Source organism: Pseudomonas sp. FP453, from assembly GCF_030687495.1.
GTDB lineage: Bacteria > Pseudomonadota > Gammaproteobacteria > Pseudomonadales > Pseudomonadaceae > Aquipseudomonas.
This window is the reverse complement of record NZ_CP117435.1, coordinates 4002663-4059355: the sequence shown is the minus strand read 5'-3', so window position 1 is coordinate 4059355 and position 56693 is coordinate 4002663. Positions and strand designations below refer to the sequence as shown.

Sequence of the window (56693 nt, the reverse complement as noted above, 5' to 3'; positions counted from 1 at the left end):
CGGTAGCCCAAGCGCCATCGCACCCAGCCTTGCACCCGTACACCAGAACACTTGGGCTAGTATTGGCGCCCAAGTCGTCACCGCTCTCCCAATCGAGGCTGTGCTCGACAAACCCCTTCACCCTGTCGAGCACGCCCCCCGATGGCCAAACCCGCTTCTTCCACACTGGACCTGGACGGCTTCGACTGGTCGATCCTGGCCCTGGTCCAGCATGACAACGCCGTACCCCTGCGTACCCTGGCCGAAAAGGTCAACCTCTCCACCGCCGCCGTGCAGCGGCGGATCAAGCGCCTGGAAGAGGGCGGGGTGATCATCGCGAATGTCGCGGTGGTCGACCCGGCCAAAGCCGGCAAGCCGATCACCATCATTGCCGAGGTCTCCGTGGAGCGCACCAGCGCCGAAGCACTGGCTGCGACCAAAGCCAGCTTCAGCGTGCCCCAGGTGCAGCAGTGTTACTACGTCACCGGCGAAGCGGATTTCGTGCTGGTGCTCAACGTGGCAAGCATGCAGGAATACCAGGACCTCGCCGGCCAGCTGTTTGCCGAGAACCCCAATGTAAAGTGGTTCAAGACCTTGGTCGCGCTGGATCGGGTCAAGGTTGGGCTGCACGTACCGGTGTGACACTGGCCGTTGGATAGTCGGTGTAACCTTGCGTCGGGTTGCCGTCGATACCGTAGAACGTGCTGCGATCCGCCTCGGCCAGCGGCCAGTCGTGCCTCATGCGCTCCACCAAGTCCGGGTTGGCAATAAACGGCCGCCCGAATGCCACCAGATCCAGATCACCTTTTGCCAATACCGCTTCGGCCAAGGCGCGCGTGAAACCGCCCGCCGCGATCAATGTGCCCTGGTAGGCCTGGCGCCATTGCGTGGCAAACCCGGCGGGAATTGCTTCCGCGCCAATCGTCAGCTGATCGCTCAAATGCACATAAGCGAGGCTGCGCGCATTCAGTGCCGTCGCCAGGCTCAGCCAAGCCTCGGCCTCTTGCGCGTACGGGTGCATATCAAACAGCCGACCGAACGGCGAGAGGCGCACGCCGACGCGATCGCTGCCAATCTCGGCCGCCAGGGCATCGAGGGTTTCCAGCAAGAAGCGCTGGCGGTTGGCGATGGAACCACCGTACTCGTCGGTGCGGGTATTCAGCGCGCCATTGAGGAACTGTTCGAACAGATAGCCATTGGCACCGTGCAGTTCGACACCGTCGAAGCCTGCATCCACCGCGCGGCGTGCGGCGCTGACAAAGTCTGCCGTCACGCGCCGCACTTCATCGGCCTCAAGGGCACGCGGCAGGCTGGCCTGCACCGGTCCCGGCTGGCCTTCAGCGACCCACGCATAGGCATTCGACCGAGCGGCAGTCACCGCCACCGACGACACCGGCGCACCACCGTCCGGCTGAATCGACACATGGGACACGCGCCCCACATGCCACAACTGCGCAAAAATCTTGCCGCCCTTGGCATGCACCGCATCGGTGACCCGGCGCCAGCCCTGGACTTGCGCATCGTTGTACAACCCGGGGTTGAACAGGTAACCGCAGCCCTCGCGGGAAATCGGTGCACCTTCGCTGATGATCAACCCAGCGCTGGCGCGTTGCGCGTAATACAGCACCGTGTGTTCATCCGGGATGTCGTCCAGCGCGCGGGCGCGGGTCATTGGTGCCATGACCACGCGGTTGGCCAGCGTAGTGCCGGCGAGGTTGTAGGGTTGGAACAGGTTGCTCATGGGAATTCTCCGCAAGTGATGAAGGTTCAGGACGCCAGTGGCCACAGCACGTCCAGGCGTGTGTTGCTGATCAACCACTCGCCTTGCACGCGGCGGTATTCGTCGACGTACACGCCGAGCAGCAGCAACGGGCTGTCGCCGGCCGGGCGCTGGGTGACGAAATCGGTCAGGTAGCAATGGCCTTCGGCGCGGTCCTCGTCGAGGATCTCGACCCAGTGGTTGGACACAGCATGCAGGAACGGATAACGGCCGCGCTGCTGCGTATCAAAGTCGCGAAAGGCCTGGGACAGCCCGGCCTTGATCGCGTTGCGGCCGGTCCAGCCGGCTTGGGCGACGTGGCAAGTCGCGTCTTCGGTAAACAACTGCGCCAGCGCGTCCATGTCGTGGGTGTCGAGGTGATGGCAGTAGCGCAGGCGCAGGGTGCGAATGGCTTCCAGGGTAACGAGACGGTTCAGATCGGCGTGCATGGGCCCTCGCTGGGGTAGTCAGTAAACAATGATGACCAGCTTATTCCAGCGTGACGGTTGGATTAATCCCCGATAAATACGCTCAGTTGATCCTGCCAGGATAGAATCCAGGCTTTCCCAGGCGGAGGCGAACATGGACACCCTGCAATTCGACGGCATCCCCGAATTTATCCTCGCGGCGCAACTGGGCAGCTTCACCGCCGCGGCCTTGCAGCTGGGCGTGACCAGCTCGGCCGTGGGCAAAAGCGTGACCCGCCTGGAGAAACGCCTGGGGATCAAGTTGCTGCACCGCACCACGCGCAAGTTGAACCTGACCCATGAAGGCGAGGTGTACCTGGCCAGCTGCCTGCGGGTCATGGAGGAATTGCGCGGGGTCGAAGGCAGCTTCCTCAGCGGCGTCGCCGAGCCCAAGGGGCGTTTGCGCATCGACCTGCCCGCGGCGTTCGGCCGCCGGCATATCGCGCCGATGTTGATCACGCTGGCCCGGCGTTATGCCCAACTGGACCTGACCCTCACCTTCGGCGAGCGCAAAGTGGACATGGTCAACGAAGGCATCGATCTCGCGGTACGCATCGGTGACCTGCGCGACGACCCGGAACTGGTCGCCCGGCGCCTGGGCGAACAACGCCTGGTGATCTGCGCCGCGCCGCAGTACCTACGTGAGTCCGCGCCGTTGCAGGGCAAGGCCGACCTGCTGGCGCACGACTGCATCATCGGCTGGCGCAGCGGGTTGCGTAAGACCTGGCTGCTGACGAACGCCAAGGGTGCGGTGGAAGAGCAGGAAGTGCGGGTGCGCCATGAGTTCGGCGACGGCGAAGTGATGCTGCAGGCGACCCTCGACGGCGCGGGCCTGTGCCAATTGCCCACCTGGCTGGTGGCCGAGCACCTGCGCAGCGGCGCGTTGGTCACGGTGCTTGATGACTGCGCGGGCGCGACCATGCCGATTCACGTGATCTGGCCGCACACCCGTTATGTGCAGCCCAAGGTGCGGGTGGTGGTGGACGCGCTGCTGGCCATGGCCGAGCAACACGCCGAGGTATTTGGCGGGCGCTGAAAAATAATGCAAATCACCTGTCCCTTTTTTTCGCGTCGGCGGTCATTTCAGGTAAGCACACATTATCGAGAGCTTGCGCCAATGCCCGTAGTCCGCCCCTTGCTGAAACTGAGCCTGCTGCTGAGCCTCAGCGCCAGCCCGTTATTCGCCACCGTCAGCTACGCCGACGACGCCCGCCGCAGTTACCAGGTGCCCGCCGGCAGCCTGAGTGCGGCGCTGACCCGCTTTGCCGGGCTGGCGGGGGTCAACCTGTCGGTGGACCCGGCGCTCGTCAGCGGCCGCAGCAGCAGCGGCCTGGCCGGTGAATATGGTGTGGAGGAGGGCTTCGCGCGGTTGTTGCAAGGCTCCGGCCTGCAACTGCAAGCCATGGGCGAGCACGCCTACATGCTGATCCCTGCACCGGATGGCAGCACCCTCGAGCTGGCGCCAACCTCGATCCTCGGCACCACCGGCCTGTACGACGGCGACACCTACGCCGGCGGCCAAGTGGCCCGCCGTGGCGCCCAGGGCATGCTGGGCACGCGGGACTTCATGGAAACCCCGTTCAGCATCACCACCTACACCGCCGACGCGGTGAAAAACCAGCAGGCGCGCACCCTCGGCGAACTGATCGCCAGCGACCCCTCGGTCCGCGCCACCAACCCGGCCGGTGGGCGTTACGAGCAGTTCACCATTCGCGGGTTCAGCCTGTTCAACAGTGATGTGTCCTATAACGGCCTCTACGGCGTGCTGCCGACCTACACCATCGACATGGAAATGGCCGATCGCGTCGACATTTTCAAAGGCCCGACGCAGTTGATCAACGGCATCTCGCCCCGTGGCAGCGTGGGCGGCGGGATCAACGTGGTGCCCAAGCGCGCCACCGACAAGGACATCACCTCGTTCACCGGCACCTGGGCCTCGGAAAGCCAGGCGGGCGGCGCGGTGGATGTGGGTCGGCGCTTCGGCGAAGACAACCAGTTCGGCATCCGCTTCAACGGTGTGAAGCAGGCTGGCAATACGGCCTGGGATCACCAGAGCGTCGACCGCGAAATGGCCGTGCTCGGCCTGGATTTTCGCGGCGAGCGCCTGCGCCTTTCCACCGACATCGGCCACACCGAACGCGACACCGATGCGCCCCAGGAGCGTGTCCAGGTGGCCGCCGCCGCACCCGTGCCAAAGGCCAGCGACGTGCGCCGCAACTATGCGCAAGGCTGGAGCAAGGCGCGCACCAATGACACCTTCGGCACCTTCAATGGCGAGTACGACCTCAGCGACAACGTGATGCTCTACGGCGGCGTCGGCGCGCGTAAAAGCAACCACGACTTCCTGCGCCACGCCGTCTCCGTCACCAACGCTGCCGGCGACTTCAAAGTGCAGCCCCGCGACTTCACCCGCGATGAAAACGTGCGCACCTACACGGCGGGCGTGCGCAACTGGTTCCACACCGGGCCGGTGAGCCACGAGGTCAACCTGGCGGCCAGCTATTTCTACATGGACTTCACCAACGGCGGCGCGCGGTATGGCGAGTCGTCGAGCAACCTTTACAACCCGGTGCAAACCCCAACGCCATCCATTGCCACGCGCCAGGACGCCAAGGTCTACACCGAAAACAAATTCAGCGGCGTGGCCCTGTCCGATACCCTCGGCTTCTTTGACGACCGCCTGCTGCTGACCCTCGGCGCACGCTGGCAGCGGGTCAAGGTGGATGACTGGAGCAACGGCGTCAAAGGCAAGACCGCCTACGACGAAGAAAAGCTCTCGCCCTCCGGCGGCCTGCTGTTCAAGGCCACCGACCGGCTGTCGCTGTACGCCAACTACATGGAAGGCCTGAGCCAGGGCAAGATCGCGCCGACCACCTCAAGCAACAGCGACGAAATCTTCCCGCCGTTCATCAGCCGCCAGGTTGAAGTCGGCGCCAAGTACGACGCCGGCGCCTTCGCCGTGACGGCGGCGGTGTTCCGTATCAAGCAGCCGGCCTATGAAACCAACGCCACCACGAAGCTGTTCGGGCCCAACGGCAAACGCGAGAACGCCGGCGCCGAGTTGAGTGTGTTCGGCGAACCGCTCAAGGGTGTGCGTTTGCTCGGCGGCGTGATGTACATCGACAGCAAACTCAAGGACACCACCAACGGCACGTGGGACGGCAACCGCGCCCCGGCCACGCCCAAGTACAACGTCAACCTGGGTGCCGAATGGGACGTGCCCGGCCTGGAAGGCCTGACCCTGACCAGCCGTGGCATCCATTCCAGCTCGCAGTACCTGGACCAGTCCAACGTCAAGGAAATCGACGCCTGGAACCGTATCGACGTCGGCGCCCGCTATGCCTTCAAGGTGGATGACAAGCACGTGACCTTGCGTGCCAATGTGGAAAACGTCGCGGATAAACGCTACTGGAGTTCGGCCGGTGCGTCGGATGACAGCGAGCCGGGTCTGACGTTGGCAACACCACGCACCTACCTGCTGTCGGCCACTGTCGATTTCTAAACACGGATCAACAGGTGGGCGCGGGCTTGGGTGGGAACTGGCCCATGTGGGAGCTGGCTTGCCTGCGATGCAGACACCTCGGTGTATCAGATGCACTGAGGTGATGCTATCGCAGGCAAGCCAGCTCCCACACAAGCCAACTCCCACATTTGCGGGGCTAATAAGAATGTTTTTTGATCACACCGCCCCGATATGGAATAGTACCCGCCGTTTTCCCAGGCCTGTCTAGCCTGGGTGTTTCAACGCCGAGGTCTTCTTCATGCGAATGCTGCGCTCCATCCCCACCCTGGCCGCCTGCCTCCTGGCGTTTTCTTCAAGCGTGTTAAGCGCTGCCCCCATCGACCTCAATGACGGCCAACACGCCGTGCACCTGCCGGATGCGCCCAAGCGCGTGGTGGTGCTGGAATTCTCCTTTCTCGACAGCCTCGCCGCCGTTGAAGTGACGCCCGTGGGCGCCGCCGATGATGGCGACGCCAACCGCGTGTTGCCCCGTGTGCGCCAGGCCATCGGCCAGTGGCAGTCCGTGGGCCTGCGCTCGCAGCCGAGCATCGAGGAAATCGCCCGGCTCAAGCCGGACCTGATCGTCGCCGACCTCAACCGCCACCAGGCGTTGTACAGCGACCTGTCGAGCATCGCGCCGACGCTGCTGTTGCCGTCGCGCGGTGAGGACTACCAGGGCAGCCTGAAATCCGCCGAGCTGATCGGCAAGGCGCTGGGCAAGAGCGCAGAGATGGACGCGCGTATCGAAAAGAACCGCGAAAACCTCAAGGTCATCGCGCAACAGATCCCCGCCGGCGCCAGCGTGCTGTTTGGCGTCGCCCGTGAAGACAGCTTTTCCGTGCACGGCCCGGACTCCTACGCTGGCAGCGTGCTGCAAGCCATCGGCTTGAAAGTGCCATCGGTACGCGCCAACGCGGCGCCCACCGAATTTGTCAGCCTGGAACAACTGCTGGCCCTCGACCCCGGTTGGTTGCTGGTGGGTCATTACCGGCGCCCGAGCATCGTCGATAGCTGGAGCAAACAGCCGCTGTGGCAAGTGCTTGGCGCTGTGCGCAATCAGCACGTCGCCGAAGTGGACGGCGACAGCTGGGCGCGCAACCGTGGCGTGCTGGCGTCGGAGCAGATCGCCGAAGACGCCTTGGCGATTCTCAAAGGCGGCAAAGCCGTATTGAGTCAATAAGCGTGCAGCGCAGTTTCGCGGCGGCGGGCATCGTGCTGCTGGGCGCCGTGTTGTTCTGGTGCTCGCTGTACAGCTGGTCGCCGTTCACGATTACGGCGACGGACGCGTGGAATGGCCTGGTCCATCAGGGCAGCGTCGGCGGCAATATGGCCTACATCGTCGCCCAGCTGCGGGTGCCGCGTGCGGTGTGTGCGGCGTTGGTCGGCGCCTGCCTGGGCCTGGCCGGTGCGTTGATGCAGGGCATCACGCGCAACCGCCTGGCCTCGCCTTCCTTGTTTGGGGTGACGGCCGGCGCGGCGTTGGGCTTGGCGTTGTTCTCGACGGGTTTGGTCGCACCGCCGTTTGCCGGTGGTGCGTTATTGATGACGTGCGTGGGCGGCGCGTTGGCCTGGGTCACGGTCTTCAGCCTCGGCGGCGCCTGGTCGCCGACCACCGCCCAGGGTCGCCTGGTATTGGCCGGTGTGGCCGTCGCGGCGTTGTGCGCGGCCTTGACCCGGCTCACCGTCATCCTGGTCGAGGCCCAGGCGCAAAGCGTGCTCAACTGGCTGGCCGGTTCGCTGGCCAACGTCGGCGCCGCGCAAGTGCAGTTGCTCTGGCCGTGCACCTTGATCGGCGGCCTGTGGGCGCTGTGGTGTGCACCGCGGCTGAACCTGATCAACCTCGGCGAAGACGCCGCGCGCTCGTTGGGCGTGGGCATCGCCAGCCTGCGTTTGCAGGTGTTTGTCGCCAGCCTGTTGCTGGTGGGGGCGAGCGTCTGCGCGGTGGGGCCGATTGGTTTTGTCGGGCTGATTGCGCCGAATATCCTGCGCCAGTTCCTTGGCAATGATTACCGCTGGCTGATCCCGCTGAGTGCCGCCTTGGGCGCGGTGATCGTGCTGGGCGCCGACCTGCTCAGCCGTGCCGTGGCCTTCCCGGTGGAAACCCCGGCGGGCGTGGTCACCGCGTTGATCGGCGCGCCGTTTTTCCTCTTCCTTGCCAGGCGCGCCCTATGATCCGCCCGACCTTGCGCCTGTGGCTGTTGCTCGGCCTGTTGCTGCTGGCGACGTTTATCAGCCTCAGCGCGGGCACCTTGTGGCTCAAGCCCGCCACCGTGCTGGAGCGCCTGCTGGCCCACGATGCCCTCGACTTTGAAGTGTGGAACCATCGCCTGCCGCGCAGCCTGATCGCGATCCTTGCCGGTGCCGCCTTCGGCCTGGCCGGGGCGATTGTGCAGGGCGTGATCCGCAACCCGCTGGCCTCGCCGGAAATCCTCGGCGTGACCCAGGGCGCCGGGCTGGCGCTGACCGTGGCGATCATCAGCTGGCCGCAGTTGCCGATTGCCTGGCTGCCGTTGGTGGCGTGCCTGGGCGGGGCGGGCGGCGCGTTGCTGCTGGCGCTGTACAACACCGGCGTGAGTTTTTCCGGGGTGCGTTTTGCGCTGTCCGGGGTGGCGATTGCGGTGACCTTGTCCAGCGTCACCGAGTTCCTGATCCTGTCCCACCCGCTGGATATCAACACCGCGCTGCTCGCCCTCACCGGCAGCCTGTGGAGCCGCAACTGGCACCATGTGGTGCTGGTGTTGCCGTTCCTCGTGTTGATCCCGCTGGGCCTGTGTTTGGCCAAGCCGCTGAACCTGATCGCCCTTGGCGACGAAGCCGCCCACAGCCTGGGCACTGCGCTGAACCGCACGCGCTGGTTGGCGATGGCCTGCGCCGTGCTGCTGACCAGCCTGGGCGTAGGCGTGATCGGGCCGATTGGTTTTATTGGCCTGGTCGCACCGCATATGGCGCGCAGGCTGGTGGGCGGGCATCACCAGTGTTTACTGCCGGCGGCGATGCTGATCGGTGCACTGTTGCTGGTGCTGGCCGACACGCTGGGACGCACCTTGATCGCGCCCAGCGAAATCCCCGCCGGGGTGCTCACGGCGGTGATTGGCGCGCCGTATTTTCTTTGGTTGCTGGCACGGTTCAAGGGCTGATCACATGAGTATTCTGCAGGCACACCAGCTCGATATCGGTTACGGCGCGACGCGCATCGTGCAAGGGCTGTCGTTCACGCCGCCGGCGGGCAAGGTCACGGCGCTGATCGGCCCCAATGGCTGCGGCAAGTCCACCTTGCTCAAGGCGTTTGCGCGCATTCTCAAACCGACCCAGGGCGAGCTGACCCTGGATGGCCAGGCCTATGCCAGCTTGTCCGCCCGACAACTGGCGCGACAGATCGCGTTTTTGCCGCAAGTCTTGCCGGTGCCGGAAGGGGTCAGCGTGCGCCAGTTGGTTGCTTATGGCCGCAGCCCGCATAACTCGTTGTGGGGGCGTTTGAGTGGCAACGATCAGTCCCACGTGACCCAAGCCATGCAACGCCTGGAGCTGGACGTGCTGGCGGATCGCGCCTTGGCGGATTTGTCCGGCGGCCAGCGCCAGCGCGCGTGGCTGGCGATGGTGTTGGCGCAGAACGCGCCGGTGGTGTTGCTGGATGAGCCGACCACTTACCTCGATATCAGTCATCAGGTTGAGCTGTTGGATCTGATGGGGGAATTGGCGGCGGAAGGCAAGACGGTGATTACGGTGCTGCACGATATCAACCAGGCGTGTCGGTATGCCGACCATTTGGCGGTGATGCATGGCGGCAGGTTGGTGGCCGATGGCGCTCCGGGAGATGTGATCAGTATTGAATTGATGCGCCAGGTGTTTGATGTGCAGGTGCAGATCATGCAGGAACCGGTGGCCGGTACCCCGATGTGCCTGATCGAAAAAAGCACCCGCCCTCAAGCCTGACTCGGTTCAAAAAATGTGGGAGCTGGCTTGCCTGCGATAGCTGTGTATCAGTGCCAAATGAGCAAGCTGACCCACCGCTATCGCAGGCAAGCCAGCTCCCACATTTGATTTCAGTTGTTCTCTAGGGCTTGTTTCACGTCGATGGCTTTGGGCAGCAGGTGGTTCTGGTAGAACAGATCCGCCGTCGCCTGTTGCGCCTGGATGATCTTCTCGTCAATCGGCAGGATCGGCGAAGGCGGGCGATTGTCCATGTACCGCGCAATCACCTCGGCAGGCAGGCCCATAAATCCAGTCAGCACCTTCAAGCTGTCTTCCCGTTGGCTGCGGGTCAGCGCTTCGGCGCTGCTGAGTTCACCGAGCAGGTCGTGGACAAAGGCACCGTTGGCCTTGGCGTATTCGCGCCGCGCCGTGTACACCGGCCCCGACAAGCCCAACCCTTCACCGTTGGCCAGCACATGGCTCGGGCTCTGGCTCAGGGCCAACGACGAATAGGGTTCCCAGATCGCCCAGGCATCCACGCTGCCGCGCTCAAACGCCGCCCGCGCGTCGGCCGGTGGCAGGTACACCGGCTGAATGTCCTTGTAGCTCAGCCCGGCCTTGTTCAGCGCGCGCAGGATCACGTTGTGGGAGCTGGAGCCTTTCTGGAACGCGACTTTCTTGCCCTTGAGGTCCGCCACTGAGTGCAGCGGGCTGTCGTTGCGCACGAGGATGGTTTCGGCGCTGGGCTTGGGCGGTTCGGCGCCGATGTAGACCAGGTCCGCACCTGCGGCCTGAGCAAAGAGCGGCGGGATGTCACCGGTGGAGCCCACGTCCAGGGCGCCGACGTTCAACGCTTCAAGCATCTGCGGGCCGGCGGGGAATTCGATCCACTTCACGTCAGTCTGCGGGAAGCGCTTTTCCAGCAGGCCATGTTCCTTGGCCAATACCAAGGCAATGGAGCCTTTCTGGTAGCCGATGCGCAGGGTCGCAGGGTCGGCGGCGAGGGCGGTTTGGGTCACGGCCAGCAGGGCCAATACCAGTGCGCGAATCTTCATGGGCGGTCCTTTTTAAAGCGGTTTTCGGGGCGCGCCAAACCGAGGTTGTCACGCAAGGTGGCGCCGCTGTATTCGCTGCGGAACAGGCCACGCCGTTGCAGTTCGGGCACCACCCACTGGGCGAAATCCTCCAGCCCACCGGGCAGGTGCGGTACCAGGATATTGAAGCCATCGGCCGCGCCGTTTTCGAACCAGCGTTGCAGTTCGTCGGCGATCTGCTCCGGTGTGCCGATCAGGCTGTAATGCCCGCGGCCCCCGGCAATTTTTCGCCCCAACTGGGCCAGCGTCAGGTTCTCGCGCAACGCCAAATCGCTGAGCAATTGCTGGCGGCTGCGCTGGCCGCTGTCAGTCAGTGGCAACTCTGGCAACGGCCCGTCCAGCGGGTAGCCGGACAGGTCGAAGTTACCGAGCATGCGCCCCAGCAGCGCGACGCCGACTTCGGGCTCGACCAGATCCTGGAACGCCTCGAACTTCGCCTGCGCCTCGGCCTCGGTCTGGCCGACCACCACAAACACGCCGGGCATGATTTTCAGCGCATCCGCCTCGCGTCCGTACTGCGCAAGACGGCCCTTGAGGTCGGCATAAAACCCCTGGGCATTCGCCAGCGACGTCTGTGCGGTAAACACCACTTCGGCAGTTTGCGCCGCGAGATCGCGACCGGCTTCGGACGAGCCCGCCTGCACGATCACCGGCTGACCCTGGGGCGAGCGTGCGACGTTCAGCGGGCCCTTGACGCGAAAGTGTTCGCCCACATGGTCGAGCACATGCACCTTCGCCGGGTCGTAGTAATTGCCGCTGGCCTTGTCGCGCACAAAGGCGTCGTCTTCCCAGCTGTCCCACAAGCCGGTCACCACCTGATGAAACTCGCGGGCGCGGCTGTAGCGCTCGCCGTGGCCGAGGTGCTCATCACGGCCGAAATTCTGCGCCTCGGCGGCGGCGTCCGAGGTCACCAGGTTCCAGCCTGCGCGCCCGCCGGACAAGTGATCCAGCGAGGCGAACTTGCGCGCCACATGGTAGGGCTCGTTGTAGGTGGTGGTCGCCGTGGCGATCAAGCCGATGTGTTCCGTCACCGCACTCAACGCCGCGAGCAAGGTCAGCGGCTCGAAGTGATCCGACCGCGCCATATGGCTGGCGATCTCGCCGGTGGCCGCCGCCACGCTGTCCGCCACGAACAGCGCATCGAACCTGGCCGCTTCGGCGACCCGCGCCAGGTGCTTGTACTGGGCGAAATCCAGCCCGGCATTCGCCGGTACATCGGGATGGCGCCAGGCGGCGACGTGGTGCCCGGTGGCCATGAGGAAGGCGCCGAGTTTCAGTTGACGGCTCATATCAGAAATCCTTGCGCAGTTGCACGCCGAAGTAACGTTCATCGTCACGGGGCACGGCGCGGTAGATGTAGTTGCCGCCGCTGGCCAGCATCGGCGAATAGGACTTGTCGGCGAGGTTCTTCGCCAGCAGCGCTACGCGCCAGCCGTTGTTGTAGTCGGCCAGGGCCACGCTGGCGTTCCAGATGCCGTAGGCGCCTTGCTTGGTGTCGAGGTTCTGGCTGATGTCGTACTGCACTTCGCTCTGCCAGCTGTAGTCGGTGCCCAGTTCGATATCCAGGCCGTTATCCAGGGGGATGCTGTAGTCGGCGCGTACGTAGCTTTTCCAGTCAGGGCTGTACGGCAGCGGCTTGCCATTTACGTTGCACGTGGCTGCTGCGCCGGCGGGGCAGGCGAATGCGTCGATGCGTGCGCGGGTGTAGGCCAGGGCACCGGACAGCTTGAGTTGCTGGGTGGCCTGCAAGGCGTAATCCAGCTCGACGCCTTCGCTGCTGACGCTGCCGGCGTTGATCAAGCGGGTCACCACTTGCCCTGCGACGGTGTCGAAAAAGTTGGCCTGATAGTTGTCGTAATCGCTATGGAACACCGCGAGGTTGGTGGTCAGGCGGTTGTTCCAGGCGGTGGCCTTGATCCCGGCTTCCCAGGTGTTGGAGGTTTCCGGCTTGAGCGCATCGGTGTCGCGCGGCTGCATGTTGAAGAACACGTTGTAGGCCGGGCCTTTGTAGCCGCGCGAGTAGGTCAGGTAGCTGGTGACGTTGTCGCTGATGTCGTACTGCACACCGAGGCGGCCGGACCAGCCGTCTTCGTCCACCGAGCCGGAACTGGACGTGGCCGGTTGGATCCCGCTGACCGTGGTGGCCGAGGTGGAGACGCGGCGGTGATCGTATTTCAGGTCATCGTGGGTGTAGCGCAAGCCGGCGATGCCGCGAAAGCGCGAAGTGAAGTTCAGCGTGCTCTCGCCGAACACCGCGTAGCTGTCGTTGGTGGTGCTGTAGTCGGCGATGCCACGGTCGGTGCGCGTGGTGGTCGTGAGGGTGCGCTGGTAGGTTTCTTCGTCCTTGCCGTGCATGTAGAACAGGCCGCCGACGTACTCCAGGAACTCACCTTTGGGCGAGGCCAGGCGCAGTTCCTGGGAGTACTGGTTGAACTCCAACTGGCCCTTGTCGGCGGTGCCGGGGAATGCGGCGGTTACGTTGCCCAGGCGGTCGCCATCCTGGTACTGGGTGTTGTCCCAGCCGCGCCAGGCGGTGATCGAGGTCAGGGTGTAGTCGCCGAGGTTCCAGTCCAGCTGGGCCGACAGGCCTTTGTTGGTGTCTTCCACATGGCTGCGGGTGTCGGTGTTGATGTCGCGGTTGTCGCTGGAGGCACGCACCGGGCTCAGGGCGTTGGTGAACGCCGGGGTCAGGGACTTGCTCACTACGCCGTTGGGCGCGTCGTCGTGGGACTGCATGTAGTCGGCGATCAGGGTCAGCTTCACGTCTTCATTGGGGGTGAATTCCAACTTGCCGCGAATGCCCTTGTGGTTGTAGCCGTTGACCTCCTGGCCGTTGTGCTGGTTATCGACGTTGCCGTCGTAGCTGCCGAACAAGGTGCTGACCGAGCCCTTGAGCACGTCGGGGATAAGGCTGCCGCCGATGCCGAAGCGGGTGCGGCTTTCGTTGCCGCTGTAGTAGGACTGGTCGATATAGCCGTGGGTCTCGGCGGTCGGCGCCTTGCTGGTGATATTGAGCACGCCGGCCGAAGCGTTCTTGCCGAACAGCGTGCCTTGTGGGCCGCGCAGCACTTCGATGCGTTCCAGGTCGAGCAGGTCGAGGGTGGCCTGGCCGGGGCGGGCGTAGACCACGCCGTCGATCACCGTGGCCACCGTCGGCTCCACGCCGGGGGAGGTGGAGATGGTACCGACGCCGCGCACGAACAGCGAGGTGTCCTTGTTGGAGGCGCCGGTGCGGAAGTTCAGCGACGGCACCTGTTGCGCGATGCTCGCCACGCCGTTGCGGTTGTCGCGTTCCAGCTGCTCGCCGTCGAGCACCGAGACCGCCACCGGGACTTTTTGCAGGGACTCTTCACGGCGGGTGGCGGTGACGGTCACGGATTTGAGCGTCGGCTCCTGCTCATCCGCCGCAAAGGCGGGCAGGGCAGTCAACCCGGCCAGGATCAATAACGTACTGCGTTGGAAGTTATGCATGCTGTGCCCGCTCGAAAAAATGCCCTGAACCGTTGCTGTTCTGCGACGGCAACGCCTGTGAATGTGTCTTTGGCATTCGCTTGAGCGAGTAGCAGACAACGTGCTTTGTTAGCGCTAACATCGGCATTATTGGTGGGCCTGGTTTAGAACGTCAAATACTGAAAAATTAGTCCTATATGCCTTTTTGTTTCTAACAGGATTTTTCCGTGAGCGAAGACAAACCGCGCAAACGCCGTGGCGCCGGGCGCGTCACCCTCAACACCGTGGCGCGCCAGGCCGGGGTGTCGGCGATTACCGTGTCGCGTTACTTCAACCAGCCGGAGCAGGTCTCGCCTGAGCGTCGCGAGCGCATTGCCCAGGTCGTCGCCGAGCTGGGCTACGTGCCCAACCTGGTGGCCGGCGGCTTGGCCTCGGCGCGCGGGCGGATCGTGGCAATGGTGATCCCGAACATCTCCGGGCCGATCTTTGCCGACACCATCCAGGGCTTCAGCGACACCCTCAGCCAGCACGGGTACCAGCTGTTGTTGGCATCGAGTTACTTCAGTGCCGAACAGGAAGAAAGTGCGGTGCGCGCCTTTCTCGGCTGGTCGCCGGCGGCGTTGGTGCTGACCAGCCGCTTCCACAGCGCGGCCACGGAAAAGATGATCGCCGACGCCGATATCCCCGTGGTGGAAACCTGGGACTACGTGCCCGAACGCGAGCCTTTGCAGATCGGCTTTTCCCATTACGAAGTGGGCGTCACGGCTGCGCGTTACCTGCATGGCCAGGGTTATCGGCGCATCGCCTTTGTGCAGAACAGTGCGGCGGGGGATTTCAGTGCAATGGAGCGCGGTGACGGGTTCGCGGCGACCTTGAGCGAGCTGGGCGCACAACCCTGGACCTTCGCGCCGGATGCAGGTTGTGCACCGTTCGAAGCCGGCAAGCAGGCGATGGACGCACTGATGAGCCACCCCACGCCACCCGACGCGATCTTCTTCGCCAATGACAACCTCGCCGCCGGCGGCTTGCTGGCGGGGCAACGCGCCGGTTTGAACATTCCGCAAGGCTGCGCGGTGCTTGGTTTCGGCGATTATCCCTTCGCGCACATGCTGCTGCCGAGCCTCAGCACCATCAAGCCACCGGCGTTGAAAATCGGTGTGTTGGCGGCCACGCGGGTATTGGAAAGTCTGGGGGTATTGCCGGTGGAAGAAGAGGTACAGCGCTTGAATTTGCTGGAGTGCCGCCTGATTGCGCGGGAAAGTGCCTGAGGGATCAACGCGTGCAAAATGTGGGAGCGGGCTTGCCCGCGATTACGGAGTGTCAGGCGAGGTATTCGTCACAGGCAGACCGCAATCGCGGGCAAGCCCGCTCCCACATTTGGATCTCCATACATCAGCCAGACAGTCGCCTGTTCTGGCTCTTAAGCTTGAGGGTACTCAAAAAGACATTATTTATATGAATAAAATCATAAGAAAATAATGAAATCCAAGAATATTAGCTTAGACCAAAACAGCATTATATTTTCAAAACCCATTCCGTTATGTTTGATCGCAACAGCCTACCCCTGACCATGGATGGTACCCATCGTGATTCAGATTCTGCTCCCATAACCGGGTAATCATGCCCGCAGCAGAATCGTTGGAAGGGAACTCAACGTATGTTGCCGATTCAACCCCCGCACGCGCCTTAGCCGCAAATCGCCGCCACATCCCCCAAAAACGAGCACCGCGCACGACCGCGTGATTGCCCGACTTCGCGATTTGAATAAGCAGGCATGGCTATGAAGCAAGCGTTAACACCCACCGCCGTTCTGGCCCTGGCCATATTGGCCAACAGCGCCCAGGCCCAGGACGACAGCACCCTCTCGACCGTCGTCGTCACCGGCAACCGAGGCGCCGAGCAGCGCACCGTCACCAGCAGCCCGGTGCCGATCGATGTGGTCAGCGCCAAGCAATTGCAGAGCACCGGCAAGCCCGGTCTGATGGAAGCCCTGAGCGCGGTGATCCCGTCGCTGACCCTGCCGGAAAAGACCGGTTGGGACGCCAGCGGCATCGCCCGTGCCCCCAACCTGCGGGGCCTGAGCGCCGCCGAAGTGCTGGTGCTGGTCAACGGCAAGCGCCGCCACACCAGCGCCACCCTGAATATCAACGGGATCAACACCGGCGCCGCTCCGGCCGACCTGGACCTGATCCCCATCAGCGCCATCGACCACGTGGAAGTCCTGCGCGACGGTGCCGCCGCCCAATACGGTTCCGACGCCATCGCCGGGGTGATCAACGTGATCCTCAAGGCCGACACCAGCGGCACCTCGGTGACCAACGCCGGCCTTGGCTACGACGGCAAGAAACAGACCGTGCAGCAAAGCCTCAACAAGGGCTTCGAAATCGGCAACGGCGGCATCGTGCAACTGGCGCTCGACGCGCGCAGCCAGAACGATGACAACAAGGCCAGCGCCAACGGCTACACCTACGCCCAGGCCTACGAGCAGGCCGGGCGTTCGACGTACGGCGGCTACGGCACACCGAAGACCAACCTGCTGACCCTGGGCTACAACGCCGAGCTGCCGGTGGACGACACTTTCAGCCTGTATTCCTTCACCACCTATTCGCGGCGCAAGGCCGAGCAGGGCCAGAACTTCCGCCTGCCGACCATCACCAACACCATCACCACCGGCCCCAACGGCTACCCCGGCGGCTACACGCCGACCTGGTTTATCGACGAAGACGACTTCCAGGCCGCCTTTGGTGGCAAAGGCACCGTCGGCGAGTGGGACTGGGATTTGTCCACCACCTACGGGCGCAACGACGCGGAGCAGGGCACCACCCACAACCAGAACCCGTCCCTGGGCGAAGCCACGCCGAACCACTTCACCTCGGGCACGTGGATTTCCACCGAGCTGACCACCAACCTCGACTTCAAGCGCGGCTTTGATATCGGCCTGCAAAAACCGCTGGACCTGAGCTACGGCTTCGAACACCGGCGCGACACCTATGAGGTGCAGGCCGGTGATTATGAGTCCTACGCCAACGGCGGCTACTGCAAGGCGCCGGGCAATTGCGCCTCAAGCGGGGCGCAGGTCACCAACGGCATTTCGCCGGACGAAGAAGCCACCGCCTCGCGCAACAGCCTGGCCAGTTACGTGGATGTGGGCTTCAACCCGGTACCGGACTGGTACGTGGGCACCGCATTCCGTTACGAGCACTACAACCAAGGCGTCGGCGCCACGCGCAGCGGCAAGCTGACCACCCGTTATGACTTCACCCCGCAATTCGCCGTGCGTGCCACGGTGAGCAACGGCTTCCGCGCGCCGTCCCTGGCCAACAGCCTGTTCAGTGCGCGTTCCACCACCTATGGCGTGGTGGACGGCGTGTACCAGTCGATCAACTACGGCGTGCTGCCGGTGGGTTCGGGCGCCGCTCAGGCCCTCGGTGCCCAGGAATTGAAACCCGAGCGCTCGACCAACTTCAGCCTCGGTTTCACCCTCACGCCCACCGACCGCCTGAGCTTCACCGCCGACGCCTACGTGATCAACCTGCGCGACCGCATCACCCTCACCGGCACCTTGCTCGGCCCGGAAATCACCCAGGTGCTGCAAGGCAATGGCATCACGTCGACGTCCGGCGGCCAGTACTTTATCAACGGCGCCGACACCCGCACCAAGGGCCTCGACCTGGTCAGCAACTACAGCCAGGACCTCGGTGAATACGGCGCGCTGAAGTGGACCGCTGCGTTCAACTGGAACCAGACCAGGATCCTCAACTACAAGGCATCCACGACGATCCTCGGCACGTCCTATGACCTGATGGACCGCCAGGCGCGCAACCTGATTACCGGCGTGCAGCCAAGCACCAAGCTGATCCTCGGCGGTGACTGGAGCATCGACCGCTTCAACCTCAACCTGGCCCTGACCCGCTACGGCTCCTACAAGGAGGTCAATGTCTCTGCCGACCGCAGCCTCGACCGGGTCTACGCAGCCAAATGGATCACCGACCTGGACCTTGGCTACAACCTCACCAAAGACCTCAACGTCGCCATCGGCGCCAAGAATCTGTTCGACGTCTACCCAAAAAAACAAGGCGTACCGAGCAGCACCATGGTCAGCAGCTACGGCACCTATTCGCCCTTCGGTTTTACCGGCGGTTACTACTACACCCGGTTGACTTACGCCTTCTAAGGCCACCACCCGCGAGGAAGAGAACATGCCCATCGTCGCCAAACCCTATGACCTGATTGAACAGGCGCGCCAGGTTCGCCAGGCCCGTGTCTCCACCCCGATCAAGACCTTGCAAGTCGTCCCCGCACGGCACCCCTGGCGCTGGGCCGGGTCGATCTTTGCCGCCCTGCTGCTGCTGGGCATCGTGCATTCCCTGGCCACCAACCCGCGCTGGGAGTGGGGCGTGTTCGGCCAGTGGTTCTTCTCGCCGTCGGTGCTGCGCGGCCTCGGCCAGACGCTGTTGCTGACCCTGCTGAGCACGGTGTTCAGCATGATCCTCGGCACGGCGCTGGCGTTGGCACGGCTGTCGGGCTCGCCGCTGCTGGCGGCGTTGGCCTGGGGCTACATCTGGTTTTTCCGCTCGATGCCGGCGCTGCTGGTGCTGATCATTCTGTACAACTTCGCTTACCTGTATGACCACATCGTGCTCGGCGTGCCGTTCACCAGCGTGGTGTTCGCCGAGTGGTCCACCGTGGACGTGCTCAGCCAGTTCACCGTGGCCGTGCTGGGCTTGAGCCTGATGCAGGCGGCGTACGCGGCAGAGATCATTCGCGGCGGCCTGATCGGCGTGGATGCCGGCCAGCACGAAGCAGCGGCGGCGCTGGGTTTGCCGGCTTCGCGTCGGGTGTTTCGGATCATCCTGCCCCAGGCGCTGCGCTCGATTCTGCCGTCGGGTTTCAACGAAATCATCGGCCTGGTCAAAGGCACTTCCATCGTCTACGTGCTGGCCTTGCCCGAGCTGTTCTACACCGTGCAGGTCATCTACAACCGCACCCAGGCGGTAATCCCGCTGCTGATCGTGGCGACCGTGTGGTACCTGATCATCACCACCGTGCTGACCAGCGCGCAGTACTACGTCGAACGCTACTTTGCCCGTGGCACCGCGCGGGTGCTGCCGCCGACGCCGTTGCAGCGCATCCGCCGTTGGCTCAAGGAGAAGTCCCATGAGTGAAGCCCGCGCCGGTCGCATTCAAATCCAGGGCGTGGGCAAGCGCTTTGGCAATCAGCAGGTGTTGCAAGACATCCACCTGACCATTGACCCGGGCAAGGTCACGGTGATTCTCGGGCCGTCGGGCTCGGGCAAATCCACCTTGCTGCGCACCATCAACCACCTGGAAAAGATCGACAGCGGCCACATCACCATCGACGGTGAATACGTCGGCTATCGACGCAAGGGCGACCTGCTCTATGAACTGAAAGAACGGGAAATCCTCAAGCGCCGGATCGACGTCGGCTTCGTGTTCCAGAACTTCAACCTGTTCCCGCACCTCACCGCCTGGGAAAACATCGCCGAGGCGCCCCTGGCCCACAAGCGCTGGAGCAAGGCCGAAGCGCAGGCCAAGGCGTCCGAATTGCTGGCCAAGGTGGGCCTTGCAGACAAGGCCGACGCCTATCCACGCCAACTGTCCGGTGGCCAGCAACAACGCGTGGCCATCGCCCGCGCCCTGGCCCTGGACCCGAAAGTGCTGCTGTTCGATGAACCCACCTCGGCCCTCGACCCGGAGCTGGTGGGCGAAGTGCTCGATGTGATCAAGGGCCTGACCCAACTGGGCGTGACCCTGGTGATCGTCACCCACGAAATCGGTTTTGCCCGCGAAGTCGCCGACCACGTGGTGTTCCTCTGCGACGGCCAGCTCATCGAAGAAGGCCCGCCTGAACAGATTTTCCGCCAACCCCGACATCCCCGCACCGTGGCCTTTCTCGGCAAGGTGCTTTAGTTCAAGGAGTGACTGCCCATGTTTATCTCTACTGCCCGTGTGGCCCTGCTGGCGCTGGCCGTCAGTGCTGCGCAAAGTGCGTTCGCCGTGCAACAGGTGGACCTCAGCCCCGACCGCGTGCGCATCCATGTACCGCGCAACGAAGCCGCCATCGCGCAGATCCCGCCGGGCTTCAAGTTCGCCCAGCCGGGCAAGTTCACCGTGGCCGTGTCCGGCGTGGCCGGGCCACCCCTGGCGCTGCTGGCCAATGACGACAAGACCACCATCGGCAGCGAAGCCGACACCGCGCAACTGGTCGCTGACAGCCTGGGCCTGCAACTCAACGTGGTGCAGACCAGCTGGGAAGACTGGCCGCTGGGCGTCAGCTCGGGCAAATACGACGCGGTGATCAGCAACGTCACCGTGACCGAAGCGCGCAAGAAACGCTTTGATTTCGCGACGTATCGCCAGGACGTGCTCGGCTTTTATGTGAAGAGCACCAGCAAGATCAACGAGATCAAACAGGCCCCGGATATCGCCGGGCTGAAGATCATCGTCGGTTCCGGCACCAACCAGGAAAAGGTCCTGCTGGCGTGGAACGAGGCGAATGAAAAGGCCGGGATCAAGCCCGCGCTGTTGCAGTACTTCGACGATCAGGCCGCCGCACAACTGGCGGTGCAGTCCGGGCGCAGCGATGCGTTGTTCGGGCCGAACTCGGTGTACGCCTATTCCGCCGCGATCACCGGCGGCATCAAGCGTGTCGGCACCGTCAACGGCGGCTGGCCGTTACAGGCCGACATCGCCGTGACCACGCGCAAGGACAACGGCCTGGTCAAGCCGATCCACACCGCGCTCGAAAGCGCGATTGCCGGCGGCCAATACGAGCAGGTCCTGCAACGCTGGGGCCTGGACGTGGAGCGTGTCGACAAGTCGCTGATCAACCCACCGGGCCTGCCGGATTAAGGAGTAGCGAACATGGGACTGACACGACGTGAAGCGCTGTCGAGCATCGCCGCGGTAGGCGGCGAAAAAGCGCTCAAGGATGCCCTGGCGGTATTGGGCCTGGGGCCTTCGTCGCACCGCCGCCCGCAACCGCTGAAACTCAAGGACGGCCTGGGGCAGGGCACCCGCGTGCTGGTGCTGGGCGCCGGGATTGCCGGGTTGGTCACGGCCTTGGAGCTGACCCGCGCCGGCTTCGACGTGCAAGTGCTGGAGGCCCGCGAGCGGGTGGGCGGGCGCACCTGGACGATCCGCCATGGCGACCGCGTGGACTACAAGGATGGCCGCACGCAAACCGCCGCTTTTGATCAGGGGCATTACTTCAACGCAGGTCCGGCGCGCATCCCCAGCCAGCACCGCACGATCCTCGACTATTGCAGTGAACTCGGGGTACCGCTGGAGGTGCTGGTCAACAGCAGCCACGGCGCCCAGGTGCGCCCGGATATCGAGAAGCCGGCGTTCAGCGTCGGCCAGGCGATCAACGACGCGCGCGGACACGTGTCCGGCCTGCTGGCCAAGGCCGTGCAGCGCGATGCCCTCGATGATGTATTGAGCCGCGAAGAACGCACGCGCTTGCTGGCGTTTTTGCAGGTGTATGGCGACCTCTCGCAAGAGCTGGCGTTCGAAGGCACGATCCGTTCGGGGCACCTGGAATCGCCGGCCCATCCCGGCGCTTTGCCGGCTGCGCGCAGCCCGCTGGCGCTGGATCAACTGCTGCACCCGGAGCTGTGGGGCGCGCTGCTGCACACCGAATTCCCGGAATTCTCGGCGACCATGTTCCAGCCGGTGGGCGGCATGGACCGCATCACCGATGCCTTCTACGCCCGGGTCCGCGACCAGGTGCAACTGGGTGCTCAGGTGCGGCAGGTCCGCCAGTTGGAAGACGGCGTCGCGGTGACGTATCACGACAAATACAGCGGCCGCGAACAGGTGGTGCGCGCCGACTACCTGGTCTCGACCCTGCCGCTGCCACTGTTGGCCAAGCTCGATACTGACTTCAGCGACCCGATCAAGGCCGCCTTGCGCAGCACCCGCAGCGACCAGGCAACGAAAGTGGCGTGGCAGTCGCCGCGCTTCTGGGAGACCGACTACCGCACCTACGGCGGCCTGTCGTGGATCGAACACCCGGCGCGCCTGTTGTGGTACCCGAGCAACGGCCTCAACACCCGCGACGGTTTACTGGTGGCCGGTTACGTGACGGGCGAGGGCGCCGATCGCTTTGGCGCGCAACCGTTGGACCAGCAGTACGCCACCTCGAAAGAAGCCGTGGAGCTGCTGCATCCCGGTTATGCCAAACACCTGCGCCACCCGCTGGCGGTGTCCTGGGAACAGATCCCCTACAGCGAAGGCCCGTGGCTGCAACGCGAACACTTCCCGGCCGATGCCAGCGCCTTGCTCGAAGCCGGTTTTGGCCGCGTGTACTTCGCCGGTGACGGCCTGGTGCAGAGCGGCGTGGGCATCTGGCAGGAATCGGCGGCCAACTCGGCGCGCCATGTGGTCGCGCAACTGGCCGAACGGGTCACTCAACAACGTCAGATTGCGGCAGTGGCCGCGTCCTAAGGAGCATCATCATGAGCGACAGCATTCAACGCACCAGCGTCGGCAACTTCCCGATCTCGCAAACCGTCACCGTGCCGGCCTCCGCCAGCCTGATCTTTGTCAGCGGCACCTTGCCCGACCTGCACGACGCCAACGCCCCGGCGGGCACGCCAGCGGCCTATGGCAACACCGAAGTGCAGACGGTGTCGGTGTTCAACAAGATCCGCCAGATCCTCCAGCAACACGACCTCGACCTCGGCGATATCGTGCAACTGCGGGTGTTCCTGGTGGGCGCCGAAGAGACTGGCGGCAAGCTCGATTTCGCCGGCTTGCAGGCCGGCTACACGCAGTTCTTCGGCACGCCAGAGCAGCCGAACAAACCTGCGCGTACTGCGTTGCAAGTGGTGGCGCTGCCGCTGCCGGGTGCGCTGGTGGAAGTCGAGGCCATCGCTGCCAGAACGGCGTGACTCCCGCGTTTCACTGACACTTTTCCCCCCTAGACAGGATTCCAGGCTTCGGCGCCCACGCGCCGAACGCCCTGGAGCGGGTTCGTGCACCCGACAGAAACCGACAAGGAGCAGCAATGAGCAATCAGCGTGAGTCACTGGCGAACAAGAGATGGTTGAGCGGGCTCCTGTTGATGGGCCTGACGGTTGAGGGCGTACTGGCGCAAGAAGCGCAGCTGGACAAGGTCGAAGTGGTCGGCGCGCGTGTCACCGAGGCCAACCTGGCGATTGGCACTGACCAGATCAGCAACACCCTGACCATTTCCCATCAAGCCTTGCAGTCGGCGCCCGCCGGTACCTCAGGCTTGAAGATGCTCGAAGCCTTGCCCGGCTTCAACGTGCAGTCCAACGATGCCCTGGGCCTCTACGAATTCGGCAACTCGGTGTTCGTGCGCGCGTTCAACCTGCAACAGATCGGCTTCTCCATCGACGGTGTACCCCTGGGACGCAGCGACCAGTTTGGTGGCAGCCCGATCTACCGCTACGTCGATAACGAAAACACCGAACGCGTCACCGCGTCCACCGGCGCCGGGGACGTGTCGCAGCCGGGGTATACCTCGCTGGGGCCGTACGTGGATTACATCTCCACCCATCCGGCCAAGGACGCCGGGGTCAGCACGTCATACACCCTGGGCAGCGACAGCCTGCGACGCAGTTTCGTCAAGCTGCAAACCGGCGAGCATGCGGGGCTGTCGGCGTATTTCAGCCGCTCGAAGATCGACGGCGACCTGTGGCGCGGCCCCGGCACCATCGACCGTGAGCACTTGGAGGGCAAAGTGCGCTATCAGTTCGGCGAGGGCCATGAGCTGCTGTTTCGCGCGGTGCACAACGACTTTTATGACTACGACTCGCCCTATGTGACCCAGGCCCAATACCACGGCACCGCCAATGATCCGTTCGGTCGCTCCGGGCGTGATTTCGCGTACCTCAAGGAAGTGCCGCCGCAAGCCGAAACCGTGGCTGGCGTGCCCTACAGCAATCCCAATTACAACCAGTCGTACAAGCAGGCGATCAACCAGCGGCGCGACACCTTGTACAGCCTCACCGGCAACTTTCTGCTCAACGATGCGTTGGAAAGCAGCACCAGCGTCTACTACGAAGCCAAGAAGGGTTTCGGCGTGTCCCCCGAGGCCTACAGCACCTCGCTGGCGCTGCATAACGCCGAGGCCAACGTGCCCGGCCTGGTCGATCCGCGGGGTGTGCAATACGGGCTGTCATCCCTCAGCGGCCACCGTTACGGCGGGCGCAGCAGCCTGACCTGGCACGTCGGCCAGCATGCCATCGAAGCGGGGGTGTGGGCCGAAAAGGATGTGTTCAACCGCTTGCAAGCGCGCTACAACCTGAGCGACGGCAGCCCCGATGGCAGCCCGCTGTTCAATGAACCGGTGCACAAGCAGGGCGACTTCACCTCGACCCGCGACTCCCTGCAACTGAACATCAAAGACACCTGGACCCTGCTCGACGACCGCCTGCGCCTGCAATACGGCTTCAAGCGCCTGGACCTGGACTACCGCATCGAAGGCTATCGCAATGCTGGCGACTACATCGCCAACCGCCAGCCGCGCCTGAGCACCTCATGGACCGACAACTTCCTGCCCCAGGCCGGGCTGGTGTATGACCTGACGGCCAACTCTCAGCTGTTTGCCTCCTACTCGGAGAACATGGCGCTGCCTCGGGGCGCCGACGATGTGTTCCGCGCGGCCAGCCCCAATGCGCCGGCCCCGGCGGCGGAGACTTCGAAGAACTACGAGGTGGGCTACCGCCTCAATCGTGCGACGTTCAACGCGGCCTGGGCGCTGTACCGCACCGAGTTCGACAACCGCCTGCAAGCCTTCGCCTCGCCGGTGGCCGGCAGCAGCACCGCTGAAACCTATTATCAGAACGTCGGTCGCGCGCTGGCCTACGGCACCGAGTTGAGCGGGCAATGGAAGCCGCCGGTGCTGGCGGACAAACTGGTGCTCAACGGCAACCTCACCTACAACATCGCGCAGTTCAAGGACGATGCCGCCGGGCTGTCCCTCAAGGACAACAACATCCCCGACAGCCCGCGCTGGCTGGCGCAGGCGGGCATCACCTACGAGCTGGCGCCGTGGGCGGTGCTGAATGTTTCCGGGCGGCATATCGGCTCGCGCTACAGCAACTTCACCAACACCGAATCGGTGCCGGGCTACACGCTCTACAACGCCTACCTCGACCTTGGCGGCGAGCGCCTGCATTACGGGCCGCTCAAGAGCGTCAAGCTGCGCTTCAACATCGACAACCTCTTCGACAAGGACTACCTCGGCTACATCCTCACCAGCGCCAGCGGGCCGGCCTACTACCGGCCCGGTTCGCCGCGCACCTTCCAGACCACCCTCAGCGCGGAGTTTTGATCGATGAACAGCCGATACCTGCTGGCGCTGGGCATGGCCGCCATGACTGTCCATGCCGCCGACGAAGTCAGCCCCAACACGCTGGCGTTGCATCAGCGTTTGCTGGTGCTCGACAGTCATCTGGACACACCGATGCAATTGTCCCGCCCCGGCTGGGACATCCTCGCCCGCCACACCTATGCCGAGGATGGCAGCCAGGTGGATGTGCCGCGCATGCAAGACGGCGGTCTCGATGGCGGCTTCTGGGTGATCTACACCGCGCCGGTGCCTGACACCGATGAAGGCCGCGCCAGTGCCAGCAACTACGGGCTGGCGATGTTGGCGCGCATTCGTGACCTGGCAGAGCGTTCGCCGCAGACTTTCGAACTGGCACTGACCGCGTCCGATGCACGAAGGATCGCGGGAGCGGGCAAGCGCGTGGTGTTTATCAGCATGGAAAACGCCGACCCCCTCAGTGCCGACCCGCAACGCCTGTTGACCTACTATCGCCAGGGCTTGCGCATGCTCGGGCTGGTGCATTTCAGCACCAATGAAATCGCTGATTCGGCGACCGCATTGCCCAAGTGGCACGGCCTCAGCCCCAAGGGCCGTGAACTGGTGACGGAGGCCAACCGGCTGGGGATTCTGCTGGATGTGTCCCACGCTTCCGACGCGGTATTCGACCAGGTACTGGCGGCGTCCACTGCGCCGATCATTGCGTCCCACAGCAGCAGCAAGGCGGTCAACAACCACCCGCGCAATCTCGACGATGCGCGGCTGCGGCAACTGGCGGCCAAGGGGGGCGTGGTGCAGGTCAACAGCTACGGCGATTACCTGGTGCCGCTCAAGCCCAATCCCGAACGGCAAAAAGCCCTGGCGCCGTTGTATGCGCAGTACCGCAACCTGGCGGGGCTGAGCCCGGAGCAGGTCAAGGCGTTGCATGCGGATATCGCAGCGGTCAACCAGCGCTTTCCGCAAGCCAAGCCTGACCTTGATGTGTTTATGAAGCACTTGTTGCACATCCTCGAGGTGGTCGGCCCAGAGCATGTGGGCATTGGTGCCGATTGGGACGGCGGCGGCGGGGTGGTCGGGCTGGAGGACGTCAGCCAGTTGCCGAAGATCACCCAGCGTTTGCTGGATGCGGGGTACAGCGAAAAGGATCTGGCCAATATCTGGGGCGAAAACTTGCTGCGTGTGGTGCAGGCAGCACAAGCCAAGGCGCAGGTTGCCTTATCTATGCAATAAAAGAATGTTTTTAGCTTTAAGTGATCAGTGTTTTTAATGATTAGCATAGACCTACAAAGCCTTTCACAAGGCCCCTGTGGGGCTATTAATGTCAGCCTCGACAGCCATCCACGGAGGAATAACCCCCATGTCCACAACACCCCGGCAACTCAAGTTCGGCGCCATCCTCACCGGCGTCGGTACCGCGCAAAACGAATGGCTGCACCCGCAGATCCCCGGCGATGCCAGTGTGGATATCTACTGGTACCGCGCCCAGGCCCGGCAGGCGGAAGCGGCCAAGTTCGACCTGGTGTTCATTGTCGACAGCCCCTACATCACCCCGGATTCGGCGCCGCATTTTCTCAACCGCCTGGAACCCTTGACCCTGCTGTCCGCCATCGCCGGCGCCACCTCGAAAATCGGCCTGGTGGCGACTCTCACCACCTCCTATACCGAACCCTTCAACGTCGCCCGCCAGTTCGCCTCCCTGGACCATATCAGCGGCGGCCGCGCCGGTTGGAACGTGGTCACCACCGGCCTGGAAGGTGCCGCTGGCAACTTTGGCCGCGAGCAGCATATCGACCACACCGAGCGCTATCGCCGCGCCGCCGAGCACCTGGAAGTGGTGCAGGGCTTGTGGGATTCCTATGAAGACGACGCCTTTGTGCGCGACAAGGCGAGCAAGGTGTTCCTCGACCCGCAACGCCAGCACCGACTCGATCACCAGGGCGAGTTTTTCGCCGTGACCGGCCCGCTGAATATCGCCCGTTCTGCGCAGGGCCAACCGGTGATTTTCCAGGCCGGGATTTCCGAGTCCGGGCGCAGCCTGGCGGCGAATTATGCCGAGGGGATTTTTGCCGGCGTCGGCAACTTCGAGGACGCCCAGGCCTACTACCGCGACATCAAGCAACGCACGGCCGCCGCCGGGCGCAACCCCGACCACGTGACTATCCTGCCGGGCATCTCACCGATCATTGCCGACACCGACGAACAGGCCCAGGCCATCGACCGCGAACGCAATGGCGAGCTGGACCTGGACAAGGCGCTGGTGCAGCTGGGGCGGCCATTCAACTACCACGACTTCAGCCAATACCCGCTGGACGAACCGTTCCCGGAACTCGGCGACCTGGGCAGCAACGGCTATCGCGGCCACGCGGAAAATATCAAACAAGTCGCCCGCGACCAGGGCCTGACCTTGCGCCAGGCGGCGTTGCGTTTTGCCAAACCGTTCTCCAGCTTTGTCGGTTCGCCGCAGACCGTGGCCGATGAGATCGAGCGTTGGTTTGTCGAAGGGGCGGTGGATGGGTTCAATATCCACGTAGGTGCGCCGGATGACTTCGCGCGTTTTACCGATCAAGTGCTGCCGCTGCTGCGCGAGCGTGGGTTGTTTCGCAGTGAGTACAGCCACAGCACGTTGCGCGGGCACTTGGGGTTGCCGGTACCGGTCAATCGTCATACGGCGGCGCGGGTGGCGAAGCCGTTGCAAGCGGTTGGTGCGTAGGTAGTCTCAACGGCCTGAGCGCGGTGTTTACCACCATTTCCATTTGCCCTGTTTTTTCAGGGTGGTGATGATGTGTTCGCGCTTGTGGCGGAGTTCGAGCGACTTTTGTCGTAGTTCGCGGCAGCGGTTGCTGTTAAGAATCAGCAGGCCGATTAGTGGGCCGAGGAGGGTCAGTGAGTAGAGGTAAACGTTGGGGTGGTAGACGATTGTGGGCAGTGCGAGCAGCAGGCAGATGAGATAGATTGCGACGTTTAGCCAGACCCAGTGGATGCGGCCGTAGAGCACTTCGTATTTGGCTAGGGCAAATACGGCACCCAATCCAATGCCGCTCAAAAAAGCAGTCTTGGTGGTAACGGCTACGGTGTAATCAGAGAGGTAGGTGAGCATCGACAGGATCGCGGTCAATGCAATCGAACAGCACCCGACGAGCAGGTCTACTGCGATTACGGGCATGTACCGTTTGAGAAATTGCCAAGGATTTTCAATAAAGGTCGCTGAGTAATATCGAGCATTTATCTTGCTTTGGTTGCTCATTGGCTGACTTCCTCGTAGATGCCCAAGGCCAATGTCCTGATGTTTCCAGAGATTGCACTACTGGTGAAGCTTAGCGAAGCAGCTACGGTATCCAATATGTGGACGGCCGTTGCCTGTTGCATTCGTGTCGAACTAATACGCTTGGCAACTCTGCCGGCTGCTTTTTCCAGCTTGATCAGTTTGGGTGTTAACCTTGGGTCTCGGATTCTCAGCAATTCGTTGTTGAGTTTTGTACGTTCTTGGCGAGTCAAACCTTTGAGTATTTGACGGGTGTTTTTCCCCGTTACTCTAGTGGTTGTAGTGATGACCTTCGTTGTGACCAACGCCGATGTGGCAACCCCAAGTAGAGCAATACCGTCCAGCACGACTGTTGCAGCCTGATACCAGGCTTCGTCATCCAGATAGTCATTTGCTTCAGGAAAGGCTGCCTCTGATCCCGTCCGTATAACGCCGGCGATGCATTGAACGGTACCCGCAACAGCAGCAGCTTTGCCGACGAAGGTAAGCACCGCACTCGTTCCCGCTGTAAACGGCATCAACGCCACTCCACTTGTAACCACTACCCAACTCAGTACCGCTCCGGCACACGTTATTGCCGTATTCAGTGCCTCGGCCACCCATTCCGACTCCCGGGGCTCATGCTCCAACATCCGCTTGAACTCCACCGGCCCCACAGCCCTCGGCGCCTCACGCAACACCACCGTGATTGGCTGTACCCTGCACACTGCCTGAAATTCACGCAGTTTCAGCACATTAAAATCCTCATCGATATACACCACCCCCGCACCAATCAGCGCGGGGTCGGCGTCGATGGCGGAGAACAGGCGCCGCAGGTCAATGCTGCTTTCAATGCGTTGGCGCGTATTGCGGTGGGCCGAGGGGAATCCATCTTTGAACAGGGCGGTCGTCATTCCTTAACTCCTGGGTTTTTCGGGAGTGGAGAGGTTAAAGACGCGGCGGCGCAAATGAATGTCGGAAGTTTCGGTGTTTGCCGACAGGCACTTCCCGATCCTGCTGTGGCGGCTTGTGGCCCGCGTGTCGGATCAGGAAAAGTTCGCCCCGCGCCATTTCCGGCGCTAACTAAGGACAGGGAGCCAACATGGCCGTCGATATGTTTTTGAAACTGGGCGATATCAAAGGTGAGTCACGGGACCAGGCGCACCGCGATGAAATCGACATCACCGAGTGGACGTGGGGGTTGTCGCAGACGGGTTCGATGCATTCCGGTACGGGCGGTGGTGCGGGCAAGGTCGATATCGGCAACCTGAACCTGAGCAAACCGCTGGATAAATCCAGCCCCAACCTGATGATGGCCTGCGCCAGCGGCAAGCATTACCCCGAGGCGCGGTTGGTGGTGCGCAAGGCGGGTGGTTCCAGCCCGGTGGAGTACCTGGTGATCACCTTGAAGGAAGTCATGGTGGTGTCTTACAGCACCAGTGCAGAGAGCAAAGATGATCTGCTTTACGACCGCATCGCCTTGAATTTTGCCACCGTGGATGTCAGCTACCAGCCGCAGAAAGCCGACGGCGCCAAGGACGGTGGGCCAGTGAAGTTTGGCTGGAATATCCGCCAGAACGTGAAGGCCTAATGCCAGTCCGTTAAGCATCAGAAAGAGCAAACAGTAACCTGTGGCGAGGGAGCTTGCTCCCGCTGGACTGCGCAGCAGTCCCAATAAGAGCCGGGGCCGCTTCGCGGCCCAGCGGGAGCAAGCTCCCTCGCCACAGGTACAGCGTTCGCCCTTAATCCGTGCCCGGATACCGCGTCTCCATCACAATCGACAACGCATCCGGGCGCCAGAATTCCTGGTCGAATTCCACGGCCTGGTTGTCTTCACCGAAGTTCAAACGCTCCAGGTAGACGCTGGTGGAACCGGGCGACAGTTGCAGCAACTCCGCCTGTTCCTCGTTGACCGTGCCGATGTGCATCTCCAACTCGCAGCGCGATTGCACCCGGGCGAAGCGTTCGCGCAGCAGTTGGGTCAACGAGGTGTTGAGGTCGGCGTCCAGCAGGCCGGGGCACCAGCTGGCGAGCAGGGCGTTGAATTCCAGCAGCACCGGGCGGCGGTCGATCCAGCGGCGGCGTTGCAGGAAGAACACCGGTTCATCCGCCGAGGCCAGGCCCATGCGCTTGGCCAGCCACGGGCCGGCGGGGCGCAGTTCGGCGTGCAGGCATTCGGTGCGGGGCGTGCGGCCCTGGGCGCTGACGTAGTCCATAAAGCCGCTGATGCGCGTCGGGTCGTAGCGGATGCGCTGCGGGCTGACGAACCAGCCCCGGCGGTTTTCGCGGTAGACCAGGCCTTCGGCCTCCAGTTGCTGCAAGGCCTGGCGCAAGGTGACGCGGGTGCAGCCGAAGCGTTCGATCATGTCCCGTTCGGAGGGGAATTTCTCGTCGGCCTGGGGACTACCGGACGCAATGTCGTGGGCGATCTGTTCGCGGATGCGCTGGTAGTGCGGGGATATGGGGTCGAAAGGCATCCTGGGGTTCCGTAGGCAGGCATGACGTGGGCGTGACTCTACCCTTCCTGCCGGCGCAGGTCACGTTGCCAGGCCCGCAAACCATAGGCCGCCAGCAGCACAAAACCGGCGTACAGGGCGGCGGTCGGTAGCAGGTCCTTGTAGAGGAACAGCCCGACATAGGCCGCATCCAGCACGATCCACAACCACCAGCTGACCACGTATTTGCGCGCCGCCCACAGGCTGGCCACCAAGCTGAAGGCGGTGAGCAGCGAGTCCAGCCAGGGCAGGGCGGCGTCGGTGAAGTGGTGCATCACCGCGCCGAGGGCCACGGCACCGATCAAGCCCGCCAGCAAGTGCCGCCATGCCTCCTGCATCGGCAGGCGTTCCACCCGCACCTTGCCGGCGTCCACACGCCCGGTGCTCCAGCGCCACCAGCCATAGCCTTGCAGCACGGCGAAGACCAGTTGCAGGAGCATGTCCGAATACAGCTTCACCTCGAAGAAGATCCAGGCATACAACAACACCGCGACGACGCTGACCGGCCAGCACCAGCGCACCCGTTGTGCGGTGAGCCAGACCCCGGCGATGTTGAAGCAGACGGCGACGATTTCCAGTGGCGACATAGGGCACTCTCAAAGACTAGTTTTCCAGGTGCAGCGCCTGTTGCTTGAGTTGGCGCTTGCGTTCGAAGGGCAGTTTTTCCTGATCGCCATAGGGCGCGCTGTACCAGTTGCCGTAGGTCGGGTTGGGCAGCAGGAACCAGCGCTGGCCGAGCCAGGCCAGGTACGGCGCGGCGGCCTTGCGTTGCGCGGCCAGGGTGTTGTGTTCGGCCTGCACGAAGTCGCCGAAGGAATCACCCGCCAGCATCAGCACGCGGGCGTGGCTGGCGACCCATTGGCGCCGGCAGTTCTTGCCGTAGCCGGCTTGCTCGCAGTGGCCGGTTGGGGTGCTGGCGGCCAGCACCTGTTCGTTGTGCGCCACCGGGAAACCGCGCAGGCGCAGGTTGTTGACCGTGGCCTGGACCTGGCTGTGCTCGCGGTTGGTGATGTAGTAGACGGTGATGCCTTTCTTGTCCGCCGCTTGCAGGAACTCCACCGCGCCCGGCAGTGCCTGCGCCTTGGCCTGGTCGACCCAGGTGTTCCAGCGATCATAGGAGTAGACCTGGTTGGTGAGGATGTCCCGCGCATTCAGCGGCACGTTGTCCAGCACGGTTTCGTCGATATCCACCACCACGGCCGGGGGCAGGCCGCTGAGGTTGCGCGGCGGCAAGGGCAGGGCGTCCCAGCTCGGGTCGGCCAGGGCCGCGTCCAGCTGGCGCGTGGCACTGGCGAAGACCTGGCGGTAAATCAGCTCGTGCTCGATGGAGGTCTGGGTCCACAGCACCGCGACCAGTTGGTCGTTGGCGGGCGGTTGCTGCTGGCAGCCGACCAGGGCGGTGGAGAGCAGGCACACACTGGAAAACATCAGATTACGCATGAACGATAGGCCTCAAAAATTGACGGTGGCGGATAACCGCGCGGTGCGCGGCGCACCCAGGAACAGGTAGCCGTCGCCCGCCGATTCACCCACATCGCGCCAGTAGCGTTTGTCGAACAGGTTGTCGACGGTCAGGCGCAGCACAGTAGCGTAATCGCCGACCCGGGTGGTGTAGCGCGCGCCTGCATCGAACACCGCGTAGTCGTCGACCTTTACCGTGGCTTCACGGTTGGCGTACTTGCTCGCGCTGTATTGCACGCCGCCGAGCAAGGCCAGGCCCGGGATGCCGGGGACGCTGTAGTCGCCATGCAGGCTGGCGCGCAGCTTGGGCACGTTGATCGCCTGGTGACCGTCGTAGCTGTCGGTGCCGCTGTCGCTGACCCGCGCACGGATCGCCGCGACGCTGGCCGAGACTTGCAGGTCGGAGGTCACGCGGCCGTTGGCGGACAATTCGATGCCGACATTTTTCTGTTTGCCTTGCTGCACGAAGGTGGTCGTGCCGTCGTCATTCGGCCGGTTGTATTGCAGGTCCTGGCTGATCTGGAACAGCGCGGCGGTGAGACTCAGGCGCTGGAAGTCGCGCTTGATGCCCACCTCCAGTTGGCGCGACGTGGTCGGCGGCAGCACCTCGTCGGCGTTGCTGCTGAACCACGCGGCCTCACCGCCGAGGGACAAGCCTTTGCTGTAGCTGGCGTACAGCGACGTGTCCGGGCGCGGTTTGTAGATCAACGCCGCTTGGGGCAGGAACACGCTGCGTTGGGTGTGGCGCGTGGTGGCGCCGGACTGGTTGTAGGTTTCTTCGTCGAGACGCACCTGGCGCCCGCCGAGCACGGTTTGCCATTGCTCGTTGAAGCTGATGCGGTCGCTGGCGAACAGGCCATATTGGCGGCTGTCGAGACGCCGGTAGGTGTGGCCGAGCGGGCCGTCGTAGGGTTCGAGCACCGGCGACGGCTGATAGATATTGCCCTCGCCGATGTATTCGTTGACCGACTTGCGCCGGTCCACCAAGCGCCGGAACGCAGTGGTGCCGAAGGTCAGGTCGTGCGTGAGAAAACCCGTGTTGAACTGCCCGTTGAGGGCGGCCTGGGCCTCTTCGTTGCTGCGGGTGTCGTCGGGGCTGCGGTAGTCGGCGATATCGTAGTCACCCTCGGCGCTGAAGTGGTTGGGCACGGCGGTATTCGCGCAACTGGCGGCGCCGTAGCAGCCCCAGGCGAAGGTGCTGTAGTCGTCGATCACCACACGGCTGCGGGACGCGCTGAAGCTGGCTTTCCAGGCATCGTTGAAGCGGTATTCGAACAGCCCGTCGAGGTTCAACGAGCGGATGCCCACCGGGTTCGACCAGCTCTGGTAGGCGAGCATGTCCTCTGGCGAAACGTGGCGCGGCACGCTGGTGCCGCCGAGCAGTTGATAGCCCGGCACCGAGTGTTGCTCGCGGTCCTGGTACTCGGCGTTGAGTTGCAGCAGGGCGTTGGGGCTGATGTTCCAGTCCAGCGCCAGCGAGGCGAAATCGCGCTTGCCGTCGGCATGGTCGACATAGGAGCGGATGTCTTCGTGGGCCAGGTTGATGCGCACGCCCACCTGCTGTTCGGCACCGAGCCAGCCGCCGATGTCTGTGGCCAGGTAGCGTTCGCCCTGTTCGTTGGTGGACACCGTGACCGAGCGCACATTTTCCGGGCGCTTGCTCACGTAGTTGACCAGCCCGCCGGGCTCGGAGACGCCGCTCTGCAAGCCGGCCAGGCCCTTGAGCACTTCGACTTGCTGCTTGTTTTCCAGGGCGACGTTCTGTTCGCCGGTGATCGTGCGGCCGTTGATCTTGTAGCTGCTCGCCGGGTTGAGGGCGAAGCCGCGAATCACGAAGTTCTCGTAGTAGCCGACCGGGGCGTAGCTGTCGCCGACCGAGGCGTCGTTTTTCAATACTTCGCTGAGCAAGCGCGCCTGTTGGTCCTTCAAGCGGGCTTCGGTGATCACCGCGACGGACGCCGGCGTGTCCAGCAACGGCGCGTTATCGAAACCGGCCACGGCGGCGTTTTTCGCCTGGTAGTCGGTGGTTGCCTGGCCGAGGACGGTGACGGTGTCCAAGGTCGCATCTTGGGCCTGCACGGCCGTGGCGGCGAAGGCGATGCTCAGGGCGAGCAGGGTGTGGCGATAGGGTGTAGCCATGTAGAGAGCGCTCCAAAGGTCTGACCGCCGCTGCCGTACGCTTTTATCGGGCGCAAAGGGGCCCAGCGCTGCGCAACGGACGGGTTGCCAGTTCGTGATGAAAAAGCCGAGTTCGCCAGAAGTGGCGTCAGGCCGGAGCTGCTCCGGTAGTCATTGGCAAACGTGCGTCGGCGGCCCATTCCTGTAGGGAACCGTCGTAGATCGCGATGTCCTGGCGACCCAACAGGGTCAGGGCCAACGCATTGGCGGCAGCGGAAATACCGCCGCCGCAATACAGCACCAGGGGGCCGTCGCTGTGCAGCAGCGTGGGGCCAATCGCCCGGGCCAGGGCATCCTTGGGCAGGTAGCGGCCGTGGGCGTCGAACAGCTGGCGGGCCGGCAGGTTCTGGCTGCCGGGGATGTGTCCGCGTCGGGCGTAGCGGGTGGCGGTTGAGCCTTCAAACAGCGCGGCACCGAGGGCGCAGATCAGCACGCCCGGGGCGTGGCCTCTGGCGATGGCTTCGACGCCGTGGCGGTCGATCCACAGGTTTTGACGCGGGTGGATGGCCCAGGGTTGTACGGGTGTTATCGGTTCGGCGGGGCCGTTGTGTTCGGGTAGACCGGCTGCGCGCCAGGCATTGAAGCCGCCGTCGAGTACGCTTGCGTCGATGCCCACGCCGCGCAGCATCCACCACAACCGCGCAGCCCAGAAGCCATCGGCGCGGTCGTAGACGACCAGGGTTTTGCCTTGGCCGGCGCCGAGGCTGGCCATTACGCTGACCAGGGTTTCGGGGGGGCGGCAGGGCGAAGCTGAAACTGGCCTGGGTGTCGGCCAGTTCAGTCAATAAATCGGCATGTCGCGCGCCGGGAATATGCGCCTGCAACCAACCTTCCTCGCCGCTGTGGACGCGGTAGTCACCGTCGAATTCGGGCGCTGGTAACACCACCGTGGCATCCAGCACCACCAGCGTCGGGTCGGCGAGAAGCGCGTGCAGCCACTGGCTGTCGACCAGAATGCTCATACGTTTTTACGCCGGATATGGCCAAGTAGACGCTGCCCTTCGGCCCCGGCAAACCAGCGCAGATGGCCGAGCAAGTAGGCGTAATACGCCACATCGGCGCTGGCGGTGGAGCCGACGATGTCGTGGAAGTACGCCACCTCGGACAGCGCGAAATCCACATGCACCAAGGGCAGCAGGGCGCTGAGGGTGTGCAGGTCTCTGGCGCGCAACGGGCGAATCTGGTGGTAGCCGGCGAGCAGCGCATCGACGCTGTCGAGATCGGCGCGGGCCACGCCACCGGTGTCCAGGTCGAGCCAGGGTACGGCGTTGCGTTCGATGGCGGTGGCCAGGTCGAAGAGGGCGAAGGTGCGGTCGGCCAGGCCGAAGTCCAGCACGCTGGAGACACTGCCGTCGGCGTTCCACAACAGGTTGGAGGCGTGCCAGTCGTTGTGGGTCCACAGCGGCGGTTGCTCGCGCAACAACGGATGCAACTCGCGGTGCCAGGGTAGCAACCACTCGCTGAGCTGGGCATGCCAGTCTTTGTCGGCGAGGTAGGCGCTGCTGATGTTTTCCAGCGGTGCTGCGTGCTGGATCAGTCGCGCGTTGGCCAATAGCACCGGGGTCTGGCGTTGCGGCGCGGCGTAGTGTTCAGCCGCTTGATGCAAGCGTGCCAAGGCCTGGCCGGCAGCGACGGCGTGCTGATGCTGTTGAAACGGCGACCACGACAGCGCATCGCGATACAGGTCCAGGCCCTCGGCGATGTGGTGCACTTCATAGGTCCACTCACCTTGCTCGGTGGCCGTGGCGCCCTGTTGGTTCGGCACCACTGCGGCCACTGGCGCGCCTTGGCCATGCAGGTGGGCGATCAGGCGGTGTTCTTCTGCCAGCCACGCCGCTTGGCGCACGTGTTGGTGATGACGTTTGACGAACAGCGTGCCCGTGCCGGTGGTGATCAAGCCTGCGGCGGAAAACGGTCGCGGGCTGTGCCAATGCAGGCTGCGCAGCGCGCCCAGTTGCGGGTAATGGCGCAGCAGCTGTTCGATGTCGCTTTCGTGCAACGCCGGCCAGTCGGCGGCGACCGGTTCCAGGCCCAGGCCATGGGAGGTGCGTTGTGGCTTCATGCCGCCACCTCGGGCAGGAAGGCGTTGCTGGTTGAGCCTTGCCAGGCCTGCGGGTTGTCGAGCACCGCGTGGCTGTGCAGCCACTCGGCGTAGGGTTGTAGCAGCGCCTGGCGTTGCTCGCCCCAGCGGCCTTGGTGCAGCCAGGTCGGGGCGATCTTATGCAGTGAGGCGCTCAACAATTCCGCCGGGAAATACGGCGTGGTGTGCTCGTAGGCGGCGAGGGCGATTGACGGGTCTTGTGCCACGGCCAGATAACCGCGCGCGGTGGCGGCGAGGAAATCACGTACCACTTCGGGCTTGTCCGCCAGGGTGCGTTCATGGGCGCCGAGCAGGTAGCTGTGATAGGCCGGTGCGCCGATCTCATCCACCGGCAACACCACGCGGCGTTCGCTGGCGATGGGGCTGTGCATCAAGGCTTCCCAGGCCCAGTAGCCGCCGAAGCTGGCATCGGCGAGGCCTTCGGCCAGTTGCTCGGGACGCAGTTCGCGCACGCCGCTGTCTACGAGGATTACACCGTCCGGGTCGCCGCCGTCGCGGCTGACCAGGTGGCGCACCATGGCCAGGCCGCGTGGCGTCGGGTTGAGGGCCAGGCGTTTGCCTACGAGGTCGCGGGGGCGGCGGATGCCGGAGTCGGTGAGGGTCTGGATCGATTCCAGGCCGGCGTGGTTGATCGCGGCGATGCCTTGTAGCGGTTGGCCGAGGCTGCGGCGCACCAGCAGGCGGTTGCTGGGGAACAGGCCGAAATCGGCGGCGCCGGTGAGCAGGTGTTGCAGGGTGTCGCCGTGGTAGGGGTCGTGGACGACCAGTTCCACCTCCAGGCCCAGTTCCTTGTACCAGCCGCGTTCGCGGGCCAGGTACAGGCCGGCCGAGTTTGGCCAGGGGTGGAAGTATTCGAGCATTACCTTTACCGACACCATTGCGTGTTACTCCAGCACAGCTTGTTTTGGTCGGGGATTTATAGGGGAGTGATCTGGTATATACCAATATCGTTTTTGGCTATGGATATAACTGGGGTGGTTTTTTTGGTTTTTGGTGGTGGTGTACATATCCGTTATTTAGGTAACGGCTTCCTATGGTTCCGCCCTTACGGCGGCTCACTTTGGAAAAGCCCCAAAGTAAGCAAAGGGCTCTTGCCCCAACACTCGGTGCCTCGCCTAGGCTCGGCATGCCCTCACTCCGGCTTGAATCCGTGGGCCGCCGCCATGCGCCATCCATGGCGCAGGGCGGCTAACCCGGCGTCCTGCCGGGTTGCCCACGGATTCAAGCCTGCGTTCGGCCAGCGTGTTTGACGGGGCAAGTAAGATCAAAAGCCAGAGCGCGGCGGCCTTAAAGCCGACCGGTATTTCTCATGGTGTTCACCGCTCAACTGTGGGAGCTGGCTTGCCTGCGATGCAGACACCTCGGTACATCAGGCAAACCCAGTCGATGCCATCGCAGGCAAGCCAGCTCCCACAGGGAAACGCGACAGCTCCAGAGACCCGGTCGGCTACTAGGCCGCCGTGCTTTGTTTTTGATTTTGATCTTAGGCGCCCCGTTAAACACGCTGGCCGGAATTCGACATGGATTTGGGGGGTAAACCGGCAGGGATGCCGGTTTAGCCGCCCCGCGCCATGGATGGCGCGTGGCGGCGGCCCCCCAAATCCATGTCGGATTACGGGCATGCCGAGCCTAGGCGAGGCACCGAGTGTTGGGGCAAGAGCCCTTTTGGTTACTTTTGGGGCTCTTTTCCAAAAGTGACCCGCCGTAAGGGCGGAACCATAAGCCGCCGTAACCCAAATAATGGATATGTACACCGATAGACCGCCATCACAGGCAAGCCAGCTCCCACAGTTCGAACCCGTTGCATCAGTGAACATTGCGAAATGTTTCATCGAATGCGAAACTGCCGTAATTGTGAATACTTATCATCTAGCCCCTCCGCCGCCCACCCCACGCATCCTCATCATCGAGGATGACGTCGAACTGTGCACCCACCTCAGCACCCACCTCAGCCGCCGCGGCTTCGTCTTGAACAGCGCCCATCGCGGCGACCAAGGCCTGGACATGGCCCTGCATGCGCCGGTGGAGCTGATCCTGCTGGACATCATGCTACCCAACGAAAGCGGCCTGAATATCCTCGCGCGCCTGCGCCACGAGCGCGGTACGCCGGTGATCCTCATGTCGGCCCTGGGCGCCGAGCAGGACCGCATCACCGGCTTCAGCCAGGGCGCGGATGATTACCTGCCCAAGCCCTTCAGCCTGGCCGAACTCGACGTGCGCATCGACGCCTTGCTGCGCCGCGTGGCGATCGATTGCGGGACACGTGCGCCGCAGTTGCTGGCGCGCCCGTCGGCATTGGCGTTCGACAGTTATGGGCGTGACGTCAGCTTCAACGGCGTAGCGGCCGGCCTCACCTCCTCGGAATTCCGCCTGCTGTGCACCCTCCACGAGCACAGCGGTGAAGCACTGACCAAGGCCTTCCTCTATCAACACGTGCTGCATCGGCCCTACACCCGCCTGGACCGTGGCCTGGATGTGCATGTGTGCAACCTGCGGCGCAAACTCGCGGCCATCGACGTGCAGGGCCTGCGCATCGACGCTGTGCGTCACCAAGGCTACGTGCTGATGTGCGAAGGCGCCTGATGCAGCGTCGCCACCCCTTGCTGTGGAAAATGGCGCTGCTGCAAGTGGGCTTCTGCGTGCTGCTGGTGTGGCTGGTGTGGAGCTGGGGCTTGCAGGTAGAACGCAACACCTACTTTCTGGAAGCACCGGACCGCATCGCGTTGGCCGCGTACGCCGCCGAGGCCGAACAAGTGGCGGCCACTGGCGATGCCGACGCCGTAGAACGCTGGCGCCTGGCCTTGCAGCAGCGCGAACACACGTGGGTCGCCGTGCTGGATGACTATCTGCACAGCCTTGGCACCACGCCGCTGAATGCCGAGCAGGTCAGCCACCTGACCTTTATGCGCAAGCTCGGTTGGCCGATGAGCAAGCGCCTCGACGATGAACTGCCCTACGTCAGCATCGCCTTTCCCCAGCACCCGGAACGCGGCCGGCTGGTGATGCAATTGCCCGAACGCCTGCTGCCGCCGGGGCTCACGCCGTGGACCCACGTGTTCACCCACGGCGTGGTGCCGGTGCTGCTGGCGCTGGGCCTGGGCTTGCTGCTGTACCGGCACCTGGTGCAGCCGCTGAATGAGTTGCGCGAGCGCGCCAATGCGCTGAGTTCGGGCGATCTGGCGCCGCTGGCCAGCAGCAGCGTGACCCGGCGCCCGGATGAATTGGGCGAGTTGGCCCGCGCCTACGAACACATGGCCGAGCGCCTGCGCCAGAGCCTCAACCAGCAGCGCCAATTGCTGCGCACCTTGTCCCATGAAATCCGCACGCCATTGGCCCGCTTGAAGATCGCCAGCGACAGCGGCCTGCCGCCCGAGCAGTTGCAGCAGCGCCTGTCCCGCGAGGTGGAGGAAATGCGCCGGCTGGTGGACGACTCCCTCAACCTGGCCTGGCTCGACACCGAAAAGCCGCGCCTTGAAGCCGAAGAGGTGGTGGTGGCCTCGGTGTGGGAAGCCTTGGTGCAAGATGCGCACTTCGAAACGGGCTGGCCGCTGGACGCGTTGGTGTGTGAACTGGACAGCACCTGCCTCCTGCACGTGCACCTCAACAGCTTCGCCCAGGCCCTGGAAAATATCCTGCGCAATGCCATCCGCCATTCGCCGGAACACGGGGTGATCCGCCTCAGCGGCAGACGTGAAGACGATAACTGGTGCCTGGTGATCGAAGACCAGGGGCCGGGGGTGGCCGAGGCCGACCTGGAGCGCATCTTCGAAGCCTACCTGCGCTTGGACGGCACCGTCGGCAGCGGATTTGGCCTGGGCTTGAGCATCGCCCGCCGTGCCATCGAATTGCAGGGCGGGGCGTTGTGGGCCACCTGCGGCAGCCAGGGCCTGCGCATGAACCTGCGCCTGTCGGCGGCAAATGTTTAGAAAGTTAAGTTTCTTTACTCGTTATTGCATCTGATTATCATCTGCGATCTTTGATGGCCCGCCGCTATCGGTCGGGTTGACGTTTGGAGATCGCCCCATGTTCCGCTTGTCCCTGCTTGCCGTGAGTATTTGCAGCCTGTTGCCCGTCGCCGGTTTTGCCGCCGAGGCCGAAGCGCCCGCGCAGATGGAACTGCCGACCCAGACCGTGTTGGGCACCGCGCAGGAAGAGATCAAGCAGATGCCCGGCGTGTCGATCATCACCGCCGAGGACATCAAGAAACGCCCGCCGGCCAACGACCTCTCGGAAATCATCCGCACCATGCCCGGCGTCAACCTCACCGGCAACTCCAGCAGCGGCCAGCGCGGCAACAACCGCCAGATCGACATCCGTGGCATGGGCCCGGAAAACACCCTGATCCTGGTGGACGGCAAACCGGTGAGCAGCCGCAACTCGGTGCGCTACGGCTGGCGCGGCGAGCGTGACAGCCGGGGCGACACCAACTGGGTGCCGGCCGATCAAGTGGAGCGCATCGAAGTCATCCGTGGCCCGGCCGCCGCGCGTTACGGCAACGGCGCGGCGGGCGGCGTGGTGAACATCATCACCAAGCAGCCCGGCACCGAGACCCACGGCTCGGCGACGATCTACCACAACTTCGCCCAGCACAAGGCAGAGGGCGAGACCGAGCGCATGAACTTCGGCCTCAACGGCCCGCTCACCGACAACCTCAGCTACCGCGTGTACGGCAACATTGCCAAGACCAACGCCGATGACGCCGACATCAACAGCGGCCACGAATCCGCGCGCTACGGCACCCAGATCGGCACACTGCCAGCGGGGCGCGAAGGCGTGCGCAACAAGGACGTCAACGGCCTGCTCAGCTGGAAAATGACCCCCGAGCAAACCCTCGACCTGGAGGCCGGTTTCAGCCGCCAGGGCAACATCTACACCGGCGATACGCAGAACACCAACAGCAATGCCAGCGTGAAAAGCATGCTCGGCCATGAGACCAATATCCTCTACCGCGAACACTACGCGCTGACCCACCGTGGCGAATGGGATTTCGGCAGCAGCCTGGCCTACCTGCAATACGAAAAGACCCGCAACAGCCGCATCAACGAAGGCCTCGCGGGCGGCACCGAAGGCATCTTCGCCAACACCGATTTCTACACCACCACACTGCGCGACCTGACCGCCCACGGCGAAGTCAGCCTGCCGCTGCACGCCGGTTTCGAGCAGGTACTGACCCTGGGCACCGAGTGGGTCGAGTCCAAGCTCGACGACCCGAGCGCCAATACCCAGACCACCACTGCAGGCGGCAGCGTGGCCGGGCTGACCAGCACCAACCGCAGCAGCACCTCGTCGTCGCGGATCTTCTCGGTGTTTGCCGAAGACAACATTGAACTGCGCCCCGGCACGCGCCTCACCCCCGGCCTGCGCCTGGACCACCACGATATTGTCGGCGACAACTGGAGCCCGTCGCTGAACCTGTCCCAAGTGCTCACCGACACCCTGACCTTGAAGGCCGGCATCGCCCGCTCGTACAAGGCGCCGAACCTGTATCAGCTCAACCCCAACTACCTGCTGTACAGCAACGGCCAGGGTTGCTACGGCTCGACCAAGAGCTGCTACCTGCAAGGCAACGCCGACCTTGAAGCGGAAACCAGCGTCAACAAGGAGCTGGGGATCGAGTACCGCAACGACGGTGTGGTCGCGGGGCTGACGTACTTCCGCAACGACTACAAGAACAAGATCGAATCCGGCCTGACCCCGGTCGGCACCGCCACCGGCGGCACGGGCACCACCGCGGGTGCCAACGTGTTCCAGTGGGAAAACGTGCCCAAGGCGCTGGTCGAAGGGCTCGAAGGCAACCTCACCTTGCCGTTGGCCGATTCGCTGACCTGGACCAACAACTTCACCTACATGCTGCAATCGAAAAACAAACAGACCGGCGATGTGCTCTCGGTCACGCCCAAGTACACCCTCAACTCGATGCTCGACTGGCAGGCCACGCAAGACCTGTCCCTGCAAGCGAACGTGGCCTGGTACGGCAAGCAGACGCCGAAAAAATATGACTACCACGGCTACCGCGTGACCGGTTCGTCGAACAACCAGCTGTCGCCGTATGCGATTGCCGGTGTGAGCGGCACCTATGCCATCAGCAAGAACCTGAGCCTCACGGCCGGCGTGGATAACGTCTTCGACAAACGCCTGTGGCGCGAAGGCAATGCCCAGGGCGTGAACAATATCGACGGTGCGGGCGCGGCGACTTACAACCAGTCCGGGCGAACCTTGTTCACCAGCCTGACGGCGTCGTTCTGATGCGCCGGGGGATTTTTCTCGCGCTGCTGTTTACCTCGGTCGCCTACGCCAAGCCAGCACCGGACCAGTTGATGGACGCCCCGGTGTTGCGTGAAGCCAGCGACTACAGCTTCAGCACCCTGGAACTGGACTCCGCCGACGGCGCGCGGCACTACCGCATCTGGCTGGGGCGCCCGCTCAAGGTCAGCGCGGCCAACCCGGTCGCCTACCTGCTGGACGGCAACGCCGCCATGGCGGCGCTGGACACGGCGCTGCTCAACCGCCTGTCCCACAGTGCCACGCCACCGGTGCTGGTGGCGGTGGGGTACGCCACACCGCTGCGCATCGAACGCAACGCGCGCACCTTCGACTACACCCCGCGCGTTGGCGAGGGCGCCCAGCGCGACCCACTGACCGATGTGGCCAGTGGCGGCGCGGAGCCGTTTCTCGACCTGCTCACGCAGCAGATCCGCCCGCTGATAGACCAGCGGTTGGAGGAGAAGCCCAAGCGGCAGCTGTTGTGGGGGCATTCCTATGGCGGCTTGTTGGTGCTGTACACCCTGATGACCCGGCCGGAGGCGTTTGACGAGTACGCGGCGGCCAGCCCATCGTTGTGGTGGAACGGCGGGGTGATTCACACCGAAGGCTTGGCACAGCGCTTGAAGGGCAAGCATCCGACGTTGCTGATGATGCGCGGGGATGAGGAGCCTGCGAGCCCGTCCAGGCAGGTCGGGCCGAAAGGGGATGGGGCGGCGAAGAAACTGCTGGCGGATTTGCAGCGGGTGGAGGGGTTGAAGGTGCGGTATCAGGCCTTCCCTGGATTGGGGCATGGGCCGATGTTGGCGGCGTCACTGCGCTATACCTTGGAACACCTAAGCCAGCCATAGCGCAATTCAAAATGTGGGAGCTGGCTTGCCTGCGATGGCGGTGGATCAGTCACTGATGTGCAAACTGACTCACCGCTATCGCAGGTAAGCCAGCTCCCACATTTGATTTTCATCGAGCTTGAGCGCTGTACCTGGCCATACAAAATGCTGATCGGATAGCTGGTGATTCATTACGTCTAGCATCGGATCAGTCGTGACCCGGATCAATGAGGGAGAAACAGATGTTGTTCACAGTCAGGTCTCCTAGATAACTGAGCGTCACTATGATGTTGGGATGGGTATCTTGGTTGAGATAATAGCTATCCGAACCACCTCGCATTCCCATGCCGCCAGGAAGTTTGAACGGTGGTTTGGACTCACTTGGTACTCCTAAACCGTTACGAACTGAACGCTGGTCCATATGCAACGTAAACGGTTCAGGTAGTGCCCCGGTGTAAATCGGCTGGTCAACCGTCTGAATCAAAATGATCATCACCTGTTCTAAACGCTTCGTTTTTGCCCAAAACCACAGTTCAACTCCAGGTATTGGCTTCTGAAGGAGGTCTTCGTTGTCATCATCTTCAAAAAGAGGCGTCAGCGGTTGATCTGGAATGACACCCTTCGCCAAAAGATCGCTATAGAGGCCGCTTAGGCTGCTTACCCACAAGGCCACCATTTCAGCATTCATTAGTACCATCCTCGATCTTCGTTGATTTTGTGCATTTTATGCCGAGCGTTCTCTAATTCATTTTCTGAAAAACCCTGTTCAAGCAAGTGCGGTTTCAATGCGTTGAAATTGTTGTCCACCGCCCCGCGGAGGTCGCGAGCATCGATTTTTTGTTTTGTTTTAGTATTTCTCCAGCCATAGGTTTCACTATATTTCTGATGAATATGAGCGGGTACAGCGATGCTCGCTACGTAATTCATCAGGTTGTGAATCTCATCTGAGGAGAAGCTTTTATTTCTTGTTAGGTAGCGCTTTAGGGCTGCTCGTGAGGGCATGTGATCTAAGTGAACACCTTCGCGCGCTCGTCCGGCGAATGCGCCATAAATATCTACTTCTAATGGCCTGACCGCCGGCTTGGCAAACACCAAATACAACGGCGCCACACCCGAATCAGCCGGAAACGTAATGATCGTATCCTGCCAGGTCACATCCTCGGCATCTTGGCCTGGATAGTGAGTGAGGGCCGAATCTGGCCCTACTGCAATCGGATGAACCAGTAAATTTTCAAGCCGCTCGGGCGTACCTGGATAAGGACTTGGCGCACTGACCACCGGCCCGTTGTTGGGCGTCCAAGTAATGCTGATGCCATCCAGACCGCCACCATCGCGCTTTTGTCGGCGTTCCATCGGGCGTGTGCAACAGGCACCCGATCCGAACCACTGCCCGGCGAGGTGTGGATGCCATAAGCTCTCAATTCCCCCGCGTCATCCTGACGGAACTGGAACCGCACCCGTGTGCTTGCCGATTGCAGATTTGCCAATTGCGCTGGGGTGTAGAGGGTCGAATCGCCAATATCTCTCGGCCAAAAGGCCAGCAACACGACGTTCAATGCGGCGCTTGCGCCCGCTACTCCACGTACTGCCCAAGTACCGAGGTCACTGCCGAGCGTCCCCGCGATACGCCCGACAGTACCAGCGGTGCCGGTTGAAGCGATCAGAGCAGTTTTGCCGAAATTGTCTGCACGTTCGGGAGCTTGTCCCGCCGCTGTGGAACCGGCGGGCACTGAGACACAGGATTTTGCGAATACACACACATTCAGCGCATCAGGTTGTGCGTTCGGCGCGAAAGCCTCGGCGGCCGTGCTGCGAGCTGAAGTGGTTCCCGGCGGTGGCAAAAAAGACGGCGACTTTTCAGGGTCTATGTCCTGAAACTCCATGAATTGGTTGGCGATGAGTTTAGGTGGCGGGTCACATTTGCAGCGGCACACGTCGCCTTCCAACGCGGCCTCTGCACCGTCCCATATTTCGCCCAGTCGCGGCCCGACACACACGACGACACCTTGGCTGGAGCAGGCGGGGCAGAAGATGAGATCGCCCTGTCTGACCATTCCCAACCCGTTAATGGTACCGCCCGTGTACCCGGTGTAGACCGTGCCGCCGGCCGTTGTCTTGGCGCCGTTGGTTAGGTTGTAACGCCTCATGCCTCATTCTCCGCGTGCAAGCCTGGCTGCAGAAGCCTCCACCTGCGCCAGCCTTTGCGGGCTATCGCGTTGCTGGTGAAGATCGCGCCTAACTGGCGCGAGAAGAATGCTGCTGAATGAAGGAAGTCCAAACAACTGACCGTTCGGCTAGGTATTCGAAGAAACAGAAATTTCCGACACCTATCAGCGGTTGGCCCTCGGAAACTAGCTCTTTAGTCTCCGTACACCGCTGCACACTCAGCGGTCGGGCGTCGCGGCCCGGTTTCCTATGGACGCTAAGCGTCATCGTCTGCTTTCAGTTGGCGCTTTTTTATCGTCTACTGTGCGGCGCTATGGCGGCTGTGCGCGGGATACCTTCGGGTATGCCGGGTTTCCTAAGGACCGGTCCGCGAACCTGCGTACAGCTGCCACCCCCATCGCGTCGCGGCGATCAATGGCAGCTCCACTTTCCTTAGGAGCTTCACAATGATCAAACCCACCCCCAATCCCCCTGTCCGTCTATTTGCCGTAGCGGATGGAATCAATACCGAAGACCTGCTGGTCAACCTCAGCGAAACACTCGCCTCGGCCAATGCATTGAGCTGTGATCTTGCGTTTAATCTGGAAGGATCGAAGCGAGAGGAGTTGCTGGGCGTTGCGCAGTTGATTGAACTGGCGCAGTTGCTGGCAGATCGCGTGCAAGATAGCGTCGGGCAGACGATCACCGCGTGCAGCTAACGGCACTGCTTGAATGTGGGGCTGGTGTGGGAGCTGGCTTGCCTGCGATGCAGACGACTCGGTCTGTCAATCAGACCGAGGTGATGCCATCGCAGGCAAGCCAGTTCCCACAAAAGCCAGCTCCCACATTTGATTTTCATCAAGCTTAAGAGCTGTATCCGGCCTTACAAAATGCTGATCGGATAGCTGACAATCACCCGATGCTCATCACTGTCCCGCTGCGTCGTCACTTCCGTACGCAACGACGCATGCCGCAACGCAATGCTCAGGTTCTTCAACGGCCCTTGCTGGACCACATAACTCACCGTCAAGTTACGCTCCCACTCGCTTTTATCCCCCGTCGGCGTGCGGATGTTCGAGCCGCTTTCGTACATGCCCATGAAGCTCAAACCCGGTACACCGACCGCGGCGAAGTCATAGCCGTATTTCACCTGCCAGGTGGTCTCGCCGGCGCGTTGGAATTTGCCGACCATCGACTCGGTCATGAAGTACGCCGTGGAACCATCGCCCTGGTTCAACCACACCGCGTCGCTGTCGCCGCTGACTTGTTGCAGGCCGGCGGCAATCGTGTGGCCGTTGACCAGGTAGGTGAATTGCGCGCTGCTCAGGCGGCTGTCGACTTTGCCCTTGGTCACGCCGTCGCCGTAGTAGCCGAGGGTGTAGTAGGCCGGGTCGTTGCTGTTGGCGCCGTCGGAGCGGTTGTCGAAGTGGCGCAGGTCGGTGCGCAGGGTGCCGGGACCGATCTGCCAGTCGTATTTGAGGCCCAGGAAGTGCTGTTTGTAGAAGTCCTGCAGGTTGCCGTAGTAGTACTGCAAGGTCAGGTCTTTGGTCGGTTTGTAGTCGACGCCACCGTAGTAGAACTTGTTGACGAAGGTGCCGCTCACTGCGTTGTTGGCGCCGGGGATCGACATGCCCATCTGGTCGCTCGACCCACGGCCTTTCACGTGTTCCAGCTGGCCGAGGGTGAAGGTGAAGTGGTCGAGGTCCTTGGACTGCACCTGGCCGCCATTGAATGTCTGTTGCAGCATGCGGTCGGTGGACATCACCACCGGCAGCATCGGCACCAGGGTGCCGTATTTCAGCTCGGTCTTGGCGAAGCGGGCCTTGGCGGTGAGGCCCAGGCTGCCGAATTCGTCCACGGCGCGGCCGTCGTGGTCGGTGGGGAAGATATTGCCGTTGAACGCGGTGCTTTGCGGGTTGTAGTGGCGGCCTTTGCCCGAGTCCAGGCGGATGCCGAACATGCCGATGGCGTCCACGCCGAAGCCCACGGTGCCCTGGGTGAAGCCCGATTCGAAGTTGGCGATAAAACCCTGGCCCCATTCCTGGGTGTAGTTGGGGTCGGCCGCGCCGCTGCGGTTGTCGGCGTTACTGAAGAAGTTGCGGGCCAGCACGTTGAGCTTGCTGTCTTCCACCAGGCCGGCGGCGTAGCCCTGCTGGGCGATCATCAGGCCGCACAGGCCGGCGAGTACGGTTGGTGCGCGATTGAAAAGCTCCATCGGTGTCATCCCCATGTGTGTTTGGTTTTTTGAGGGCAGTCAAAAGCGGCAGTAAAATTTTTCTTATTTTTCAGGAGCAACGGTGGCGGGCACGACATGCAGTCGCACCGGCGGCAAGCGGTACAGGATGAACAGGGCGAGCACGCCGATCCCGGCGCACAGCAACAGGCCCACGCCGACGGACTGGGCCAGCGCATCGCGGGCCAGGTCCAGCCAGGGCGAGGCGGCGAGGTGGGCATGCAACAGGGTTTGCGGGTCGGCGTAGAGGGCGATGCCTTCGGCGTGATCGGCGGCGAGGAACACCCGCTGCACATTGGCGCTGTAGAGCAGGTTGACCAGCACGCCCATGCCGGCGGTGCCGAGCAAACCGCCGACCAGGCGCAGGGATTGGGTCAGCGCCGTGGCAATGCCGAGGAACTGGCGCTCGGCCAAGGTCTGGGTGAACACCGTGAGGTTGAGCAGGATGAACCCCAGGCCCAAGCCTGCCAGCAGAATCAGGCCGAGCAGCCCATTGAACGACGCCCCGCGCCCGACCACCGCCAACCCGAGGCACGCCAGCAACAGCGCGACAAACCCTGCCAGCGGCAGCCAGTTCGGGTTGCGCAAACGGGTGACGATGCGGCTGTTGACGATGGCACCCAGGGTGATGCTCAGCGCCAGCGGCGTGATCAACAGGCCGGCGTCCTGGGGCGAGTAACCATAGGCGCCTTGCAGCAGCAGCGGCAGGTAGAACAGCAGCGAAAACATGATCGCCCCGGCCGCTACCGACAAGATAAACAACAGGCGCAGGCTCGGCAGGCCGAACAGTGCGGCAGGCAACAGCGCGTGGGCGCAACGCCGCTCCCAATGCCACAGCGCAACAACCGCCGCGATACAACCCAGGCCCAGCGCCGCACTCAGTGCCAGGCTCGCGTGCCCAAGCCACTCCACAAACAATTGCAGGCTGCCCAACGCCAGGGCGATCAACAGCGCGCCGGGCCAATCCAGGCGAATGCCCACTCGTTGCTGCGGGCGATACCAGGGCAAGAAGCGCCAGGCAATCAACAGCGCCACGCAGCCCAACGGCAGGTTGATATAAAACACCGCGCGCCAGCCAAAGGTGCCCGTGAGGTAACCGCCGAGCCCCGGGCCGATGGCATTGACCACGCTGAACAGCGCACTCAACAGCATCTGCCAGCGCAGGCGTTGGCGCGTATCGGGAAACAGCTCGGGGATGCAGGCAAACGCGGTGCCAATCAGCATGCCGCCGCCGACCCCTTGCAACGCGCGGCCGATCACCAGCACCAGCATGTCATTGGCCACCGCGCAGGCCAGGGAGGCCAGGGTGAAAATCAGCGTGGCGGCGAGCACAAACGGCTTGCGCCCGTAGTAATCCCCCAGCCGCCCGAAAATCGGGATGGTCACGATGGACGCCAACAGATAACCGGTGGCGACCCACGCATAGAGTTCAAAGCCGTCCAGTTCGGCGACGATGCTCGGCAACGCGTTGCCGATCACGGTCTGGTCCAGCGCCGAGAGCATCAGCACCAACGAGATGCCGATCATCGCCAGCAAGGCCTGCTTGAAACTCAGGGGAGGGTGGGCCGCCACGGTCATCGCAGGGGCCTCAGCGCAGCGCGGCGACGGCAGCGGCAATGCGCGCGCAGCCTTGGTCGAGCGTGCTGATGTCGGTGGCAATCGACATGCGGAAGAACGGCGCCAAACCATAGGCCGTGCCGGCGACTACCGCCACGCCCTGGCTTTCCAGCAGGTACATCACCACCTCGCTGTCGCTGTTGAGCACCTGGCCCTCGGCCGTGGTTTTACCCAGCAGGCCGCCGCAGTTCACATACAGATAGAACGCGCCGTCGGGCTTGCGGCAGCTGAGGCCGGGGATGGCGTTGAGCAGATCCAGGCAGCGGTCGCGACGTTGCTGGTACACCTCGACGCTGTGCTTGACGAAGCTTTGGTCGCCATTCAGCGCTTCCACGGCGGCCGCCTGGCTGACCGAGCAGGCGTTGCTGGTGGACTGGGATTGCAGCGTCGCCATGGCCCCGATCAGGTCGGCGGGGCCGGCGGCGTAACCGATGCGCCAGCCGGTCATGGCGTAGGTCTTGGACACGCCGTTGACCACCAGGCTGCGCTCGCTCAAGGCCGGTTCGATGGCGAGGATATGCGGGTTGTCCAGGCCTTCGTAACGGATGTGCTCGTAGATGTCATCGGTCATCAGCAGCACGTGGGGGAAATCCAGCAGCACATCGGCCAGCGCGCGCAATTCGGCGGCGCTGTAGCTGGCGCCGGTGGGATTGCTCGGCGAGTTGAGCAGCAGCCAGCGGGTGCGTGGGGTGATTGCGTTGCGCAGTTGCGCCGGGGTCAGCTTGAAGCCTTCGTGTTCCGGGCAGGCCAGGGTCACGGGTTCGCCTTCGCAGGCCAGCACCATGTCCGGGTAGGACACCCAGTACGGCGCCGGGATCAGCACTTTATCGCCCGCACCGAGGGTGGCGGCGAAGGCATTGAAGATCGCGCTCTTGGCGCCACTGGTCACCAGTACCTGGCTGGCGCTGTAGCTCAGGCCGTTTTCGCGGGCCAGCTTGGCGACGATGGCCTGGCGCAGTTCCGGGGTGCCGGCGTTTTGCGTATAGCGGGTTTCACCTCGCTCAATCGCAGCGCTGGCGGCTTGGCGGATGTTGGTGGGCGTGTCGAAATCCGGCTCGCCCACCACCAGGTTGATGATGGACTGGCCCTGGCGACGCAACTCGTTGGCGCGGTCGGACGCGGCGCTGCTGGGCGATGGTTTGATGCGTTGCACACGGGCGGCGATGCGGGAGGCAGTCACGGGGCGTTCCTCGTTGATGGCGTTGACAGGGGCCACAGTACGAGGCGTCGGGGAAGGGGCCATAAGACGAGATCGTTCTGGGTTGATAGGCAGTGCTTATGGCTGGGGGCGCACTGAAAGGGTGCGTGCAGCGGGGCGTGCGCCGCGCAGGTGCTTGGAATGGTTATTTTGGAGTAGCCATAGCAAAGCCTTATGGCTAAGAGGCGGGGTGGCGTGGGTTTTGCAAAACCGCTGGGTGTATCGCTGCCTGGTCGATCGTTATCGCAGGCAAGCCAGCTCCCACACTTGAATGTGTTCACACCTCCCTGTGTCCACACATTCCAAATGTGGGAGCTGGCTTGCCTGCGATAGCGGCGGAACAGGCGACACCAACCCCAAGCAAGAGCACCGCCCACTTGAACCTGCGCCGATTGAAGTACTTCGTGAAACTGGTAGACATCGGCAGCATGACCCAAGCCGCCGACGTGCTGCATGTCGCCCAACCCGCCCTCAGCCAACAACTGGCCACCCTGGAAGCCGAGTTGCAGCAACAACTGCTGATCCGCACCAAACGCGGCGTCACGCCGACCGAAGCCGGCAAGGTTTTGTACGGCCATGCGCAGATCATCCTGCGCCAGTGCGAACAGGCCCAGAGCGATATCAACGCCACCGGCCACGCCTTGTCCGGGCAGGTCTCGGTAGGCCTCGCCCCCGGCACGGCGGCCTCGACATTGTCGCTGCCACTATTGCGCACCGTGCGCGAACGCCACCCCGGCATCCTGCTGTACCTCAACGAAAACTTCGGCACCACCCTGAGCGAGCTGATCATGAACGGCCGCATGGACATGGCCGTGCTCTACGGCGGGCGCGAGGTGCACGGCTTGAGTTTCGTCTCGCTGCTGCGCGAGCCGCTGTACCTGGTCAGCGCCGATCCAGAGGTCGCCGGCCGCGCAGACATTCCCCTCGCCGAACTGGCCGACATGGACATGCTGCTGCCTCGCCCCTACAACGTGATGCGCCGCATGGTGGACGAAGCCTTCCTGCGCATCGGCCTCGGTGCGCGGGTGGTGGCCGAGATTGAATCCTCTACCACCTTGACTGCCGCCGTGGCTGATCACTTCGGCTCGACCATCCTGCCGGAGTCGTCGGCGCGGGTGCTGGCGGCCAACCCAGCCGTGCACATGTGCCGCATCGTCGAACCCGAAGTGGAGGCACCGTTGGCGTTGTGCCTGTCCGGGCATTTGCCGCTGTCGGTGCCGGCCCAGGCGGTCAAGGCGATCTTGCTGGAGCTGGTGGCGCAGATGCGTGGCAGTGCGGTTTGAGGGGTCATAAGGGCGGCTTATCACCCCAAAGCCAAAGCGTCTTGGCCGCTTTCCGAGGGGCTCGGTAGATTGGCCCCATCCACTCAAGACACGTTCGACAGGCAGGGGCCAACTATGGATTCAGCACGTATCAAGGGGTTGATGGATTTGCTGGCCGAATCCGATCTGCTGGAACTGAGCCTCACCGAAGGCGACAGCACGCTGCGGCTGTTCAAGCAGGCGGGGCAGGCGGCGATCAGCATCGCACCCACGGTGGTTGCCGCGCCGGTTGCGGCACCACCTACGGCGGCGATTGAGATCAAGGCCAGCCTCTACGGCGTGCTGCACCTGACGCCCGCCGTCGGTGAGCCAGCGTTTGTAGCCGTGGGGCAAGCCATCGAAGCCGGCCAGACCGTGGCGGTGATCGAGGCGATGAAGATGTTCCACCCGGTCAAGGCCAAGGTGGCCGGCAAGCTGGCTGAGATCCTGGCCCAGGCCGGGGCTGAAGTTGCCGCCGGCCAGGCGCTGTTCCGCCTCGATTGACCCTTATTTGTGATGCAGGTGAATTCAATGTTCGACAAAGTGCTGATCGCCAACCGTGGCGAAATTGCCCTGCGCATTCAGCGTGCCTGCCGTGGCCTGGGCATCAAGACCGTGGCGGTGTACTCCGAAGCGGACCGTCACGCGCAGTACGTGCAAAACGCCGACGAAGCGCTGTGCATCGGCCCGGCAGCGCCGGGCCTGAGCTACCTCAACCAGACGGCGCTGCTGTTTGCGGCCAAGGTCACGGGGGCCCAGGCGATCCATCCCGGCTACGGCTTTCTTTCGGAAAACGCCGGCTTCGCTGAACGCATCGAGGCGGCGGGCCTGACCTTTATCGGCCCCAGCGCCGCGTGCATCCGCACCATGGGCGACAAGGTCGCCGCCAAGCGCGCCATGCGTGAAGCCGGCGTGCCCTGCGTACCGGGGCCGGACTCGACGATGCCCAGCGACGACGCGAGCATCCTCGCCATCGCCGCCGAGATTGGCTACCCGGTGATCGTCAAGGCCGCCGGTGGCGGGGGTGGGCGCGGCATGCGCGTGGTGCAGGAGCAAGCCGAATTGCTCGCCGCCATTGCCCTCACCCGCGAAGAAGCACGGCTGGCCTTCGGCAACCCGGAACTGTATATCGAGAAATTCCTCGGCCACCCGCGCCACGTGGAAATCCAGGTGCTGTGCGACGCCCACGGCCACGCGATCTGGCTCGGCTGCCGCGACTGCTCGCTGCAACGCCGGCACCAGAAGGTGCTGGAAGAAGCCCCGGCCCCAGGGATCGATCCCGCGCTGATCGCCAAGGTCGGCGAACGCTGCGCCGAGGCGTGCCGCCAGATTGGCTATCGCGGCGTCGGCACCTTTGAATTCTTGTACGAGGACGGCGAGTTCTTCTTTATCGAGATGAACACCCGTTTGCAGGTGGAACACCCGGTCACGGAAATGACCACCGGCATCGACATCGTGCAACAGCAACTGCGCATGGCCCGTGGCGAAGTGCTGGGCCTGCGCCAAGAGGATGTGCAGCTCAACGGCCATTCCCTGGAATGCCGCATCAACGCCGAAGACCCAAGCACCTTCATGCCGACCCCCGGCTTGATCCAGCGCTGGGAAGTGCCCGGTGGCTTTGGCGTGCGCGTGGATTCCCACGTCACCACGGGCTACCGCGTGCCGCCGTATTACGACTCGATGGTGGCCAAGGTCATCACCCACGGCGCCACCCGCGAAGAAGCCATGGCGCGTATGCGTTTGGCCCTCAGCGAAATGATCGTGGACGGCATCAGCACCAATATTCCGCTGCACCGCGACATTCTTGAAGACCCGGCCTTTCAAGCCGGCGGTGTCGATATCCATCACCTGGAGCGCTGGTTGCAGCAAAGGAGCCCGACATGAGCACCGCACCGAATATCAGCCTGTTGGGCTCCAGTGCCCTGTTGTTTGAAGCGCCGGGCGAGCTGGACCTGGCCCCGCAACAGCGCATCTGGAACCTGGCCCTGCAAGCCGGCGAGTGGCCGGAAATCCACGAAGCCGTGCCCGGCATGAACAACCTGATGCTGACGTTTCTCAAACCTCCGCGTGAGTTGAGCGGCTTGTGCGAGCGCCTGCTGCAAGCCTGGGAGCACTGCGAGCCGCTGCCCCTGGAAGGGCGCATCGTCGAGTTGCCGGTGGTCTACGGCGGCGAATTCGGCCCGCATATGGCTGATGTAATCGCCCACACCGGGCTGGACATCGAGACCATCGCCAACCTGCATTGCGAACCGCTGTACCCGGTGTATGCCTTGGGCAGCCACCCGGGTTACTGCTACCTCGGCGGCATGGACCAGCGCCTGGCCACGCCACGTCGGCAAGTGCCGGTGCTGAATATTGGCGCCGGTTCCGTGTCCATCGGCGGCGTGCAGACCGGCGTTTCCGCGTCGGCCGGCCCCAGCGGCTGGAACACCATCGGCCGTACCGAAATGGCGTTTTTCGACTCGACCCAAACCCCGCCAGCCATTTTGCGGCCGGGTGATTTCCTGCGCTTGCGCATCGAGAGGATCATTCGATGATCGAGATTCTATCGGCCACCGCCCTGGCCACCGTGCAGGACTTCGGCCGCTTCGGCAGCCTCGGTCAAGGCGTCGGTACGTCGGGCGCCATGGACCATCTGGCGTTGGCGCTGGGCAACCTGTTGCTGGGCAATCCCGAAGACGCTGCGGCGATTGAAATTCCGTTGTTTCCGTTCGAAGTGCGGCTGGTGCAGGACTGCGCCTTTGCCGTGACCGGCGCCGCGTGCGACGCCACCTTGGACGGCCAGCCATTGCCGCCGAACTGGGTGTACCAGGGCCGCGAAGGTCAAGTCCTGAACCTGGGTTACCCGACCTCCGGCAGCCGCGCTTACCTGTGCCTCGCTGGCGGTGTGGACGTGCCGTCGGTGCTCGGCTCACGCAGCACCCAATTGCGTGGCGAGTTCGGTGGCCTGGACGGCCGGGCGTTGCAGCAGGGCGATCGACTCGCCGCGTTGCGCCCCGGCATCAGCCCGCTGCCGTTGGACTTCGGCGTGTTGGCGCCAAGCCTCGCGTTGCCGTTACAGGTCGACGGAGTGCCCGCCATGCGTGTGTTGCCCGCCGCCGAATACGAACGCTTCCAGGAAAGCTCCCGCGCCGCCTTCTGGGCCGGTGAGTGGAAGATCACCACCCAGAGCAATCGCTACGGCTACCGCATGGAAGGCGAACCACTGCTGCCCATCGCCCCCATGGAAATCCGCTCCCACGGCATCGTGCCCGGCGTGATCCAGGTGCCCCACGGCGGCCAGCCGATCATCCAGATGCGCGACGCCCAGCCCAGCGGCGGCTACCCCAAGTTTGGCAGCGTGATCGAGGCCGACCTGTGGCGCCTCGGCCAGGCGCCGATTGGCAGCAAGGTGCGCTTTGTCGAGTGCAGCTATGAGGAAGCGGTCGAGGCCCTGGAAACCAACCGCCGTTACCTGCGCGAAGTCAGCCGCCTGGTGGACCTGCACCGAGAGGGAGTTAAAGCATGACTATTGAGGAAATCCGCCAACTGGCGCTGTGGCTCAAGGAACACCACCTGGCCGGCGCCGAACTGAGTCGCCCGGGGGCGCACCTGACGCTCAAGCGCGGTGCGCCTGCGGCCAGCGTTGCGGCGCCCGTTGACGTGGCGGCGGTGGAGGACAAGGTCCTGCGCACCACCGGCCTGGGGCGCTTGCTGCTGACCCATCCGCAACTTAGCGAACCCTTCGTGGCTGTGGGCGATTCGCTCAGCGCCGGGCAGTTGGTGGCGGTGCTGCAAGTCGGCGACCTGCTGTTGCCCCAGCGCAGCCGCGAGGCCGCACGGGTGATGGATGTGCGTGTGCCCTGCGGCACTACCGTCGGCTACGGCGAAGCATTCCTGGGCCTGGAGCGGCAAGCATGAAGATCGATTTGAACGCCGACCTCGGCGAAGGCTTCGGCCCGTGGCGCATGGGTGAGGATGAGGCACTGATGCGCCTGATTTCCTCGGCCAACGTCGCCTGCGGCTACCACGCCGGCGACCCGCTGATCATGGACACCACCGTGCGCCTGGCGAAAGCCGGTGGCATCGACCTCGGCGCCCACGTGGGCTTCCCGGACCTGATGGGCTTTGGTCGGCGCCAGATGAATATCGAGATCAAGGAACTCGCCA

Annotated in this window: 50 protein-coding genes (1 of these 50 only partly in view); 30 read left to right on the top strand and 20 right to left on the bottom strand. The window is 63.3% G+C overall.

The window, feature by feature from the left end; genetic code table 11:
- Nucleotides 1–141 precede the first annotated feature (141 nt).
- Nucleotides 142–621 (top strand): Lrp/AsnC family transcriptional regulator, encoded by a 480-nt coding sequence (locus PSH87_RS18195; protein ID WP_017737073.1) that lies wholly within the window; start codon nucleotides 142–144, stop codon nucleotides 619–621.
- On the opposite strand, the gene PSH87_RS18190 is transcribed toward PSH87_RS18195, so the two are convergent.
- A complete protein-coding gene (locus PSH87_RS18190; protein WP_305430548.1) occupies nucleotides 593–1720 on the bottom strand; it encodes an alkene reductase in 1128 nt (375 codons plus the stop codon). The genes PSH87_RS18195 and PSH87_RS18190 overlap by 29 nt on opposite strands.
- A 26-nt stretch (nucleotides 1721–1746) precedes the next feature.
- Nucleotides 1747–2187, bottom strand: coding sequence for a nuclear transport factor 2 family protein (locus PSH87_RS18185; RefSeq protein ID WP_305430547.1), 441 nt, complete (start codon nucleotides 2185–2187; stop codon nucleotides 1747–1749).
- A gap of 133 nt (nucleotides 2188–2320) precedes the next feature.
- Between PSH87_RS18185 and PSH87_RS18180 the strand changes: the two genes are divergently transcribed.
- The 6 genes from PSH87_RS18180 (at nucleotide 2321) to fecE (ending at nucleotide 9640) form a co-directional block, all read left to right on the top strand.
- Nucleotides 2321–3241, top strand: a complete 921-nt coding sequence (locus PSH87_RS18180; protein WP_017737076.1) for a LysR family transcriptional regulator — start codon at nucleotides 2321–2323, stop codon at nucleotides 3239–3241.
- An 81-nt stretch (nucleotides 3242–3322) separates the two neighbouring features.
- Nucleotides 3323–5707, top strand: a complete 2385-nt coding sequence (locus tag PSH87_RS18175) for a TonB-dependent receptor (RefSeq protein WP_305430546.1) — start codon at nucleotides 3323–3325, stop codon at nucleotides 5705–5707.
- Between the two features lie 265 nt (nucleotides 5708–5972).
- Nucleotides 5973–6887, top strand: a complete 915-nt coding sequence (locus tag PSH87_RS18170) for a Fe(3+) dicitrate ABC transporter substrate-binding protein FecB (protein WP_370695326.1) — start codon at nucleotides 5973–5975, stop codon at nucleotides 6885–6887.
- A 2-nt stretch (nucleotides 6888–6889) separates the two neighbouring features.
- Nucleotides 6890–7879, top strand: a complete 990-nt coding sequence (gene fecC / locus PSH87_RS18165) for an iron-dicitrate ABC transporter permease FecC (protein WP_305430543.1) — start codon at nucleotides 6890–6892, stop codon at nucleotides 7877–7879.
- A complete protein-coding gene (locus PSH87_RS18160) occupies nucleotides 7876–8844 on the top strand; it encodes an iron chelate uptake ABC transporter family permease subunit (RefSeq protein WP_305430541.1) in 969 nt (322 codons plus the stop codon). The genes fecC and PSH87_RS18160 overlap by 4 nt, the downstream gene beginning before the upstream one ends.
- 4 nt (nucleotides 8845–8848) lie before the next feature.
- Nucleotides 8849–9640 carry a Fe(3+) dicitrate ABC transporter ATP-binding protein FecE gene (fecE, locus tag PSH87_RS18155; protein WP_305430540.1) on the top strand — a complete coding sequence of 264 codons (792 nt, stop codon included), beginning with the start codon at nucleotides 8849–8851 and terminating at the stop codon, nucleotides 9638–9640.
- Nucleotides 9641–9750: 110 nt separating this feature from the next.
- On the opposite strand, the gene PSH87_RS18150 is transcribed toward fecE, so the two are convergent.
- Genes PSH87_RS18150 through PSH87_RS18140 form a run of 3 tightly spaced genes read right to left on the bottom strand, consistent with a single transcriptional unit; the run spans nucleotide 9751 to nucleotide 14184 of the window.
- Nucleotides 9751–10674: a sulfonate ABC transporter substrate-binding protein gene (locus tag PSH87_RS18150; RefSeq protein WP_305430539.1), complete on the bottom strand. Its 924-nt coding sequence runs from the start codon at nucleotides 10672–10674 to the stop codon at nucleotides 9751–9753.
- Nucleotides 10671–12002: an LLM class flavin-dependent oxidoreductase gene (locus PSH87_RS18145; protein WP_305430537.1), complete on the bottom strand. Its 1332-nt coding sequence runs from the start codon at nucleotides 12000–12002 to the stop codon at nucleotides 10671–10673. Before PSH87_RS18145 ends, PSH87_RS18150 begins: the two co-directional genes overlap by 4 nt.
- Nucleotide 12003: 1 nt before the next feature.
- A complete protein-coding gene (locus tag PSH87_RS18140) occupies nucleotides 12004–14184 on the bottom strand; it encodes a TonB-dependent receptor (protein ID WP_305430536.1) in 2181 nt (726 codons plus the stop codon).
- A 206-nt stretch (nucleotides 14185–14390) separates the two neighbouring features.
- Here PSH87_RS18140 and PSH87_RS18135 point away from each other — a divergent pair, with 206 nt between their 5' ends.
- From PSH87_RS18135 to PSH87_RS18090, 10 genes are all read left to right on the top strand, one after another.
- Nucleotides 14391–15431, top strand: coding sequence for a LacI family DNA-binding transcriptional regulator (locus tag PSH87_RS18135; protein ID WP_305430535.1), 1041 nt, complete (start codon nucleotides 14391–14393; stop codon nucleotides 15429–15431).
- 512 nt (nucleotides 15432–15943) lie between these two features.
- Nucleotides 15944–18337, top strand: a complete 2394-nt coding sequence (locus PSH87_RS18130) for a TonB-dependent siderophore receptor (RefSeq protein ID WP_305430533.1) — start codon at nucleotides 15944–15946, stop codon at nucleotides 18335–18337.
- A gap of 25 nt (nucleotides 18338–18362) precedes the next feature.
- On the top strand, nucleotides 18363–19328 hold the full coding sequence (locus PSH87_RS18125; protein WP_305430531.1) for an amino acid ABC transporter permease: 966 nt from the start codon (nucleotides 18363–18365) through the stop codon (nucleotides 19326–19328).
- On the top strand, nucleotides 19321–20094 hold the full coding sequence (locus PSH87_RS18120) for an amino acid ABC transporter ATP-binding protein (RefSeq protein WP_017737032.1): 774 nt from the start codon (nucleotides 19321–19323) through the stop codon (nucleotides 20092–20094). The genes PSH87_RS18125 and PSH87_RS18120 overlap by 8 nt, the downstream gene beginning before the upstream one ends.
- Nucleotides 20095–20112: 18 nt before the next feature.
- A complete protein-coding gene (locus PSH87_RS18115) occupies nucleotides 20113–21036 on the top strand; it encodes an ABC transporter substrate-binding protein (RefSeq protein ID WP_207042577.1) in 924 nt (307 codons plus the stop codon).
- Between the two features lie 12 nt (nucleotides 21037–21048).
- The gene (locus PSH87_RS18110; protein WP_305430529.1) at nucleotides 21049–22632 is read left to right on the top strand and encodes an FAD-dependent oxidoreductase; all 1584 of its coding nucleotides are present in this window, start codon (nucleotides 21049–21051) and stop codon (nucleotides 22630–22632) included.
- An 11-nt stretch (nucleotides 22633–22643) separates the two neighbouring features.
- Nucleotides 22644–23078 (top strand): RidA family protein, encoded by a 435-nt coding sequence (locus PSH87_RS18105; RefSeq protein ID WP_017737035.1) that lies wholly within the window; start codon nucleotides 22644–22646, stop codon nucleotides 23076–23078.
- Between the two features lie 116 nt (nucleotides 23079–23194).
- The gene (locus PSH87_RS18100) at nucleotides 23195–25489 is read left to right on the top strand and encodes a TonB-dependent receptor (protein ID WP_305430528.1); all 2295 of its coding nucleotides are present in this window, start codon (nucleotides 23195–23197) and stop codon (nucleotides 25487–25489) included.
- Between the two features lie 3 nt (nucleotides 25490–25492).
- Nucleotides 25493–26713, top strand: a complete 1221-nt coding sequence (locus PSH87_RS18095) for a dipeptidase (RefSeq protein ID WP_305430527.1) — start codon at nucleotides 25493–25495, stop codon at nucleotides 26711–26713.
- Between the two features lie 127 nt (nucleotides 26714–26840).
- The gene (locus PSH87_RS18090; RefSeq protein WP_305430526.1) at nucleotides 26841–28193 is read left to right on the top strand and encodes an LLM class flavin-dependent oxidoreductase; all 1353 of its coding nucleotides are present in this window, start codon (nucleotides 26841–26843) and stop codon (nucleotides 28191–28193) included.
- A 27-nt stretch (nucleotides 28194–28220) separates the two neighbouring features.
- On the opposite strand, the gene PSH87_RS18085 is transcribed toward PSH87_RS18090, so the two are convergent.
- Both PSH87_RS18085 and PSH87_RS18080 read right to left on the bottom strand, forming a co-directional pair.
- Complete coding sequence (locus PSH87_RS18085; protein ID WP_305430525.1) at nucleotides 28221–28727, bottom strand: hypothetical protein; 507 nt, start codon at nucleotides 28725–28727, stop codon at nucleotides 28221–28223.
- Nucleotides 28724–29638: an NAD synthetase gene (locus PSH87_RS18080; RefSeq protein ID WP_305430524.1), complete on the bottom strand. Its 915-nt coding sequence runs from the start codon at nucleotides 29636–29638 to the stop codon at nucleotides 28724–28726. The genes PSH87_RS18085 and PSH87_RS18080 overlap by 4 nt, the downstream gene beginning before the upstream one ends.
- Nucleotides 29639–29826: 188 nt before the next feature.
- Here PSH87_RS18080 and PSH87_RS18075 point away from each other — a divergent pair, with 188 nt between their 5' ends.
- On the top strand, nucleotides 29827–30315 hold the full coding sequence (locus PSH87_RS18075; RefSeq protein WP_305430523.1) for a type VI secretion system tube protein Hcp: 489 nt from the start codon (nucleotides 29827–29829) through the stop codon (nucleotides 30313–30315).
- 151 nt (nucleotides 30316–30466) lie between these two features.
- On the opposite strand, the gene PSH87_RS18070 is transcribed toward PSH87_RS18075, so the two are convergent.
- The 7 genes from PSH87_RS18070 to PSH87_RS18040 form a co-directional block, all read right to left on the bottom strand.
- Nucleotides 30467–31201 carry a UTRA domain-containing protein gene (locus PSH87_RS18070; RefSeq protein ID WP_017735377.1) on the bottom strand — a complete coding sequence of 245 codons (735 nt, stop codon included), beginning with the start codon at nucleotides 31199–31201 and terminating at the stop codon, nucleotides 30467–30469.
- Nucleotides 31202–31239: 38 nt separating this feature from the next.
- The gene (gene pnuC, locus PSH87_RS18065) at nucleotides 31240–31806 is read right to left on the bottom strand and encodes a nicotinamide riboside transporter PnuC (protein ID WP_305430521.1); all 567 of its coding nucleotides are present in this window, start codon (nucleotides 31804–31806) and stop codon (nucleotides 31240–31242) included.
- Between the two features lie 16 nt (nucleotides 31807–31822).
- Entirely contained in the window at nucleotides 31823–32659 is an 837-nt protein-coding gene (locus PSH87_RS18060) for a 5'-nucleotidase, lipoprotein e(P4) family (RefSeq protein ID WP_305430520.1), read from the bottom strand.
- Between the two features lie 12 nt (nucleotides 32660–32671).
- Entirely contained in the window at nucleotides 32672–34819 is a 2148-nt protein-coding gene (locus PSH87_RS18055) for a TonB-dependent siderophore receptor (RefSeq protein WP_305430519.1), read from the bottom strand.
- 127 nt (nucleotides 34820–34946) lie between these two features.
- A complete protein-coding gene (locus PSH87_RS18050) occupies nucleotides 34947–35570 on the bottom strand; it encodes a sulfurtransferase (RefSeq protein WP_305430518.1) in 624 nt (207 codons plus the stop codon).
- A 246-nt stretch (nucleotides 35571–35816) separates the two neighbouring features.
- Entirely contained in the window at nucleotides 35817–36920 is a 1104-nt protein-coding gene (locus PSH87_RS18045; protein WP_305430517.1) for a phosphotransferase, read from the bottom strand.
- Complete coding sequence (locus tag PSH87_RS18040) at nucleotides 36917–37837, bottom strand: ABC transporter substrate-binding protein (protein WP_305430516.1); 921 nt, start codon at nucleotides 37835–37837, stop codon at nucleotides 36917–36919. Before PSH87_RS18040 ends, PSH87_RS18045 begins: the two co-directional genes overlap by 4 nt.
- A 976-nt stretch (nucleotides 37838–38813) precedes the next feature.
- Between PSH87_RS18040 and PSH87_RS18035 the strand changes: the two genes are divergently transcribed.
- The 4 genes from PSH87_RS18035 to PSH87_RS18020 all read left to right on the top strand — a co-directional run bounded on the left by PSH87_RS18035 (nucleotide 38814) and on the right by PSH87_RS18020 (nucleotide 44071).
- The gene (locus tag PSH87_RS18035) at nucleotides 38814–39542 is read left to right on the top strand and encodes a response regulator transcription factor (protein ID WP_305430515.1); all 729 of its coding nucleotides are present in this window, start codon (nucleotides 38814–38816) and stop codon (nucleotides 39540–39542) included.
- A complete protein-coding gene (locus PSH87_RS18030; protein ID WP_305430514.1) occupies nucleotides 39542–40885 on the top strand; it encodes a sensor histidine kinase in 1344 nt (447 codons plus the stop codon). The genes PSH87_RS18035 and PSH87_RS18030 overlap by 1 nt, the downstream gene beginning before the upstream one ends.
- A 97-nt stretch (nucleotides 40886–40982) precedes the next feature.
- The gene (locus tag PSH87_RS18025; protein ID WP_305430513.1) at nucleotides 40983–43205 is read left to right on the top strand and encodes a TonB-dependent siderophore receptor; all 2223 of its coding nucleotides are present in this window, start codon (nucleotides 40983–40985) and stop codon (nucleotides 43203–43205) included.
- A complete protein-coding gene (locus PSH87_RS18020; RefSeq protein WP_305430512.1) occupies nucleotides 43205–44071 on the top strand; it encodes an alpha/beta hydrolase in 867 nt (288 codons plus the stop codon). The genes PSH87_RS18025 and PSH87_RS18020 overlap by 1 nt, the downstream gene beginning before the upstream one ends.
- Nucleotides 44072–44258: 187 nt before the next feature.
- Here PSH87_RS18020 and PSH87_RS18015 read toward each other — a convergent pair whose 3' ends face one another.
- Genes PSH87_RS18015 through PSH87_RS18005 form a run of 3 tightly spaced genes read right to left on the bottom strand, consistent with a single transcriptional unit; the run spans nucleotide 44259 to nucleotide 46197 of the window.
- Nucleotides 44259–44738 (bottom strand): DUF6392 family protein, encoded by a 480-nt coding sequence (locus PSH87_RS18015; protein ID WP_305430511.1) that lies wholly within the window; start codon nucleotides 44736–44738, stop codon nucleotides 44259–44261.
- Nucleotides 44738–45328 (bottom strand): S-type pyocin domain-containing protein, encoded by a 591-nt coding sequence (locus PSH87_RS18010; protein WP_305430509.1) that lies wholly within the window; start codon nucleotides 45326–45328, stop codon nucleotides 44738–44740. The genes PSH87_RS18015 and PSH87_RS18010 overlap by 1 nt, the downstream gene beginning before the upstream one ends.
- Complete coding sequence (locus tag PSH87_RS18005) at nucleotides 45253–46197, bottom strand: S-type pyocin domain-containing protein (protein WP_305430508.1); 945 nt, start codon at nucleotides 46195–46197, stop codon at nucleotides 45253–45255. Before PSH87_RS18005 ends, PSH87_RS18010 begins: the two co-directional genes overlap by 76 nt.
- 465 nt (nucleotides 46198–46662) lie before the next feature.
- Here PSH87_RS18005 and PSH87_RS18000 point away from each other — a divergent pair, with 465 nt between their 5' ends.
- Nucleotides 46663–46914: a DUF6124 family protein gene (locus tag PSH87_RS18000; RefSeq protein ID WP_017734157.1), complete on the top strand. Its 252-nt coding sequence runs from the start codon at nucleotides 46663–46665 to the stop codon at nucleotides 46912–46914.
- 164 nt (nucleotides 46915–47078) lie between these two features.
- On the opposite strand, the gene PSH87_RS17995 is transcribed toward PSH87_RS18000, so the two are convergent.
- The 3 genes from PSH87_RS17995 to PSH87_RS17985 all read right to left on the bottom strand — a co-directional run bounded on the left by PSH87_RS17995 (nucleotide 47079) and on the right by PSH87_RS17985 (nucleotide 51225).
- Entirely contained in the window at nucleotides 47079–48410 is a 1332-nt protein-coding gene (locus PSH87_RS17995) for an OprD family porin (protein ID WP_017737187.1), read from the bottom strand.
- 63 nt (nucleotides 48411–48473) lie between these two features.
- Complete coding sequence (locus PSH87_RS17990; protein ID WP_305430506.1) at nucleotides 48474–50006, bottom strand: MFS transporter; 1533 nt, start codon at nucleotides 50004–50006, stop codon at nucleotides 48474–48476.
- A gap of 10 nt (nucleotides 50007–50016) precedes the next feature.
- Complete coding sequence (locus PSH87_RS17985; RefSeq protein ID WP_305430505.1) at nucleotides 50017–51225, bottom strand: aspartate transaminase; 1209 nt, start codon at nucleotides 51223–51225, stop codon at nucleotides 50017–50019.
- Nucleotides 51226–51620: 395 nt separating this feature from the next.
- Here PSH87_RS17985 and nac point away from each other — a divergent pair, with 395 nt between their 5' ends.
- The 7 genes from nac to PSH87_RS17950 all read left to right on the top strand — a co-directional run.
- On the top strand, nucleotides 51621–52526 hold the full coding sequence (nac, locus tag PSH87_RS17980) for a nitrogen assimilation transcriptional regulator NAC (protein WP_017737190.1): 906 nt from the start codon (nucleotides 51621–51623) through the stop codon (nucleotides 52524–52526).
- 114 nt (nucleotides 52527–52640) lie between these two features.
- The gene (locus PSH87_RS17975) at nucleotides 52641–53048 is read left to right on the top strand and encodes a biotin/lipoyl-containing protein (protein ID WP_305430504.1); all 408 of its coding nucleotides are present in this window, start codon (nucleotides 52641–52643) and stop codon (nucleotides 53046–53048) included.
- Nucleotides 53049–53075: 27 nt separating this feature from the next.
- The gene (gene accC, locus PSH87_RS17970) at nucleotides 53076–54428 is read left to right on the top strand and encodes an acetyl-CoA carboxylase biotin carboxylase subunit (RefSeq protein ID WP_305430502.1); all 1353 of its coding nucleotides are present in this window, start codon (nucleotides 53076–53078) and stop codon (nucleotides 54426–54428) included.
- Nucleotides 54425–55081: a 5-oxoprolinase subunit PxpB gene (pxpB, locus tag PSH87_RS17965; RefSeq protein WP_305430501.1), complete on the top strand. Its 657-nt coding sequence runs from the start codon at nucleotides 54425–54427 to the stop codon at nucleotides 55079–55081. The genes accC and pxpB overlap by 4 nt, the downstream gene beginning before the upstream one ends.
- A complete protein-coding gene (locus PSH87_RS17960; protein ID WP_305430500.1) occupies nucleotides 55078–56052 on the top strand; it encodes a biotin-dependent carboxyltransferase family protein in 975 nt (324 codons plus the stop codon). The genes pxpB and PSH87_RS17960 overlap by 4 nt, the downstream gene beginning before the upstream one ends.
- A complete protein-coding gene (locus PSH87_RS17955) occupies nucleotides 56049–56444 on the top strand; it encodes a hypothetical protein (protein WP_305430498.1) in 396 nt (131 codons plus the stop codon). The genes PSH87_RS17960 and PSH87_RS17955 overlap by 4 nt, the downstream gene beginning before the upstream one ends.
- Nucleotides 56441–56693 carry the start of a LamB/YcsF family protein gene (locus PSH87_RS17950; RefSeq protein WP_305430497.1) on the top strand. 521 nt of this gene lie beyond the right edge of the window, so the window shows 253 of its 774 coding nt (coding positions 1–253); it begins with the start codon at nucleotides 56441–56443; its stop codon lies off the right edge, out of view. The genes PSH87_RS17955 and PSH87_RS17950 overlap by 4 nt, the downstream gene beginning before the upstream one ends.

Excerpts from the sequence above, each read along its gene's own strand:
- PSH87_RS18105 (WP_017737035.1), top strand. The coding sequence starts at position 22,644 with ATGAGCGACAGCATTCAACGCACCAGCGTCGGCAACTTCCCGATCTCG.
- PSH87_RS18110 (WP_305430529.1), top strand. The coding sequence starts at position 21,049 with ATGGGACTGACACGACGTGAAGCGCTGTCGAGCATCGCCGCGGTAGGC.
- PSH87_RS18085 (WP_305430525.1), bottom strand. The coding sequence starts at position 28,727 with ATGAGCAACCAAAGCAAGATAAATGCTCGATATTACTCAGCGACCTTT.
- PSH87_RS18195 (WP_017737073.1), top strand. The coding sequence starts at position 142 with ATGGCCAAACCCGCTTCTTCCACACTGGACCTGGACGGCTTCGACTGG.
- accC (WP_305430502.1), top strand. The coding sequence starts at position 53,076 with ATGTTCGACAAAGTGCTGATCGCCAACCGTGGCGAAATTGCCCTGCGC.
- fecE (WP_305430540.1), top strand. The coding sequence starts at position 8,849 with ATGAGTATTCTGCAGGCACACCAGCTCGATATCGGTTACGGCGCGACG.
- PSH87_RS17955 (WP_305430498.1), top strand. The coding sequence starts at position 56,049 with ATGACTATTGAGGAAATCCGCCAACTGGCGCTGTGGCTCAAGGAACAC.
- PSH87_RS18055 (WP_305430519.1), bottom strand. The coding sequence starts at position 34,819 with ATGGCTACACCCTATCGCCACACCCTGCTCGCCCTGAGCATCGCCTTC.
- PSH87_RS18190 (WP_305430548.1), bottom strand. The coding sequence starts at position 1,720 with ATGAGCAACCTGTTCCAACCCTACAACCTCGCCGGCACTACGCTGGCC.
- PSH87_RS18095 (WP_305430527.1), top strand. The coding sequence starts at position 25,493 with ATGAACAGCCGATACCTGCTGGCGCTGGGCATGGCCGCCATGACTGTC.
- PSH87_RS17995 (WP_017737187.1), bottom strand. The coding sequence starts at position 48,410 with ATGGAGCTTTTCAATCGCGCACCAACCGTACTCGCCGGCCTGTGCGGC.
- PSH87_RS18050 (WP_305430518.1), bottom strand. The coding sequence starts at position 35,570 with ATGGCCAGCCTCGGCGCCGGCCAAGGCAAAACCCTGGTCGTCTACGAC.
- PSH87_RS18020 (WP_305430512.1), top strand. The coding sequence starts at position 43,205 with ATGCGCCGGGGGATTTTTCTCGCGCTGCTGTTTACCTCGGTCGCCTAC.
- PSH87_RS18160 (WP_305430541.1), top strand. The coding sequence starts at position 7,876 with ATGATCCGCCCGACCTTGCGCCTGTGGCTGTTGCTCGGCCTGTTGCTG.
- PSH87_RS18115 (WP_207042577.1), top strand. The coding sequence starts at position 20,113 with ATGTTTATCTCTACTGCCCGTGTGGCCCTGCTGGCGCTGGCCGTCAGT.
- PSH87_RS18090 (WP_305430526.1), top strand. The coding sequence starts at position 26,841 with ATGTCCACAACACCCCGGCAACTCAAGTTCGGCGCCATCCTCACCGGC.
- PSH87_RS18130 (WP_305430533.1), top strand. The coding sequence starts at position 15,944 with ATGAAGCAAGCGTTAACACCCACCGCCGTTCTGGCCCTGGCCATATTG.
- PSH87_RS18175 (WP_305430546.1), top strand. The coding sequence starts at position 3,323 with ATGCCCGTAGTCCGCCCCTTGCTGAAACTGAGCCTGCTGCTGAGCCTC.
- PSH87_RS18180 (WP_017737076.1), top strand. The coding sequence starts at position 2,321 with ATGGACACCCTGCAATTCGACGGCATCCCCGAATTTATCCTCGCGGCG.
- PSH87_RS18145 (WP_305430537.1), bottom strand. The coding sequence starts at position 12,002 with ATGAGCCGTCAACTGAAACTCGGCGCCTTCCTCATGGCCACCGGGCAC.
- PSH87_RS17960 (WP_305430500.1), top strand. The coding sequence starts at position 55,078 with ATGATCGAGATTCTATCGGCCACCGCCCTGGCCACCGTGCAGGACTTC.
- PSH87_RS18070 (WP_017735377.1), bottom strand. The coding sequence starts at position 31,201 with ATGCCTTTCGACCCCATATCCCCGCACTACCAGCGCATCCGCGAACAG.
- PSH87_RS18185 (WP_305430547.1), bottom strand. The coding sequence starts at position 2,187 with ATGCACGCCGATCTGAACCGTCTCGTTACCCTGGAAGCCATTCGCACC.
- PSH87_RS18170 (WP_370695326.1), top strand. The coding sequence starts at position 5,973 with ATGCTGCGCTCCATCCCCACCCTGGCCGCCTGCCTCCTGGCGTTTTCT.
- PSH87_RS17975 (WP_305430504.1), top strand. The coding sequence starts at position 52,641 with ATGGATTCAGCACGTATCAAGGGGTTGATGGATTTGCTGGCCGAATCC.
- PSH87_RS18075 (WP_305430523.1), top strand. The coding sequence starts at position 29,827 with ATGGCCGTCGATATGTTTTTGAAACTGGGCGATATCAAAGGTGAGTCA.
- PSH87_RS18125 (WP_305430531.1), top strand. The coding sequence starts at position 18,363 with ATGCCCATCGTCGCCAAACCCTATGACCTGATTGAACAGGCGCGCCAG.
- pnuC (WP_305430521.1), bottom strand. The coding sequence starts at position 31,806 with ATGTCGCCACTGGAAATCGTCGCCGTCTGCTTCAACATCGCCGGGGTC.
- PSH87_RS18015 (WP_305430511.1), bottom strand. The coding sequence starts at position 44,738 with ATGAATGCTGAAATGGTGGCCTTGTGGGTAAGCAGCCTAAGCGGCCTC.
- PSH87_RS18030 (WP_305430514.1), top strand. The coding sequence starts at position 39,542 with ATGCAGCGTCGCCACCCCTTGCTGTGGAAAATGGCGCTGCTGCAAGTG.
- PSH87_RS18000 (WP_017734157.1), top strand. The coding sequence starts at position 46,663 with ATGATCAAACCCACCCCCAATCCCCCTGTCCGTCTATTTGCCGTAGCG.
- PSH87_RS18005 (WP_305430508.1), bottom strand. The coding sequence starts at position 46,197 with ATGAGGCGTTACAACCTAACCAACGGCGCCAAGACAACGGCCGGCGGC.
- PSH87_RS18025 (WP_305430513.1), top strand. The coding sequence starts at position 40,983 with ATGTTCCGCTTGTCCCTGCTTGCCGTGAGTATTTGCAGCCTGTTGCCC.
- PSH87_RS18100 (WP_305430528.1), top strand. The coding sequence starts at position 23,195 with ATGAGCAATCAGCGTGAGTCACTGGCGAACAAGAGATGGTTGAGCGGG.
- PSH87_RS18150 (WP_305430539.1), bottom strand. The coding sequence starts at position 10,674 with ATGAAGATTCGCGCACTGGTATTGGCCCTGCTGGCCGTGACCCAAACC.
- PSH87_RS17990 (WP_305430506.1), bottom strand. The coding sequence starts at position 50,006 with ATGACCGTGGCGGCCCACCCTCCCCTGAGTTTCAAGCAGGCCTTGCTG.
- PSH87_RS18140 (WP_305430536.1), bottom strand. The coding sequence starts at position 14,184 with ATGCATAACTTCCAACGCAGTACGTTATTGATCCTGGCCGGGTTGACT.
- PSH87_RS18060 (WP_305430520.1), bottom strand. The coding sequence starts at position 32,659 with ATGCGTAATCTGATGTTTTCCAGTGTGTGCCTGCTCTCCACCGCCCTG.
- PSH87_RS18080 (WP_305430524.1), bottom strand. The coding sequence starts at position 29,638 with ATGACGACCGCCCTGTTCAAAGATGGATTCCCCTCGGCCCACCGCAAT.
- PSH87_RS18045 (WP_305430517.1), bottom strand. The coding sequence starts at position 36,920 with ATGAAGCCACAACGCACCTCCCATGGCCTGGGCCTGGAACCGGTCGCC.
- PSH87_RS18040 (WP_305430516.1), bottom strand. The coding sequence starts at position 37,837 with ATGGTGTCGGTAAAGGTAATGCTCGAATACTTCCACCCCTGGCCAAAC.
- PSH87_RS18120 (WP_017737032.1), top strand. The coding sequence starts at position 19,321 with ATGAGTGAAGCCCGCGCCGGTCGCATTCAAATCCAGGGCGTGGGCAAG.
- pxpB (WP_305430501.1), top strand. The coding sequence starts at position 54,425 with ATGAGCACCGCACCGAATATCAGCCTGTTGGGCTCCAGTGCCCTGTTG.